The organism is Pseudomonas koreensis, from assembly GCF_036668835.1.
GTDB lineage: Bacteria > Pseudomonadota > Gammaproteobacteria > Pseudomonadales > Pseudomonadaceae > Aquipseudomonas > Aquipseudomonas koreensis_I.
In genome coordinates this window covers 167,507-224,597 of sequence record NZ_JAZEVW010000009.1, presented here as the reverse complement: position 1 = coordinate 224,597, position 57,091 = coordinate 167,507, and the positions used below count along the sequence as shown (strand labels likewise).

General features: G+C 60.4%; 53 protein-coding genes (2 of these 53 cut by a window edge). 25 read left to right on the top strand and 28 right to left on the bottom strand.

Features of this window, described 5'->3' with window-relative positions; genetic code table 11:
• The 10 genes from V6F91_RS23045 to exaC form a co-directional block, all read right to left on the bottom strand.
• Positions 1-3,208: the 5' portion of a class I SAM-dependent DNA methyltransferase gene (locus tag V6F91_RS23045; protein ID WP_332768467.1), read on the bottom strand. It extends 269 nt beyond the left edge of the window; only the first 3,208 of its 3,477 coding nucleotides appear in the window; the start codon lies at positions 3,206-3,208; its stop codon lies beyond the left edge, outside the window.
• A gap of 518 nt (positions 3,209-3,726) precedes the next feature.
• Positions 3,727-4,470, bottom strand: coding sequence for a helix-turn-helix transcriptional regulator (locus V6F91_RS23040; protein ID WP_332768465.1), 744 nt, complete (start codon positions 4,468-4,470; stop codon positions 3,727-3,729).
• A gap of 222 nt (positions 4,471-4,692) precedes the next feature.
• Complete coding sequence (gene ppa / locus V6F91_RS23035; RefSeq protein ID WP_003205933.1) at positions 4,693-5,220, bottom strand: inorganic diphosphatase; 528 nt, start codon at positions 5,218-5,220, stop codon at positions 4,693-4,695.
• Positions 5,221-5,332: 112 nt separating this feature from the next.
• Positions 5,333-6,145 (bottom strand): M90 family metallopeptidase, encoded by an 813-nt coding sequence (locus V6F91_RS23030; RefSeq protein WP_332768463.1) that lies wholly within the window; start codon positions 6,143-6,145, stop codon positions 5,333-5,335.
• A gap of 3 nt (positions 6,146-6,148) precedes the next feature.
• Positions 6,149-6,799: a DedA family protein gene (locus tag V6F91_RS23025; protein ID WP_093097959.1), complete on the bottom strand. Its 651-nt coding sequence runs from the start codon at positions 6,797-6,799 to the stop codon at positions 6,149-6,151.
• A 227-nt stretch (positions 6,800-7,026) separates the two neighbouring features.
• A complete protein-coding gene (locus V6F91_RS23020) occupies positions 7,027-7,488 on the bottom strand; it encodes a GNAT family N-acetyltransferase (protein WP_007958617.1) in 462 nt (153 codons plus the stop codon).
• A 115-nt stretch (positions 7,489-7,603) separates the two neighbouring features.
• Complete coding sequence (gene eutC / locus V6F91_RS23015) at positions 7,604-8,428, bottom strand: ethanolamine ammonia-lyase subunit EutC (protein ID WP_332768460.1); 825 nt, start codon at positions 8,426-8,428, stop codon at positions 7,604-7,606.
• 5 nt (positions 8,429-8,433) lie between these two features.
• The gene (locus V6F91_RS23010; protein WP_332768458.1) at positions 8,434-9,828 is read right to left on the bottom strand and encodes an ethanolamine ammonia-lyase subunit EutB; all 1,395 of its coding nucleotides are present in this window, start codon (positions 9,826-9,828) and stop codon (positions 8,434-8,436) included.
• Between the two features lie 52 nt (positions 9,829-9,880).
• A complete protein-coding gene (gene eat, locus V6F91_RS23005) occupies positions 9,881-11,332 on the bottom strand; it encodes an ethanolamine permease (RefSeq protein WP_332768456.1) in 1,452 nt (483 codons plus the stop codon).
• A gap of 172 nt (positions 11,333-11,504) precedes the next feature.
• Positions 11,505-13,025: an acetaldehyde dehydrogenase ExaC gene (gene exaC / locus V6F91_RS23000; RefSeq protein ID WP_090286659.1), complete on the bottom strand. Its 1,521-nt coding sequence runs from the start codon at positions 13,023-13,025 to the stop codon at positions 11,505-11,507.
• A 301-nt stretch (positions 13,026-13,326) separates the two neighbouring features.
• Here exaC and V6F91_RS22995 point away from each other — a divergent pair, with 301 nt between their 5' ends.
• The 4 genes from V6F91_RS22995 to V6F91_RS22980 all read left to right on the top strand — a co-directional run bounded on the left by V6F91_RS22995 (position 13,327) and on the right by V6F91_RS22980 (position 17,779).
• Positions 13,327-15,240: a sigma-54-dependent Fis family transcriptional regulator gene (locus tag V6F91_RS22995; protein ID WP_332768453.1), complete on the top strand. Its 1,914-nt coding sequence runs from the start codon at positions 13,327-13,329 to the stop codon at positions 15,238-15,240.
• 268 nt (positions 15,241-15,508) lie between these two features.
• Complete coding sequence (gene mpl / locus V6F91_RS22990) at positions 15,509-16,858, top strand: UDP-N-acetylmuramate:L-alanyl-gamma-D-glutamyl-meso-diaminopimelate ligase (protein ID WP_332768451.1); 1,350 nt, start codon at positions 15,509-15,511, stop codon at positions 16,856-16,858.
• Positions 16,855-17,502, top strand: a complete 648-nt coding sequence (ubiX, locus tag V6F91_RS22985) for a flavin prenyltransferase UbiX (RefSeq protein WP_332768449.1) — start codon at positions 16,855-16,857, stop codon at positions 17,500-17,502. Before mpl ends, ubiX begins: the two co-directional genes overlap by 4 nt.
• Positions 17,495-17,779, top strand: coding sequence for a YceK/YidQ family lipoprotein (locus tag V6F91_RS22980; RefSeq protein ID WP_332768447.1), 285 nt, complete (start codon positions 17,495-17,497; stop codon positions 17,777-17,779). The genes ubiX and V6F91_RS22980 overlap by 8 nt, the downstream gene beginning before the upstream one ends.
• 114 nt (positions 17,780-17,893) lie before the next feature.
• Here the strand turns inward: V6F91_RS22980 and V6F91_RS22975 are convergent, their stop codons facing one another.
• The 3 genes from V6F91_RS22975 to V6F91_RS22965 form a co-directional block, all read right to left on the bottom strand.
• A complete protein-coding gene (locus V6F91_RS22975) occupies positions 17,894-18,535 on the bottom strand; it encodes an oxidoreductase (protein WP_258447892.1) in 642 nt (213 codons plus the stop codon).
• Between the two features lie 27 nt (positions 18,536-18,562).
• Positions 18,563-20,290 carry a C13 family peptidase gene (locus V6F91_RS22970; RefSeq protein ID WP_332768444.1) on the bottom strand — a complete coding sequence of 576 codons (1,728 nt, stop codon included), beginning with the start codon at positions 20,288-20,290 and terminating at the stop codon, positions 18,563-18,565.
• 102 nt (positions 20,291-20,392) lie between these two features.
• Positions 20,393-20,848: a MaoC family dehydratase gene (locus V6F91_RS22965; protein WP_090286645.1), complete on the bottom strand. Its 456-nt coding sequence runs from the start codon at positions 20,846-20,848 to the stop codon at positions 20,393-20,395.
• 180 nt (positions 20,849-21,028) lie between these two features.
• On the opposite strand from V6F91_RS22965, the gene V6F91_RS22960 reads away from it, so the two are divergent.
• From V6F91_RS22960 to V6F91_RS22940, 5 genes are all read left to right on the top strand, one after another.
• On the top strand, positions 21,029-21,391 hold the full coding sequence (locus tag V6F91_RS22960; protein WP_203419627.1) for a CidA/LrgA family protein: 363 nt from the start codon (positions 21,029-21,031) through the stop codon (positions 21,389-21,391).
• Positions 21,391-22,107: an LrgB family protein gene (locus V6F91_RS22955; RefSeq protein WP_332768440.1), complete on the top strand. Its 717-nt coding sequence runs from the start codon at positions 21,391-21,393 to the stop codon at positions 22,105-22,107. The genes V6F91_RS22960 and V6F91_RS22955 overlap by 1 nt, the downstream gene beginning before the upstream one ends.
• A gap of 10 nt (positions 22,108-22,117) precedes the next feature.
• Positions 22,118-22,708 carry an LON peptidase substrate-binding domain-containing protein gene (locus V6F91_RS22950; protein WP_332768438.1) on the top strand — a complete coding sequence of 197 codons (591 nt, stop codon included), beginning with the start codon at positions 22,118-22,120 and terminating at the stop codon, positions 22,706-22,708.
• A 113-nt stretch (positions 22,709-22,821) separates the two neighbouring features.
• Positions 22,822-23,052 (top strand): hypothetical protein, encoded by a 231-nt coding sequence (locus V6F91_RS22945; protein WP_332768436.1) that lies wholly within the window; start codon positions 22,822-22,824, stop codon positions 23,050-23,052.
• 70 nt (positions 23,053-23,122) lie between these two features.
• Positions 23,123-23,698, top strand: coding sequence for a hypothetical protein (locus V6F91_RS22940; RefSeq protein WP_332768434.1), 576 nt, complete (start codon positions 23,123-23,125; stop codon positions 23,696-23,698).
• Between the two features lie 57 nt (positions 23,699-23,755).
• Here the strand turns inward: V6F91_RS22940 and V6F91_RS22935 are convergent, their stop codons facing one another.
• From V6F91_RS22935 to V6F91_RS22920, 4 genes are all read right to left on the bottom strand, one after another.
• Positions 23,756-24,001 (bottom strand): hypothetical protein, encoded by a 246-nt coding sequence (locus V6F91_RS22935; protein ID WP_332768432.1) that lies wholly within the window; start codon positions 23,999-24,001, stop codon positions 23,756-23,758.
• A 353-nt stretch (positions 24,002-24,354) separates the two neighbouring features.
• Complete coding sequence (locus tag V6F91_RS22930) at positions 24,355-27,837, bottom strand: calcium-binding protein (protein WP_332768430.1); 3,483 nt, start codon at positions 27,835-27,837, stop codon at positions 24,355-24,357.
• Positions 27,838-28,154: 317 nt separating this feature from the next.
• Positions 28,155-29,471 carry a bifunctional DedA family/phosphatase PAP2 family protein gene (locus V6F91_RS22925; protein ID WP_332768428.1) on the bottom strand — a complete coding sequence of 439 codons (1,317 nt, stop codon included), beginning with the start codon at positions 29,469-29,471 and terminating at the stop codon, positions 28,155-28,157.
• A gap of 150 nt (positions 29,472-29,621) precedes the next feature.
• Positions 29,622-30,347 carry a DNA-3-methyladenine glycosylase gene (locus tag V6F91_RS22920; protein WP_332768535.1) on the bottom strand — a complete coding sequence of 242 codons (726 nt, stop codon included), beginning with the start codon at positions 30,345-30,347 and terminating at the stop codon, positions 29,622-29,624.
• A gap of 177 nt (positions 30,348-30,524) precedes the next feature.
• Here V6F91_RS22920 and V6F91_RS22915 point away from each other — a divergent pair, with 177 nt between their 5' ends.
• The 13 genes from V6F91_RS22915 to V6F91_RS22855 all read left to right on the top strand — a co-directional run bounded on the left by V6F91_RS22915 (position 30,525) and on the right by V6F91_RS22855 (position 43,232).
• Positions 30,525-31,796 carry a glutamate-5-semialdehyde dehydrogenase gene (locus tag V6F91_RS22915; protein WP_332768426.1) on the top strand — a complete coding sequence of 424 codons (1,272 nt, stop codon included), beginning with the start codon at positions 30,525-30,527 and terminating at the stop codon, positions 31,794-31,796.
• The gene (nadD, locus tag V6F91_RS22910; protein ID WP_332768424.1) at positions 31,765-32,487 is read left to right on the top strand and encodes a nicotinate-nucleotide adenylyltransferase; all 723 of its coding nucleotides are present in this window, start codon (positions 31,765-31,767) and stop codon (positions 32,485-32,487) included. Before V6F91_RS22915 ends, nadD begins: the two co-directional genes overlap by 32 nt.
• 72 nt (positions 32,488-32,559) lie before the next feature.
• Entirely contained in the window at positions 32,560-33,054 is a 495-nt protein-coding gene (gene rsfS / locus V6F91_RS22905; protein ID WP_090286619.1) for a ribosome silencing factor, read from the top strand.
• 9 nt (positions 33,055-33,063) lie between these two features.
• Positions 33,064-33,531, top strand: a complete 468-nt coding sequence (gene rlmH / locus V6F91_RS22900; RefSeq protein ID WP_009051038.1) for a 23S rRNA (pseudouridine(1915)-N(3))-methyltransferase RlmH — start codon at positions 33,064-33,066, stop codon at positions 33,529-33,531.
• A 10-nt stretch (positions 33,532-33,541) separates the two neighbouring features.
• Entirely contained in the window at positions 33,542-35,437 is a 1,896-nt protein-coding gene (mrdA, locus tag V6F91_RS22895) for a penicillin-binding protein 2 (protein WP_332768421.1), read from the top strand.
• Between the two features lie 31 nt (positions 35,438-35,468).
• Positions 35,469-36,572, top strand: coding sequence for a rod shape-determining protein RodA (rodA, locus tag V6F91_RS22890; protein WP_208941038.1), 1,104 nt, complete (start codon positions 35,469-35,471; stop codon positions 36,570-36,572).
• A gap of 17 nt (positions 36,573-36,589) precedes the next feature.
• Complete coding sequence (mltB, locus tag V6F91_RS22885; RefSeq protein ID WP_332768419.1) at positions 36,590-37,600, top strand: lytic murein transglycosylase B; 1,011 nt, start codon at positions 36,590-36,592, stop codon at positions 37,598-37,600.
• The gene (locus V6F91_RS22880; protein ID WP_332768417.1) at positions 37,600-38,610 is read left to right on the top strand and encodes a septal ring lytic transglycosylase RlpA family protein; all 1,011 of its coding nucleotides are present in this window, start codon (positions 37,600-37,602) and stop codon (positions 38,608-38,610) included. The genes mltB and V6F91_RS22880 overlap by 1 nt, the downstream gene beginning before the upstream one ends.
• A 187-nt stretch (positions 38,611-38,797) precedes the next feature.
• Entirely contained in the window at positions 38,798-39,955 is a 1,158-nt protein-coding gene (locus V6F91_RS22875; RefSeq protein WP_332768415.1) for a D-alanyl-D-alanine carboxypeptidase family protein, read from the top strand.
• Between the two features lie 86 nt (positions 39,956-40,041).
• Positions 40,042-40,317, top strand: a complete 276-nt coding sequence (locus V6F91_RS22870; protein ID WP_093098020.1) for a DUF493 domain-containing protein — start codon at positions 40,042-40,044, stop codon at positions 40,315-40,317.
• Positions 40,317-40,964: a lipoyl(octanoyl) transferase LipB gene (lipB, locus tag V6F91_RS22865; protein ID WP_090286605.1), complete on the top strand. Its 648-nt coding sequence runs from the start codon at positions 40,317-40,319 to the stop codon at positions 40,962-40,964. The genes V6F91_RS22870 and lipB overlap by 1 nt, the downstream gene beginning before the upstream one ends.
• 25 nt (positions 40,965-40,989) lie before the next feature.
• Complete coding sequence (lipA, locus tag V6F91_RS22860; RefSeq protein WP_160768663.1) at positions 40,990-41,988, top strand: lipoyl synthase; 999 nt, start codon at positions 40,990-40,992, stop codon at positions 41,986-41,988.
• A 293-nt stretch (positions 41,989-42,281) separates the two neighbouring features.
• On the top strand, positions 42,282-43,232 hold the full coding sequence (locus tag V6F91_RS22855) for an LD-carboxypeptidase (protein WP_332768410.1): 951 nt from the start codon (positions 42,282-42,284) through the stop codon (positions 43,230-43,232).
• A gap of 116 nt (positions 43,233-43,348) precedes the next feature.
• Here the strand turns inward: V6F91_RS22855 and V6F91_RS22850 are convergent, their stop codons facing one another.
• The 5 genes from V6F91_RS22850 to leuS form a co-directional block, all read right to left on the bottom strand.
• Positions 43,349-44,671: a lytic murein transglycosylase gene (locus V6F91_RS22850; protein ID WP_332768408.1), complete on the bottom strand. Its 1,323-nt coding sequence runs from the start codon at positions 44,669-44,671 to the stop codon at positions 43,349-43,351.
• A 61-nt stretch (positions 44,672-44,732) separates the two neighbouring features.
• Positions 44,733-44,897, bottom strand: coding sequence for an alternative ribosome rescue factor ArfA (arfA, locus tag V6F91_RS22845; protein WP_090286599.1), 165 nt, complete (start codon positions 44,895-44,897; stop codon positions 44,733-44,735).
• 194 nt (positions 44,898-45,091) lie between these two features.
• Positions 45,092-46,129 (bottom strand): DNA polymerase III subunit delta, encoded by a 1,038-nt coding sequence (holA, locus tag V6F91_RS22840; RefSeq protein ID WP_203419612.1) that lies wholly within the window; start codon positions 46,127-46,129, stop codon positions 45,092-45,094.
• Positions 46,130-46,168: 39 nt separating this feature from the next.
• Positions 46,169-46,774 (bottom strand): LPS assembly lipoprotein LptE, encoded by a 606-nt coding sequence (lptE, locus tag V6F91_RS22835; RefSeq protein WP_332768404.1) that lies wholly within the window; start codon positions 46,772-46,774, stop codon positions 46,169-46,171.
• A gap of 88 nt (positions 46,775-46,862) precedes the next feature.
• A complete protein-coding gene (leuS, locus tag V6F91_RS22830; RefSeq protein ID WP_332768402.1) occupies positions 46,863-49,469 on the bottom strand; it encodes a leucine--tRNA ligase in 2,607 nt (868 codons plus the stop codon).
• Between the two features lie 254 nt (positions 49,470-49,723).
• On the opposite strand from leuS, the gene V6F91_RS22825 reads away from it, so the two are divergent.
• Both V6F91_RS22825 and V6F91_RS22820 read left to right on the top strand, forming a co-directional pair.
• Positions 49,724-50,047: a hypothetical protein gene (locus V6F91_RS22825; RefSeq protein ID WP_332768400.1), complete on the top strand. Its 324-nt coding sequence runs from the start codon at positions 49,724-49,726 to the stop codon at positions 50,045-50,047.
• Between the two features lie 104 nt (positions 50,048-50,151).
• Positions 50,152-50,931 (top strand): YdcF family protein, encoded by a 780-nt coding sequence (locus tag V6F91_RS22820; RefSeq protein WP_332768398.1) that lies wholly within the window; start codon positions 50,152-50,154, stop codon positions 50,929-50,931.
• Positions 50,932-51,021: 90 nt separating this feature from the next.
• Here V6F91_RS22820 and lnt read toward each other — a convergent pair whose 3' ends face one another.
• The 5 genes from lnt to miaB all read right to left on the bottom strand — a co-directional run bounded on the left by lnt (position 51,022) and on the right by miaB (position 56,435).
• Complete coding sequence (gene lnt / locus V6F91_RS22815) at positions 51,022-52,545, bottom strand: apolipoprotein N-acyltransferase (RefSeq protein WP_332768396.1); 1,524 nt, start codon at positions 52,543-52,545, stop codon at positions 51,022-51,024.
• A gap of 15 nt (positions 52,546-52,560) precedes the next feature.
• The gene (locus V6F91_RS22810; RefSeq protein ID WP_007909641.1) at positions 52,561-53,400 is read right to left on the bottom strand and encodes an HlyC/CorC family transporter; all 840 of its coding nucleotides are present in this window, start codon (positions 53,398-53,400) and stop codon (positions 52,561-52,563) included.
• Between the two features lie 5 nt (positions 53,401-53,405).
• Positions 53,406-53,900: an rRNA maturation RNase YbeY gene (ybeY, locus tag V6F91_RS22805; RefSeq protein ID WP_332768393.1), complete on the bottom strand. Its 495-nt coding sequence runs from the start codon at positions 53,898-53,900 to the stop codon at positions 53,406-53,408.
• Positions 53,893-54,891, bottom strand: coding sequence for a PhoH family protein (locus V6F91_RS22800; RefSeq protein WP_332768391.1), 999 nt, complete (start codon positions 54,889-54,891; stop codon positions 53,893-53,895). The genes ybeY and V6F91_RS22800 overlap by 8 nt, the downstream gene beginning before the upstream one ends.
• A gap of 215 nt (positions 54,892-55,106) precedes the next feature.
• Positions 55,107-56,435, bottom strand: coding sequence for a tRNA (N6-isopentenyl adenosine(37)-C2)-methylthiotransferase MiaB (miaB, locus tag V6F91_RS22795; protein WP_203419604.1), 1,329 nt, complete (start codon positions 56,433-56,435; stop codon positions 55,107-55,109).
• Between the two features lie 132 nt (positions 56,436-56,567).
• Here miaB and V6F91_RS22790 point away from each other — a divergent pair, with 132 nt between their 5' ends.
• The gene (locus V6F91_RS22790) at positions 56,568-56,897 is read left to right on the top strand and encodes a DUF1820 family protein (protein WP_003185742.1); all 330 of its coding nucleotides are present in this window, start codon (positions 56,568-56,570) and stop codon (positions 56,895-56,897) included.
• A 119-nt stretch (positions 56,898-57,016) separates the two neighbouring features.
• Here V6F91_RS22790 and V6F91_RS22785 read toward each other — a convergent pair whose 3' ends face one another.
• Positions 57,017-57,091, bottom strand: partial view of a tetratricopeptide repeat protein gene (locus tag V6F91_RS22785; protein WP_093098052.1) — the end only. It continues 480 nt past the right edge of the window; the window shows 75 of its 555 coding nt (coding positions 481-555); its start codon lies beyond the right edge, outside the window — the gene reads right to left on this strand; the stop codon is at positions 57,017-57,019.

The following is a 57,091-nucleotide window of genomic DNA, read 5'->3' as shown; positions in this document are numbered from 1 at the left end:
GTTCCGGCGTATCTTTACCGGTGGGATGTTGATAGTCCGGTCGCAACCATCGGACCTGGCCACGGGCCTCTTCATCGGCGCGATAGGTGTTGAGTTCTGCCAGGCGTTGCAGCAGTTCCTCCTCCGCCTCGGCCTGAGCTTCAGACTTGTCCGGCAATGGTGCTGTTGCGCCCGGGAGACCGACCAGCTTTTGGGCTAGATCATTCCAGCCGTAGGCGGCGAACACAGCTCGGTCGAGCTTGTCGTGAAGCTCACGCAGCACAGACACCAAGCCCTGGGAATGAATGACTTTGTCCTTGTTATTCAACTCTTCATCGGCGCGTAGTTTCTCTAACACGTTGTACATGCCGGTCATGGTCAACTCGGAACTTGCGGCTTGTTGACGATTGCGGTGAGCGTTCAGTTGCTCGGCCAATTCACGGATAACCGACTGTTGCGCAGGCGTGGCGTCGGGAAATGGGAATGTTTCGAAGCAGCGAGTTTTGTTATAGCGCGGATCATTACCGACACCAAGCCTGCCGCCAGCTGCAAGCGCCCAAGCCACATGCAGGCGACTGGAAAGCACGCCAAGGAAAAACGCATCACTAAAGCCGAATGTCACCAAAGTACTGTCGGGCGCATCCTCTGATGGCGCCCATGCGAAGAACCGGTGCTTTGCTGATTCAATCGTGGCTATGTATCTAGAAAGACCGTAAGTGAACTTGCGAAAAACCGGCCTAGGATGCCCAATCACCCACCAATAACGTTGGAAAATTTTGTTTCTGTTTTGCTCTCGCGCCGGCTTAGCTCGATCTAGCAGGTACTGGTAGGCGCTTGTATAGAGTTCCTGTACATCCTTCAACTCCACCCCAAAGAAATCAATGACATAGAGGCCGCGCCGCTGCCCCGCTAGATCTCGACCACTCAGGTAGGGGCGAATGTATCTCTCAATTCCAGCAACGCTGCCCAACCCTAAGGACTGGGCTGTAGACTCGTTTACCTGAAAGGGCTTGCCAATCGTTTTGAATCCTACAGCGCAAAGTTTTTTGTTTGCCGATAGACCGACCGCCTTTGTCAGATCGACACCGATTTTTAAATCAGCATGCACCTTGCCGCTCACGGCCATTACTCGGTCGACCAAGTCCTCGTCGGACGGCTGCCCCTTGTCGTGCTCTTTGGTTACTAGAAGCATACTGGCGTCGTGGTAACCGGCTTTCGCGGCTGTCATGGCTATTCGGACTGCTGCACCATCGGCGGTATCAACCCAAGGATGATCAGGGATAACGAAAGTAAGAGATAGCGGTGTTTTTTCGTTGTTCAAAAATGGTTCAAGCACGCGCCGATTGTAGGTTTGGCGAATGGAGTTGGAAGTGATGAACCCAAATGCCTTGACCTCGCCAGCAACCACTAAGCTCGCCGCGTGATGCCACCAACGAAGTACGAAGTCGGAGGCTTGCGGCACTTCAGGCCATGCAGCTTGAATGGCATCGACATAACCATCCCCTAAGGCATCGCGCATCACCTTGGCCCCAATGAATGGCGGGTTACCAACAATGTAATCTGCCTGCGGCCACTCGGCCTTACGTGGGGCTAGATAGCGATACTGTTCGGTCTGAGCAGAGTCGTCGGGAATTTCTTCGCCGGTAATATGACTTTTTTTGTAGGTCAGACCATCCCAGCGTGTAACTGGCTTCCCAGCCTCGTCAGTGATTAGCTCAATGGCGTCGTAGTTGATCAGTGCGTCACGGTGTTCAATATTGTGAAAGTCCCGTAATACCGGTTCTGGGGGATTGACCTTGCCATAGGTACGGAAGTGCCATTGAAGGTATCCGATCCATAACACCATTTCGGCGATTTTGGCGGCACGGGGGTTAATCTCAATGCCGATAAATTGGTGGGGGTCTACAGTTAGTCCCTCCAATTCGAAGGAGCCCGATTTCACAATGCTACCAAGCACCTCCAGTACCTCACCCTCTAGTCGCTTCATATGTTCAAGGGTTACATATAGGAAGTTACCGCTACCACAAGCCGGGTCAAGTACGCGAGTCTGGCAGAGTTGGTGGTGGAATTTGCGGATCTCTGCGACCGCTTCTTTGGTTTTCCGCTGTTGTTTGTAGGTCAGGGCTGCGGCTTGGACTTCTGCCCACTCAGCACGCAGTGGCTCGATGATGGTAGGCAGCACTAGGCGCTCAACGTAGGCGCGTGGAGTGTAGTGCGCGCCGAGCTTGTGGCGCTCGCGCGGATTGAGGGCGCGCTCCAGCAGAGTGCCAAAAATTGCGGGCTCAACATAATGCCATTCAGCCTTTGAGGCAGCAGCCAGCAGATGGACTTGTTGAGCGTTAAGCTCAATGACATGAGCATCGGCAAAGAGCCCACCGTTGAAGCGAAGCACCTCGGCATCTAGAGCTGGCGCAAAACCGCCGGTGTTCATGGTTTGCCAGAGGCTACGTAACTGCCGGCAAAACGACTCCGGTTTGGCCTTTAGGTTCTCAAGCAGCTCGGTAAAACATCTTTCCGGTAGCAACCCAACGTCTTCTGAGAACATAGTAAACAGGCAGCGCATCAGGAAGCTGGCGACCTGCTCGGCAGGGTGGCCGCTGTCCTCAAGGGATTTGGCAAGTGTAGCGAGCTGACCTGCTATGTCTCGGGTGATTTTCCCCGCGTAGCGTGTCGGATCAAGCTTCTGTGGTTCAAGCCAGGCTTTTTTCAGAAGCTCTCTAGTTTCAGCATCGCGCAGTTTCTCTAGGGGGATCTTGTGAGTGCGCGGGTCCGGGAAAGCGACGTAATTTCCACCGGATCGGCTGAACTCGGAGTAAAGCGCAAAGGATTTACCGACATCGACAACGATGATAAATGGTGGGCGACCTTCTTCGGGAGGAAGGGAGCGGGCGTAATTCTCAGCCTGCTTTAGGGCTTTAATGATAGATGCGTCCCAACCGTCGCTACCGGTCTGCTTACCGGTGTCTTTGCCTTCTAGAATGAAGCAGCCACGCTTGTAGAGGTCAATCCGGCGATTAGTCTTGCCACCGTCTGCGAACAGCTCGGTCACACTTCGCTCGAAAATGTAGGCGTTGTCACCACGCTCTGCGCGTGCGGGCTCTGGCTGTGGCAGATCTAGTAGAGTGCAAAACTCGGTGAGGAACATCTGAAGGTTGGCAGTTTCATTACCTCCTCGGCTGATACCACCACCCCAACGCTCGATGTAAGCCTCTACCTTTTGTTCGATCACGCTAGCTCTCCCTTACAGCGACAAAAACCGGGAGTCTAATAGATAACGAGAGAGTGATGGCACATTGTTGATTGAGCCGAGAATGATGATCAGAGAACTACAAATATCTAAGTATGGGCTGGGGTATGGGCTGAAAATATTCGGATTATAAAAAGTCTTGTTTTTTAAGGCTTTTTTTTAATTAAAAAGCCGGCTTGTGGCCGGCTTCTCGGGGACTGGCTTGGCTTATTTTTGGTAAGCCGCGCCAGCCTTCAAAACGTACATCCGGATCTGCGTCCGGCTGTGGGACTTGGTCAGACGTTAATCTGCCGTGTCGGGCGTCATCTGAGCCGCGGGAGCGGGTCGATGCGCAAATGTGCGGCGCAGGATACTGAGTTTTGTTTGGGATTCCCAGCCCGAAGTGCGGTTTAGAGCGATTGCCTTCGGACAAATTCTGGATTTGTACCGATTCTCAAGGCCTCATCGCCAGCAGGCTGGCTCCCACAGGGTTCGGTGCAAAAGCCAAAAGCTGCGTCAATTCAGAGAAACGGCACCACCGGCCGGCGCTTGCTCACTGTCGACCACCAGAACACCCAGCCCAATATGTGAATCCTTTGCTCCTCGATCTGTACCGGGCGGAAGACTTCGTCGGGGTATTCGGCGCTGTTGTGGCTGCGCAGGCGCAGGCCGTTGCCGGGCATGCGGTGCAGGTATTTGATGCGCAGCATGCCGTCGTGTTCGATGGCGTAGATTTCGCCGTCGATGACCTGAGTGAGGCTGCGGTCGATGGCGACGATGGAGCCGTCTTCGATGCGGTCGGCCATGCTGTTGCCGATCATGTGGGCGCAGATGGCGTCGGCGGGGCGCACTTCGAGTTGGTCGAGGTGGGTGCGCAGCAGGCGGATGGACAGGTCCGGGTCCTGGATGACGTGGGTTTTGTCGGAGCTGTCGAGCGGCGTTTCCTTGAAGAAGGCCAGTTCGAGGTCGTTGGGGTTGAGGAAGCGATAGCTGCCCTGCGGGTCGTTGGCGTCGAAATGGTCGCCATTGCTCGCCGGTGGGCTGAGGCTCGGGGATTCCTTGGTGCCTTCGCCGGTTTTCAGCCATTCGCTGTTGACGGACAGCAGGCGTGAGACTTCTTCCATGCGATACGCCGGGACGCCCCGGGTGTACCAGTTGTGGACATTTTGGGCTTCCGTGCCCCAGAACTTTGCGAAACCCGTCGTCGAGATGTTCGCAGCTTCCAGGAGTGCCTTGAATCTTGGACCGCTAGTGTTCTTTCTCATAAACACAGAGTCTACGGCCGTGCCAGAGCGGTTTGAATAAACCGCGCGTTCAAAATCGGGCTGTATTTTGCGACGGGATGTAAGCCGTACTTGTGGGAAATTACACGCCTTAAAACTTTTCTGTAGTCCGCTCTAAACAGCTCGTTTAAGAGAGCTTTGGCCGGGCATAAAAAACCCCGGATCAACCGGGGTTTTCTCAAACATCACGCAGCGAGCCGGCGCTTAGCCTTTGTAGGCGGCAACCGACTTGGTGATCGCTTCGCGGGCGGCGTCTGCACCAGCCCAGCCTTCGATCTTGACCCATTTGCCTTTTTCGAGATCTTTGTAGTTCGCAAAGAAGTGCTCGATCTGCTGGATCAGCAGTGGCGGCAGGTCGGTGTATTCCTTCACGTCGACGTACAGCTGCGACAGCTTGTCGTGTGGCACAGCGATGACTTTGGCGTCGCCGCCGCCGTCGTCGGTCATGTTCAGGATGCCGACCGGACGTGCGCGGATCACCGAACCTGGGGCCACCGGGTATGGGGTCACGACCAGCACGTCGAGGGGATCACCGTCGTCAGCCAGGGTGTTCGGGATGTAACCGTAGTTGGCCGGGTAGAACATTGGGGTGGCCATGAAACGGTCAACGAACAGGCAATCGCTGTCTTTGTCGATTTCGTATTTGATCGGCGCGTGGTTGGCCGGGATCTCGATCGCGACGTAGATGTCGTTCGGCAGGTCTTTGCCAGCCGGAATCTTGCTGTAGCTCATTGGGCGTTGCCCCCGTAGTTGACCAAAAACACTTGGCCGGATTGACCAAAAAGTGGCGGCGATTATAGGCATATTCTGCCGTCGACGCCATGGACCGAAAGTCGTGTGCAGCTTACTCTTGCGCCTGATAGACCGGGTCTGAGGCCTGAAGTTGCCGCAACCTGCCCAACGGGTCCTGGCGGTAGAAAAGCTGCAACTGCGCGTACACCTTCGGATAGGCCTCGTGCAGCAGATCAGGGGCGCTGAAAAAGTATTCGCTGGTGACAGCAAAGAACTCCGCCGGGTTTTCCGCAGCGTACGGATCAATGGCGGTTTCGGTGTCGGGATCATGGTCGAGCTTGCGGTTGAGATCGTCGTAGGCCGCCTGCATCACCTCGGCCCAGTCGCTGACGCGCATGTCGGCGTGCAGCGGCGGCAGGCCGTTGGCGTCGCCGTTGAGCATGTCGAGCTTGTGCGCCAGTTCGTGAATGACCAGGTTGTAGCCTTCCCAGCCACCGCTGGCCATGACGCCCGGCCAGGCGAGGATCACCGGCCCCTGTTGCCAGGCTTCGCCGCTGTGCTCGCCGTCCCACTCGTGTTCGATGCCGCTGGCGTCGCGATGGCGTTGTGGGCTGAGGAAGTCGTCGGGGTAAAGGACGATCTCGTGAAAGCCCTGATACCAGTTCAAGTCACCGAGGTTGAGCAGCGGCAACTGCGCCTGGGCGGCAAGCAGCAGGCGTTGTTCCTGATGCAGTTCGACGCCGGGCAGGGCGCTCAAGTGTTTGTCTTCGAGGAACAGCACACAGGCGTCGCGCAGCCACTGGTCTTGCGCGGCGCTGAGGCCATCGAGAAAACTCAGGTGATGGCGCACCCGCTGCCAGACATCGTCGGCAATCGGGTGCCTGGCCAGAATGCGCCGGCGACGCCAGGCGCTCAGCGACCACATCGCTTAGTGCGATTGCGCTTTGGTGCCGCCGAAACGGCTGCGCACCACGCCGATGATCATCGGCACCAGCGACAGCAGAATGATCGCCACCACCAGCAGCGACAGATTCTTCTTGATGAACGGCACGTTGCCGAAGAAGTAGCCAAGTGTGACCAGACCGCCGACCCAAAGAATGGTGCCCAGTACGCTGAACCCGAAAAAACGTGGGTACGGCATGCGCGCGATGCCGGCGACGAACGGGGCAAACGTACGAATGATCGGCAGGAAGCGCGCCATGGTCACGGTCTTGCCGCCGTGCTTGTCGTAGAAATCGTGGGTTTTTTGCAGGTAGTCGCGGCGGAATATTTTCGAGTTGGGGTTGCTGAACAGCTTCTCACCCGCCGTGCGCCCGATCACGTAGTTGGTGCTGTCGCCGAGAATGGCCGCGAGCATTAGCAAACCACCGAGCAATACCGGGTCCATGCCACCGCCCGCAGCGACGGCGCCGGCAATGAACAGCAGCGAGTCACCCGGCAGGAACGGCATCACCACCAGACCGGTTTCGCAGAAGATCACCAGAAACAGGATGGCGTAGATCCATGGCCCATAGTTGTTCACCAGCAAATCGAGGTAGACGTCGAGATGCAGGATAAGGTCGAGCGGGTTGAAATCCATGGGGGCACCTGTGTGGCGGCCCGACTCGGCGGGCCTGTGCGGATGACTTCGTGTAAGCCTACAGCGGGGTGTAGTTTTTCTTACAAGCCGGAAAGCTCGCGATTATACGGTCTGGGGGATGAAAAGCGCGTCGCTTTTGTCGCGAGGAATGTCGGCTGTGATCAATTGTCAGGCAGACCCGACGTGTGGCGAGGGAGCGTGCTCCCTCAGCACCTGGCCGGTGGCGATCAGAGCTCGTCGCTGATCGGCAACACGTAGTTCTTGAACTCGGTGTCTTCCTTGAACCCGATGGATTCGTAGGTTTTCTGCGCCACTTCGTTGTCGGCGCTGGTGGAGACGCGCATGCGCACGGCCTGGGTTTCCTTGGCCATTTTTTTCGCGGTGCGGATCAGGTTGTCCGCCACCAGTTGCCGGCGGGCGTCTTCGGCGACATAGATGTCGTTGAGAATCCACACGCGCTTGAGCGACAGCGAGGAAAAGCTTGGATAGAGCTGACAGAAGCCCATGAGTTTCTTGTCGTCGTCATCGGCCAGGGCCAGGTAGATCACCGATTCCTTGCGGCGCAGGCGCTTTTCGAGAAAGGCGCGGGAGGAATCCGGGTAGGGCAGGGAACCGTAGAACTCGCGATATTTGACGAACAACGGGGTCAGCAAATCCAGATGTTCGAGGGTCGCTTGAATAATCCGCATGATAGGTCTCGTCTTCAAGTGGCTGTCTTCAACTGCTCTGACGGCGATGGGAAACCCTGGCGGCCGTGCTTCGATCCTGCCTGAAACCGGCGCACAAAGGCAATGCGGAAACGGTTCAGGCGGACGGCGGATCAAGCAGGAAATTGCCTTTCATGTTCACACCATCGTCCGACTCCAGCGTCTGCAGTTGGGCTTCGTCTTTCAAGTTGACCCCCGACAGCTGCCGGCGACAGGCTTCGCGCATCAGATAAAGCAGGCGATGCGCCGCCATGCCGTAGCTCAAGCCTTCGAGTCGCACGTTGGAGATGCAATTGCGATAAGCGTCAGTGAGGCCGACCTTCGGCGCGTAGGTGAAATACACGCCGAGGCTGTCCGGCGAACTCAGACCGGGCCGTTCACCGATCAGCATCACCAGCATTTCCGCCCCGAGCAACTGGCCGATTTCATCACCGATGGCGACGCGACCCTGTTCCACCAGCAGCACGGGCGCGACCGACCAGCCATCAGCGCTCATCTGTTCTTCCAGGCGTTTGATAAACGGCAGGGTATGCCGATGCACGGCCAAGGCCGACAAGCCGTCCGCGACGACAATCGCCAGATCGACGCCGCCCGGATGGGCGCTGGCGTAATCACGCAGGGATTGCGCCGACTTGTCGCTGAGTTTGCGGCCCAGGTCCGGGCGTTGCAGGTACGTGTTGCGATCCGGCGCCGCGCTGTGCAGCCGCAGGCTTTCGCGCCCGCCTTCCTGCAACTGTGCACTGAGCCCGGCATGATCGAACGGCAAGTGCACCGCATCGCGCGCCTGCGCATGGGCGAACTGGAAATCCAGCTGAGCGCTGGTCGGCAGGCTGGTGCCGGTGCGGCCCAGAGCAATGCGCGCCGGGGTCAGGCGGCGCAGTTGCAGCCACGGGTTTTGCGGATCTACAGGCGTTTTTTCCATGCCATTCATCCCAATTGCGCCAGCGCCTGGCGGAAGGCCGGCGGCAGATTGTTGCCAAAGCGCACCTTGCCATCGGCTTGCGTGAAGATGCCCATGTGGGCCAGCCACTGCTCGAACTCCGGCGCCGGTTTCAGGCCCAGGGTCTGCCGGGCGTAGAGGGCGTCGTGGAACGAGGTGGTCTGGTAATTGAGCATGATGTCGTCGGAGCCGGGGATGCCCATGATGAAGTTGATTCCGGCCACACCCAGCAGCGTCAGCAGGGTGTCCATGTCGTCCTGGTCGGCTTCGGCGTGGTTGGTGTAGCAGATGTCACAGCCCATCGGCACGCCGAGTAACTTGCCGCAGAAATGGTCTTCGAGGCCGGCGCGGATGATCTGTTTGCCGTTGTAGAGGTATTCCGGGCCGATAAATCCTACAACCGTGTTCACTAGAAACGGCTTGAAATGCCGCGCCACGGCGTAGGCTCGCGTCTCGCAGGTCTGTTGATCGACGCCGTGGTGGGCGTTGGCCGACAGCGCGCTGCCCTGACCGGTTTCGAAATACATCAGGTTCTGCCCGATGGTGCCGCGCTTGAGGCTCAACCCGGCGTCGTAGCCTTCCTGCAAAACATTCAGATTGATACCGAAACTGGCGTTGGCCGCTTCGGTGCCGGCGATCGACTGGAACACCAGATCCAGCGGCACGCCACGGTTGATCGCCTCGATCGAGGTGGTGACGTGGGTGAGTACGCAGGCCTGGGTCGGAATGTCGTAGCGCTGGATGATCGCGTCGAGCATTTCCAGCATTGCGCAGATTGAGGCGATGCTGTCGGTGGCCGGGTTGACCCCGATCATCGCATCGCCGTTGCCGTAGAGCAGGCCGTCGAGAATGCTCGCGGCAATGCCGGACGGCTCGTCGGTCGGGTGGTTGGGTTGCAGGCGGGTCGACAGGCGCCCGCGTAAACCGAGGGTGCCGCGAAATTGGGTGACCACGCGGATTTTCTGCGCGACCAGCACCAGATCCTGCACGCGCATGATCTTCGACACGGCGGCGACCATTTCCGGGGTCAAACCGGGGGCGAGGGCGCGCAGGCTGGTTTCGTCCGCCGCATCACTTAGCAGCCAGTCGCGAAAGCCGCCAACGGTGAGGTGGCTGACCACGGCGAAGGCTTGCTTGTCGTGGGTGTCGATGATCAGCCGGGTGACTTCATCGGCTTCGTAGGGAATCAGCGCTTCTTGCAGGAAGTGGGTGAGCGGGATGTCCGCCAGGGCCATTTGCGCGGCCACCCGTTCGCCGTCGTTGAGCGCGGCGATCTCGGCGAGAAAATCCCCCGAGCGGGCGGGGCTGGCCTTGGCCATGACGTCTTTGAGGCTGTCGAAGCGGTAAGTCTGCGCGCCGACCGTGTGAGCAAAACTGGCCATTCAGCGTTCTCCGTGACGGCGCAGAATGCGTCTGCGCCGTGGTTTTCGACAATCAGTGCAAGGCTTGTTCAGCTTTTTGAATCGCCGCGAATTCTTCTTCCGGCGTGCCCGCTACCAAGTGATGCCGACTGTAGAAAGCAAAGTAAGCAATTAACACTCCATAGATGATCGCGGCGCCGATCACCACCCGTGGATCGACGAGGAAGCCCGCCACCACGGCGATGCACGCCAATACCAGCCCCACACCCGAGGTGAAAATGCCACCCGGCGTGCGGTACGGCCGGTCCATTTTGGGGCGCCGGATGCGCAGGGTGATGTGCGCGGCCATCATCAGCACGTAGGAAATGGTAGCGCCGAACACCGCGACGAGAATCAGCAGGTCGCCCTGACCGGTCAGCGACAGACCAAAGCCGATGATGCCGGGAATCACCAGGGCCAGCACCGGCGCCTTGCTCTTGTTGGTCTGCGACAGTTTGCGCGGCAGGTAACCGGCCCGCGACAGCGCGAAGATCTGCCGCGAGTAGGCGTAGATGATCGAGAAGAAACTGGCGATCAGCCCGGCAAGACCGACCAGATTGACGAAGCTGCCCATCCACGTCGAGCCACCGTAGGCCTTGCTCAGTGCTTCGACCAGCGGATTACCCGACGTCAGCAGCGAATTTGCACCGGCGCCGCCAGGGCCGACGATCAGAATCAGCAGGGCGAACATCAGCAGCACCAGCATCGCCCCGATCAGACCGCGCGGCAGGTCGCGCTTGGGGTTTTTGGTTTCTTCGGCGGCCAATGGCACGCCTTCAACGGCAAGGAAAAACCAGATCGCATAGGGAATCGCCGCCCATACGCCGACATAGCCGAACGGCAGAAACGCACTGGCGCCGACCGCAGTGGTCACCGGGATGTCGAGCAGGTTGGCGACGTCGAAGTGCGGCACCATCGCCACCAGAAACACCCCCAGCGCCAAGGCGGCGACTGCGGTAATGATGAACATCAGCTTGAGCGCTTCGCCGACCCCGAAAATGTGGATGGCGATGAAGATGATGTAGAACGCCAGGTAGATCATCCAGCCGCCAATACCGAACAGCGACTCGCAGTAGGCGCCGATGAACACCGCGATGGCAGAGGGGGCGATGGCGTATTCGATGAGGATCGCGGTGCCGGTGAGAAAACCGCCCCACGGTCCGAAAGCACTGCGGGCGAAACCGTAGCCGCCGCCAGCGGTGGGAATCATCGAGGACAATTCGGCCAGGGAAAAGCACATGCACAGGTACATGGTCGCCATCAGCAGCGTGGCGAGAAACATGCCGCCCCAGCCACCCTGGGCGAGGCCGAAATTCCAGCCGGCGTAGTCGCCGGAAATCACATAAGCGACGCCGAGGCCGACCAGCAGGACCCAGCCGGCGGCGCCTTTTTTCAGTTCGCGTTGTTGGAAATAATCGGTGCCGACTTTTTCGAAGTCGACGGAGGAGCCGGTCGCCGGAGCGCCGGCCGGGGATTCGCTTGGCATAGGGTTCACCATTTTTATTGTTTTATTGGCCCGGCTACAGCCAGGAACTTGATCGTTCCCACGCTCTGCGTGGGAATGCAGCCCGGGACGCTCCGCGTCCCTTCGAAACCGAACGCGGAGCGTCCGTTGAGGCATTCCCACGCGGAGCGTGGGAACGATCAGCATTGCAGGATCAGAAGAATCCCAACGGATTGATGTCGTAGCTCACCAGCAGGTTCTTGGTCTGCTGATAATGGTCGAGCATCATTTTGTGTGTCTCACGGCCGACACCGGACTTCTTGTAGCCACCGAACGCGGCGTGCGCCGGGTACAGGTGGTAGCAGTTGGTCCACACGCGACCGGCCTTGATCGCCCGGCCCATGCGATAGGCGCGGTTTATGTCGCGGGTCCACAGGCCGGCACCGAGGCCGAACTCGGTGTCGTTGGCAATCGCCAGGGCTTCGGCTTCGTCCTTGAAAGTGGTGATGCTCACCACCGGGCCGAAGATTTCTTCCTGGAACACGCGCATCTTGTTGGTGCCCTTGAGCAGGGTCGGCTGGATGTAATAACCGGTGGCCAGGCTGCCTTCGAGTTTTTCCACCTTGCCGCCCGTCAGCAGCTCGGCGCCTTCGCCCTTGGCGATTTCCAGGTACGAGAGGATCTTGTCGAATTGCTGTTCCGACGCCTGGGCGCCGACCATGGTGTCGGTGTCGAGCGGGTCGCCGCGTTTGATCTGGCTGACTTTCTTCATCACGGCCTGCATGAATTCGTCGTAGATCGATTCCTGTACCAGCGCGCGGGACGGGCAGGTGCACACTTCGCCCTGGTTGAAGAACGCCAGCACCAGACCTTCAGCAGCTTTTTCGATAAAGCTCGGTTCGGCCTGCATGATGTCTTCGAAGAAGATGTTCGGCGACTTGCCGCCCAGTTCCACGGTGGACGGAATGATGTTTTCCGCCGCGCATTTCATGATGTGCGAACCGACCGGGGTCGAGCCGGTGAAGGCGATCTTGGCGATGCGCTTGCTGGTCGCCAGCGCTTCGCCGGCCTCTTTGCCGAAGCCTTGCACGACATTGAGCACGCCCGGTGGCAGCAGGTCGCCGATCAGCTCCATCAGCACGCAGATGCCCAGCGGGGTTTGCTCGGCAGGCTTGAGCACCACGCAGTTACCGGCGGCCAGCGCAGGCGCGAGTTTCCACGCGGCCATCAGCAGCGGGAAGTTCCACGGGATGATCTGGCCTACTACGCCCAGCGGTTCATGAATGTGATAGGCCACGGTGTTGCCGTCGATTTCCGCAGCGCTGCCTTCCTGCGCGCGCAGGCAACCGGCGAAGTAACGGAAGTGGTCGGCGGCCAGCGGAATGTCGGCGTTGAGGGTTTCGCGGATGGCTTTGCCGTTGTCCCAGGTTTCGGTGATCGCCAGCAGTTCGAGGTTGGCTTCGATGCGGTCGGCGATTTTCAGCAGGATCAGCGAGCGCGCCTGCACCGAAGTCGCGCCCCAGGCGTCGGCGGCTGCGTGGGCGGCGTCCAGCGCCTTGTCGATGTCTTCGGCGGTGGAGCGAGGGAATTCGGCAATCGGCTGGCCGTTCACTGGCGAGGTGTTGGTGAAGTACTGACCTTTGACCGGCGCGACGAACTCGCCGCCGATGTAGTTACCGTACTTGCTCTTGAACGAGACTTTGGCGCCGTCAGTACCGGGGTGAGCGTAACGCATGATGATGTTCTCCTTGGCTTTGTACTTATTAGAGAAACGCGCAAGTGCGCTTGCTATAAGCGTAGAGCAAAGGCCGGGCCACTGCCGTGCAGGTCAGGCAAATCAAGGCCTTGCACGGTTTGTCTCGGACGAGCGGGGCGCTGCTGTGAGGGTTTCGGTACAGCTGTGGTGACGATTTGTACCGTTTCTGGCACAGCCCGTGACCGGGCGGTCTTGCCAGCATTGCAATGCGCCGGTGGCTGGAGGATGCTGGGCGTCACCTCAGCATTGGGCCGTCGCGCCTCGGGGAGAACAATAAAAAATGCACGACAACCATTTGAGTCGCCATGCCCGCCAGGTCTTCACCGCCACCCAGGGCAAGCCGCATTTGCACGGCCCTGGTGCCGACCCGTCGATCGCCCGTTCCTGGCTGCGGTGTCTTGAGGACTATCACCTCGACCCGGGCCTGAGCATGGCGCCGACCGTGCTCGAACACGGGCGCGTGCTGGAAAGCCGCGAACGTCTGCAGCAGGTGCTGCAAATCGCCGGCACGGAAATGAGCAGCCTGCACCAACAGCTTTCCGGCGCCGGCCACGCGGTGCTGTTGACCGATGCGCGGGGGGTGATCCTCAACTGCGTCACCGCGCCGGTCGAGCGCAAGATTTTCGAACGTGCCGGGCTCTGGCTCGGCGCCGACTGGAGCGAAGCCCGCGAAGGCACCAACGGCATCGGCACCTGCCTGGTCGAGCGTCAGGCGCTGACCATTCATCAAGACGAACACTTTCGCGGCTGCCACACCGGGCTGACCTGCTCGGCGAGCCCGGTGTTCGACCCGCACGGCGAATTGCTCGCCGTGCTCGATGTGTCTTCGGCGCGTCATGACGTTTCGCGCCAGAGCCAGTTTCACACCATGGCGCTGGTCAATCTGTCGGCGAAGATGATCGAGAGTTGCTACTTCCTGCGCTGCTTCGATAATCAGTGGTTGCTGCGCTTTCATCTGCAGGCCGAGTCGGTCGGGCTGTTCAGCGAAGGCTTGCTGGCGTTTGATGGGGAAGGGCGGATCAGCGCGGTCAACCAGAGTGCGCTGAATCTGCTTGGGCATATTCGCGGCGGCTTGCTGGGTAAACCGGTGGAAGCGTTTTTCGATTGTTCACTCGATGACTTGCTCGCTCGCGCCAGCGCCAATGCCAGCGCCAGTTGGCCGCTGCGCACCCGCGACGGGCGGCATCTGTTTGCCGTCCTGCGCGGCGAATCACGCAAAGCGCTACCGGTCCCTGCCCCGGCGGAAATCATCGAAACGCCGCGCCTGCCCGGCATCTGCCTCGGTGACGAGACACTGCAAGTGAGTTTCCGCAAAGCCCTGCGCGTGTTCGAACGCGATGTGCCGCTGCTGATCAACGGCGAAACCGGCTCGGGCAAGGAAGCCTTCGCCAAGGCTGTGCATCAGGCCAGTCAGCGCTCCAGCAAGGCCTTCGTCGCGCTCAATTGCGCGGCGATCCCGGAAAGCCTGATCGAGAGCGAACTGTTCGGCTATCGCGGCGGCAGCTTCACCGGCGCGCGCAAGGACGGCATGCGCGGCAAGTTGCAGCAGGCCGATGGCGGCACGTTGTTCCTCGATGAAATCGGCGACATGCCGCTGGCCCTGCAGACCCGTTTGCTGCGGGTGCTGGAAGATCGCCAAGTGGTGCCGCTCGGCGGTGAACCAGAGGCGGTCAATGTGCGGATCATCAGCGCCACCCACCGCAATCTGCTCGAGCGGGTCGAGGACGGCAGTTTTCGCGAGGATCTGTATTACCGGCTCAATGGTCTCGAAGTTGCGCTACCGGCATTACGCGAGCGTAGCGACAAGGCGCAGTTGCTGGATTTTCTGCTGGCCGAAGAAGCGGGGGGCGAGGCGATTTTGATTGAAGAGCCGGCGCGTCAGGCGTTGCTGGCTTTCGACTGGCCGGGCAATGTGCGGCAGTTGCGCAATGTGCTGCGCACGTTGGCGGCGTTGTGTGATGAGGGGCGGGTCGGGGTGGAGGATTTGCCGGCGATGATACGGCAGGTGCGGCCGGTGGTTGTAGTGGTGGGGGCTTCCGAGTTTGCGCTGGAAGATGCCGAGCGGCTGGCTTTGCTGGGTGCGCTGGAGCAAGCGCATTGGCACATGACGCGCACCGCTGAGCAACTGGGCATCAGCCGCAATACGCTTTACAGGAAGCTGCGCAAACATGGGATTGAGCGGCGTGTCAGTTAAATACCCCTCACCCTAGCCCTCTCCCGGAGGGAGAGGGGACTGACCGTGTTCAATGAGCGTAATTCGCCAACCCGAAACTTCGGGGCGAACTCACAATTTGAATTCGACGAAGATCGGCTCCCTCTCCCTCGGGAGAGGGCTGGGGTGAGGGGCTGCGGTCGGAAAATGAACCCGGGATGTAGCGGCCTGCGCGTGCGCTGACTTCAGCTAAAGAGTGCCATTTGCCCCTCCCTACGCTAACCTGCGGCCATGTTTTACGAGGTCGACTATGCACATTCATATTCTGGGTATCTGCGGGACTTTCATGGGCTCGATGGCGGTGTTGGCCAAAGAGCTGGGCCATCATGTGACCGGCTCCGACGCCAACGTCTATCCACCGATGAGCACGCAACTCGAAGCCCAGGGCATTCAGCTGACCCAAGGCTACGACCCGGCGCAGCTTGATCCGGCGCCGGATCTGGTGGTGGTCGGCAATGCCATGTCCCGTGGCAATCCGGCCGTGGAATACGTGCTGAACAAAGGCCTGGCGTACGTCTCCGGCCCGCAGTGGCTGGCTGATCATGTGCTGCAAGGGCGTTGGGTACTGGCCGTCGCCGGCACCCACGGCAAGACCACCACCAGCAGCATGCTCGCCTGGGTGCTGGAGCATGCGGGCATGAGCCCGGGCTTCCTGATTGGCGGCGTGCCACAGAACTTCTCGGTATCGGCGCGGTTGGGCGGTACACCGTTCTTCGTCATCGAGGCCGATGAATACGACAGTGCGTTTTTCGACAAGCGCTCGAAGTTCGTTCACTACCGACCACGCACGGCCATCCTCAATAACCTTGAGTTCGATCACGCCGACATCTTCCCGGATCTGCCGGCGATCGAGCGGCAATTCCATCACTTGGTACGCACCATCCCGAGCGAAGGTCTGGTCATTCATCCGACCACCGAGCCGGCGTTGCAGCGGGTGATCGAGATGGGTTGCTGGACCCCGGTGCAAACCACCGGTGCCGGCGGTCAGTGGCAGGTCAAACTGCTCAGCGAAGACGGCTCGGCGTTCGAAGTGATGTTCGAAGGCGTGTCCCAAGGCACCGTCGAATGGGAGTTGACCGGCCAGCACAACGTCGCCAACGCGCTGGCGGCGCTGGCAGCCGCGCGGCATGTCGGCGTGGTGCCGTCGATGGGGATTGCCGGTCTCAGCGCTTTCAAGAACGTCAAACGCCGCATGGAAAAAGTCGCGGAAGTGCGCGGCATCACCATTTACGACGACTTCGCCCACCACCCGACGGCCATCGCCACCACGCTCGATGGCCTGCGCAAGCGCATCGGCGACGCGCCGCTGATCGCAATCATCGAGCCGCGCTCCAATTCGATGAAGCTCGGCGCGCACCGTGACGGTTTGCCCGACAGCGTAGTTGATGCCGATCAGGTGATCTGGTACGCCCCGGCCAATCTTGGCTGGGACCTGGCCGCGACTGCGGCGCTGTGCACGGTGCCGTCGATTGTCAGCGATTCGCTGGAAGGCATCATTGAACGCGTGAAGAGCCAGGCGCAGCCCGGCACGCATGTGGTGATCATGAGCAACGGCGGCTTCGGCGGTCTGCACGGCAAACTAGCCGAGGCGCTGCAATGAACAGTTATTCCCAGAGCGGCGGCCCGGAACGCATCACCCTGGCGATGACCGGTGCGTCCGGCGCGCAATACGGTTTGCGCCTGCTCGATTGTCTGGTGCGTGAAGATCGCGAAGTGCACTTCCTGATCTCCAAGGCTGCGCAACTGGTGATGGCCACCGAGACCGATGTGTCGCTGCCGGCCAAGCCGCAGATGATGCAGGCGTTCCTCACCGAATACACCGGAGCGGCCGCCGGGCAGATTCGTGTGTACGGCAAGGAAGACTGGATGTCGCCGGTCGCCTCGGGCTCCGGTGCGCCGGCGGCGATGGTCGTGGTGCCGTGTTCGACCGGCACGCTGTCGGCTATCGCCACTGGCGCCTGCAACAACCTGATCGAGCGCGCCGCCGACGTCACGTTGAAAGAGCGTCGCCAGTTGATTCTGGTGCCGCGCGAGGCGCCGTATTCGAGCATTCATCTGGAGCACATGCTCAAGCTGTCGAACCTGGGCGTGACGATTCTGCCGGCGTCGCCGGGTTTCTATCACCAGCCGCAGACCATCGATGACCTGATCGATTTTGTCGTGGCGCGCATTCTCAATCTGCTCGGTATACCGCAAGACATGCTGCCGCGTTGGGGCGAGCATCACCTGAGCAGCGATGAATAAGCTGCTGGTGCTGGTGCTGGCCTTGCAACTGAGCGGCTGCGCCACGGCGCGGACGCTCGATGCGGCGAAACCCGGCGCGCCGGTGGTGTATTCCGGGACGCGGCTGGATTGGTATGCGCTCAATGGCGGTTGTTGTGCGAAAGATCGCTTCGGTGCCGAGGCGCCGAGCTATCCCGGCGCAGACCTGCCGGCTAGCGCTCTGTTGGATACGCTATTGTTGCCGCTGTCATTGTTGACGGTGATTGGCGTGAGTTTTCAGGCAACGGGCGGATTGTAGGGGAGTGCTGCGCACCCCATCGCCAGCAGGCTGGCTCCCACAGTCGCTCCGCGACTGATCGCCCCCCTGTGGGAGCGAGCCTGCTCGCGAAGGCGTTTCCGAGAGCGACGGGGATTATTTGCCAAGCTTGCGCAGCTCATCCGACTCGATCACCCGTACCCCATCCTGCTCTTCCAGCGCCAGCCGCCACATCGCCCGCGCCAGTTGGCAGGCTTCGATGCCGCGGTATTTGCCCGGAATCAGCTTCGACAGCGGCCCGGCCAATTGCTCGGCCAGACGCGGCTCAACCCGCTCGCCCAGCAATAACGAAGGCCGGCAGATGGTCAGTTGCGGCCAGTCCTGCGCACGCAATGCCTGCTCCATTTCGCCTTTGACCCGGTTGTAGAACACCGAGGATTTCGGATCGGCGCCGATCGCGCTGATCACGATCAGATGCCGAGCGCCCATCTCCCGCGCGCGTTTGGCAAACGCCACGACCATGTCCAGATCCACCGCGCGAAAGGCTTCTTCCGAGCCCGCCTGTTTGATCGTGGTGCCGAGGCAGCAATAGGCGATATCGACGCGCCCGCTCAGTTGCGGCAGAAACGTCTGCGGGTCGCCCACCGGGTTTTCCAGGTGCGGATGTTCCGCCAGGGGGCGACGCGAAGGGGCGAGCACGCGAGAAATCGTCGGCTCGTTGAGCAGGCGATCGAGTAGATGTTCACCGGTCAGTCCGGTGGCTCCGGCAAGCAATACGTGCTGAGGCGTCAAGTACATAGTGTCTCTCCCTTGATACTGTTCAGCTTAGTTGCCTTTTGTCGCCCCGTCGTTCAACGCAGCACTTTGCAACGCTTTACGGGCCTGCTGTTTGCGCAGCAGCTGCCAGTGCGACAACACGGTTTTTGGCGCCCAGATCTGCGGCTCCGAGGCCTCGAATCCATCCGCCAGCTCGCGCTCGGCGACGGTGGCCCTGGCCAGTTTGAAGGCCTGCTCCAGATCATCGGTCTGGTTCAGCGCCTGGGCGAACAGAGCGTCGCCAAAATAGGTGAAATTGGCTTCTTCGGAGCAGCCGAACGACACCCGGTCGGCGCGCGAGGCGGTCATGATCAGCGTGCGTTCGTCTTTTAGCGCTGGAATGAAACCGCCGGAATAGCACGACGAAATCACGATGATCTTGTCACGGTGCTTCAGTGGCGCCAGCACCGCGGCGAGTTCGTCGGCGGGCAGGTCCGCCAGCTCCATGCGTGGCTGATCGAGCACCAGCTCATGTTCTGCCGTGCCGTGGCTGGTCAAGTAAATGAACAACAAGTCTTCCGGGCCACTGCGTTCGGCCAGGGCTTGCGCGGCCCGGCGCAGGTTTTCGCGGGTGGCCATCGGCCGGTCGCCAAGGTGATCGCGATGGTTGACCAGACGAATCTGGCCAAAGGCACCGAAACGCGTGTTGAGCATGTTGGCGACAAAGTCGGACTCGCGCAGAAACACGCTTTGCTTGCCGTCGCCGCCGAGGGTCAGGGTGTACAGCTCCACGGCCGGGGTCGAGGCGGGAATCGCCGTCAATGCTTCGTCGAGCAAACGACCTTGGGCGAGCAAACCCAGTTCGAGGGTATCGGGCAGCAATTTGCCGTCAGCGTCACGCACGCGCTGGCCATTGAGCCAGGTGCCGCTGAGCACGCTGCCGTCGGTCAGCACCAGGGTTCCGCGACCGGAATAGCTGTCGTTGTCGAAGCCGCCGATGTAGAAGCTGCCGTCAGACAGGTTCAAGCGACCCTGGCCGGTGAAGCGCCAATCATTGAATACGCCGATGTAATGGCTGCCGTCGGCGCCGATCAGTTCGCCCTTGCCGGTCAGCGCGCCTTCCTTGAACTGGCCGAGCCAGACGTCGCCGTCGGCATTTTCGTAGCGGCCCTTGCCGTGCAACTGGTTGTTTTTGAAACCGCCGACATAGATGTCGCCGTCGGCGCTGTTGAAGGTGCCGTTGCCTTCGAGCTGGCCGTTGACGAAATGCCCGGTGAACGAGTTGCCGCTGGCATCGCCGCGCTGGCCTTCACCGTTGGGTTTGCCGTGGGCGAACTGGCCCTGATAGGAGCTGCCGTCTTCCATTTCCAGACGGCCGAGCCCGGAATACTGGTCGGCGCGAAATTCGCCGCGGTAGGTCATGCCGTTTTCTTTCAGCGTGCCTTCGCCCTCGCGCCGGCCCTGCTTGAAGCCACCTGTGTAACTGCTGGCGTTGGTGGTCAGGCTGCCCTGGCCGTCGAACAGGCCCTGCGCGAACTGACCGCGATAGACCTCGCCGTTGCTGCCGTGCCATTCGCCCTGACCATGCCACTGACCCTTGTCGAACTGCCCGGCGTACCAACTGCCATTGGGGTAGTCGACGCGACCCTGACCTTGCAACAAGCCGTCGACCAGTTCACCGCGATAGCGTCCGCCATCCGGCAGGCGCGCATCCGGCGGCAACAGCGATTCGCCGTCGCCGCAAGCGGTGAGCATCAGGGTCAAGGCAAGGGGTGCAAGACAAGCAAGTGAGCGCATAGCGGGATCCGGGCAATTAGGCGACCGAGTATGCCGCAGCTATGCGTCGCATATATAGAGAGGTGACGCGAAACAGCGTGCGCTGCTTCGCATCCGCAGCGATCAGACGAAGCAGAGCGACAGCGGTTCGGCAATATAGGCCGGTTTCTCCGAGCCCTCTATCTCGAGGGTCGCGATAGCCTTGAGCAACCACTGGCCGGGCTTTTTCTCGGTGACTTCAACCAGATCGACCTTCAATCGGACTTTCGAGTCGACCTTCACTGGCTGAATGAAACGCACACTGTCCAGCCCATAATTGACCACCATCTTCACGCCTTCGGGTAGCACGAGGATGTCTTCCATCAGTTTCGGCATCAGCGACAGTGACAGGAAACCGTGGGCAATGGTGCTGCCAAAGGGCGTCTGCGCGGCTTTGACCGGGTCGACATGGATGAACTGATAATCACCGGTGGCTTCAGCGAACAGGTTGATGCGCTCCTGATCGATGGTGAGCCATTCGGAACGTCCGAGTTCCTTGCCGACATGATCTTTGAGCTCTGCAACGGGAACATAGGGCATTGAGACTCTCCTTGGGTTCATCGGTTTTATAGTTTTTCAGGTGCAGGATTTGACCGCCCTGCGAACCACTGTAGATCATCACGGCGATTTGCCGCGGTCAACCGACCATGCTTTTGGCGAATGCCGATCCATAGCGCAGGCGTGCTTATAATGCAGGCGACTTGCGCGGAGAGATGTCTGATGTTGCTACGTGGCCTGACCCTGCTGGTGCTGTTTCAATTGCTCGGTACCGCTCTCAATCATTTACTGTTACCGGTGCTCCCGGGGCCGATCATCGGTCTGCTGCTGTTGCTGGGGTTCCTGATCATTCGCGGTGAAGTCGGTGAGCCGCTGAACCTTGCCGCCGGCAGCCTGCTGCGTTACCTGCCGTTGCTGCTGGTGCCGCCAGCCGTTGGCGTCATGGTCTATGCAGCGGCGATTGCGGCGGATTTCTGGGCGATTGTCGGCGCGCTGGTGCTATCGCTGATCCTGTCGATGGCCTTTGCCGGTGTGCTGATGCAGCGCCTGGTCAAGCGTCACGCGCCGCCGGCGGAGGAATCCTGATGCTGTTCGATTGGCAAGGTGCCTGGGCGTCGGTCATCCATCATCCGCTGTTCGGCATCGGCATCACACTCGGTGCCTATCAACTGGTGCTGGCAGCGTTCGAGAAAACCCGCTGGATCTTTTTGCAGCCGGTGCTGGTCTCCATGTTGCTGGTGATTGCCGTGCTGGTCGGTTGCGGCGTGACGTACGCCGAGTACCGCAAAAGCACCGAAATTCTCAGCATTCTGCTCGGTCCGGCGACAGTGGCGCTGGCGGTGCCGCTGTATCTGAATCTGCGGCGGATTCGGCAATTGTTCTGGCCGATATTTACTACGCTGGTGATAGGCGGGGTGGTGGCGACTGGCATGGGTGTGGCGCTGGGCTGGTGGTTCGGTGCCGAGCACATGATTCTGATGACCATGGCGCCGAAGTCGGTGACCTCGCCGATTGCCATGCTGGTGGCCGAGCAGATCGGTGGTGTCGCGGCGCTGGCGGCGGTGTTCGTATTGATTACCGGAGTGATCGGGGCGATCTTCGGCCCGGCGCTGCTGACCCGTCTCGGCGTCCATAGCCCGGAGGCGCGCGGCATGGCGCTGGGCATGACCGCCCATGCGGTCGGCACCTCGGTGGCGCTTCAGGAAAGTGATGAATGCGGCGCTTTCGCGGCGCTGGCGATGAGTCTGATGGGCGTTGCCACGGCGGTGTTCCTGCCGTTGGCGGTGTCGATGGTGGTGTAAGGAAATGTCTATGAGTCTGCCGCTTTTCCCGCTGAACACGGTGCTGTTCCCCGGCTGCAACCTCGATTTGCAGATTTTCGAGGCACGTTACCTCGACATGATCGGCCGCTGCATGAAACAGGGCGTCGGCTTCGGCGTGGTGTGCATCCTTGAAGGCAACGAAGTCGGCGTCGCGCCGCAAGGGTTTGCCCTGGTCGGTTGCGAGGCGCGCATCACCGATTTCCAGCAACAGGACAACGGCCTGCTCGGTATTCGCGTGCAGGGCGGCCGCCGCTTTACGGTATTGCGTACCGAAGTACAACGCGACCAGTTGATGCTGGCCGACGTCGAGTGGCTCGACGACGAGCCCGAACAACCCTTGCAGGACGAAGACGCCGATCTGGTCGCGCTGCTCAAGGCGCTCGCCGAACACCCGATGGTCGAAGCGCTCGACATGGGCACCGATGCTATCGGTCAGCAATCGCTGGCCAATCAGTTGGCCTATCTGTTGCCGTTCGCTGAAGAAGACAAGATCGACCTGCTGCAACTCGATGATCCCCAGCAACGGTTGGACGCGATTCAGGCTTTGCTCGATGAGTTGCAGGGCGAGTTGTTCGCTTAGTTGTACTTTGAATCAACTGATCGCGTTTGCCAGCATTGCCGCACTGATGGCTTTACCTTACTTTCAAGTTGCCCGCAGGACGCGGGAAACTTGAACAAAAATAAGGAAGAGTCATGACTGTATATGAAGATGAATGGGAGTTTTGGGACGACATTGCTGGCAAGTATATTTTGAAACATGCCGAGACTGACCATAACCTCAATAACGTGATTGAAGCAGCATCCACTTATGCGGATCGCATGGTGATTGCCCGACGTAAGCGAAAATCCGCAAAAGTTCCGGCGGGCGATATTTCACGTATGTCCGCCACCGCCTCAACCGTAGTGGCCGCCGCCGCTGTCTGAATACTTTGCGTTTTTTCAATATTGCCTGCCGTTGGTATTGCCGACGGCCGGACGCTTACAGGTGCAATTCATGTCCATAGCCAAAATAAACAGCAAAACCTTCACCGCCCATCTTTATCTGGATGGCCGGCCGGTGGTGCTCAATCAACAGCGTCTGCAAAAAGTGCTTGGCCAGCCGCGGATTACCAAGGGTGAGCAATTGGAAGCCGAGGTCGGGCTGGCGGATACGCGGGTCGCCAGTTTCATCACGCTGGGCGACGGCGAGGATGACGATCCGCTGTTACTGAAATTCGTACCCCAGGGTGACGACTATGAAATCACCCTCGTGCAGACGGGAGCATTCGCCAATGCGCGCTTGTTCATAGAGGCTGTAACGCATAACCTTTTAGCCAGTACCAGTGCCGTCGCGCAACGCTTTTCTGCGCGTACGTTCGGTGTGCCGAAAAATTCGCTTGCTGACATCGAAGCGAGCCCGGCCCATCTTGAATTGAGCAGAAAAACGGATGACAAGAACTCGAAAAGCAAGCCGTTGTACCGCTATGTAAGCGACGGCATGGTCACCTTTGTGGACGAAGATCCAAATGAGACCCGGCACAACGCGTTCAATAACAACCCGGCGACGTTCGTGATCAAGGTCGTCGAATAATTTTAAAAAAACTGTTTGATAAACGCGCCATCCATCAGTGATGAATGGCGCGTATTTTCAGGCTCGGTGATGTTCGGCCACCGGCCAGGTCACATCGTTGGAGCAAGTACTCCGGTCTTTGGATAGTTTCAATACGACGCCGCCGGAGCGGGCTATTTCATCGATCAATCCGTCATAGGCATTATTGCCATGTTGGTCGTACTCATCCATCCCTGACCAAGTGGCTTTCTCGATGGCCTCGGCGCGGTCACCGAAAGCCGAGATTCTGTTCGCGCCGCAGCAAGGGATAATCGCGCGATTCATCCATCTCGAACGAGGTATCGGAGTTCTCGCCTGAACTGTGTCGGAATCCAAAATTCATTCCTTTGTGCAGGTCAGCCATCCATTGGCTGAAGGGGGGGTACAACAGATACAAATCAGGGCCGGTCATGCTCGGGCTGGCCATACGACGCCGTCAGCGAAGGTCTTGTCGCCTTTGGGGCAGTTCCAGGATCGCGCCGCCGAGGTGGCGATGTGGGGCGTGCCCCCGGTTTTTGTTTCATGCAGGCAAGCTCCTTGATTGACGTCTCAGCCCGCTCTTGCGCTTGGCCGAATCATGGGCATCGCTGCAGCCATCCGGACTGCAGCGACTCGCCATGACGTCAGGGGTGGGGCGATCAGGCTGTTGGCGTTGGCAAGATCAGCAGATCTTCAAGCTCGATGCGCGCCTTCGGGTCCGCATTCAGGCCCCAGTGTCGTTTCGTCGAGCGGTAGACCACGCTGCCGTCTTTTCCCTTGGCGCTGACGTGGGTGACATGCACGGTGGCCGCCAGTTCGTTGCGCAGCCGATGCGCGTCGAGATCCACTTCCAGTGCGGCAACGCTGGCATAGCCGCGAGCGTCGATGACATAGAGTTGAAGGACCTCGAACAGCAGCGACACTTCATAAATGTTACCTGCGCAGGTCACAACGTTGACCGACTCGACGGGCGAATCGTCGTCGACCGTCGGCAGTTCGATCACGGCGCTACCGATGCGTAGCCGGTTGGCGTCAAGCTGTATGTCGTCGCGCGCGATCGTCTGCGTCATGGCGCCGGTGAACAGGTTCCAGATCGACGCGTTGGCGGTTTTGGCAGCAGCGCCAGGCGTCGAAAGGCGCACGATCGAGTTACTGGACAGGTGTACGTCGTAAATCGAACTTTGCCCTTCGAGCACATAGATACCGGTGTGCGGCCCTGCCGGAATCGTCACTTTGCTGGGTTGCGCCGGCAATGCCAGTTTTGCTCCGGACACCGGTCGGGTGAACAGATAGTCACCGGTACGTCGCTTGAGGCAACTGCGGGTGCTCTGGCTGCGCGGGCCGGGGTTTTCGGCATCGTTGCGGTAATCCATATCCGGCACTTGCAGGCGATATGAAACCTTGTCCTGCAGGATCAGGACGATGTCCTGGGCAAGCTGCGGCGTAGTGACTTTCAAGCTGTTTCTGCCGCTGTAACCGGTGGCCGCGGCGATCGGCTGAATGACCCCTGTGAAGCTCACGACTTTACCCGGCAAGTGCAGTGACAGATTGATGTCTTTGTAAGTCAGGTGAGTATTGCCGGAAACGCCCTTGCGCACTTCGACGTCATAGCTGACGACCACGTCGCTGATTTCTTCATTGCTGAAGTCGAGGTGAATCGAACGAGAAGTGCGTGCGGCATGTGGCTTGGCCAGAAACCCGACACTGCCAGGCAGGCGCGACACAAAATGCCGATTACGCCCCAAGTCATTGATTTCCACCGTGCCGACATTGACGATTTCCGGCGCAGGGCTCGGTTTACCGATGACACTCACCGCGATATCGACACGCTCGATCAATCCCTCGCCCGGTGTCGCCGGCAGTAGCGCCAGCAGCTCATATTGGTCCTGTGTCTTGAACACCAGTTTGTCGTTTTTCAATTGGCGCCGGCCGTCTACCCACTGGTAGACATTTTTGATCGTCAAGACGTGCTCCGGCTCGCTGCCGTCATCGCCGCGCAGGGAGCCGACCATCAGCGCGGTGTTGGCGATTTCCCAGCGCTGGATGACTTCCAGCGGCCAGCCAAATTCGATCAGGCTGGCGTGCTCGCCGTCTTCGACAATCGTGGTTCGCGCGCACGTGTCGGCGATGTAATAACAGTCCTTGCCGCTGCCGCCATCCACCGTGCATTCGAAACCGCCGATGGCAATGGTGTCGTCGCCGGCCCCGGCGTTGACCCGGTCATTACCGTTGGCGGCGATCCGGTTGGCTTCATCGCTGCCGGTGACGCGGCTGGTGCCCTTGCGCAGCGTCGAGACGTTTTCGATCGACGTCAGTTGCGCAACGTGCACCGCTCCGGCATCGGGGTCGAGACCGCGCAAGCTGACCTTGCCGCTTTGCAGATCGACGTCATGGCCGATATGACGCGTGTCGTCTCGTGGGCGGCTGCCTTCGAACGCCAGAGTGTCTGAACCGGCGCCGCCATCCAGCACGCTGAGGTGCGCCGGTTTGCTCGTGCGGTTGAGTTCGGCGTCGCTGATTTCCTGATAGAACGCATCGCTTTTGGCACCGCCCGTCAAGGCTTTGTGATCGTTGCGGTAGGTAAACAGATTGGCCTGGTCCGCCACGCCGACCACTCGGTCATTACCGTCGCCAAGGCGCCAGAACACGCCTTTGCCATCCCCAGCGGTGCCCGAAACCTTGCCCTTGAGGTCCGTTGGCAGTCCTTTGCTGGCGTCGATCACGTCGTCGCCTTCCACGATCGCCGCATAGCTGTCGAGCTTGAACGGCTTTTCACCCGCGGCTTCATCCCATTGGTAGCGCCAGATTTCCACTGGTTTGAGTTCTACGCGGAAGGCGCCGTTGATGATGTGTTCGAGGGAGTGTTTGTACGCACCGTCGAGCATCTGGCGGGCAGATATTTGCAATTGGGTCTCATGGTCGCGATAACCCTTGGACAGCTTGAAGCGATCCATGACGTCCTTGTCCATTTCCTGCCCGGTAAAGGCGAACCAGCCGGAGCGCAGACGCTCGTGGAATGTCAATTCGATGTAGTCGTCGATGTCATCGACCGCGCGTGCGGCGTGGTAGATCATCGAACCGGCGATCAGCAATCCGGCGGCAGCCAGGCCGAGCGGACCGGCGACACTGCCAAATCCGGCCAGCGCCGCCGCGCCAAGCGCCAGGCTGATGCCAGCGCCGGCTACGCTGAACCCGGCATTGACGTAATGATCCTGGGCTTCCTTGCCACTGGAGACCGCGGCGGCGTTGAACGATTTCACCGCATCAGCGATGTCGAACGGCAAGGTAATGACGCTGGCAAACATGCCGGCGCCGCGTCCCAGGTATTTGCCGAACGAGGTGCGCGGAAAATAGCGGAACACCTTGCCACCCTGAGTGAGCATGGCCTGACCACCCTTGCTGAAGCCTTGCTCAAGAATCAGCGAGCCCAGTTCGGCGGCAATCGAGCCTCCCTGAAACCAGGCCTCTCCCGTCTCGCCATGTTTGATCGCATCAAGCATGGCGCGGTAACCGCTGTAGATACCGAATGCCTGCATGCCCACACCGGCGCCGCTCAGTAGATAACTTTTGCCTTTGTTGACCCAGCCGGGGGCGTTTTCCAAGGCGTCGATCGGTTGCACTTCAAGTTTCTGCGCGGCCTCGCAGAAATGATTGAGACGTCCCATCAAGCTGCGTGGCTTGATGTCGCCAGCGCTGACAAACAGCTTTCCGGCATTGGCCGAGCGCTGGCTGGAAATTTCAAAAAACAGCAGGCCGGGGCCGTCAATGTCGGCGGCATCAATGGTTTTCAGGCGTGCCTGGGCCTTGTCGGCATCGAAGTTGAGTCCGTCGAGAAAGGCCTGATCCGCGTTCTGCATGCCGGCATTCGCCGGGCTGATGGGTTGGCCGCGCACGGTGGCCCCGAAAGCCTGAAGTTCGACCCGGGTAGTCGCGACCTCGCCGATGCGCAGCGGGCCGAAATGTTGGTCGAGGGATGCCAGCGTACGCCGGAACGGGGCGTCCGGGTCCGCCGGACTGGCGCTGTTCGACGGCTCGATGTGCGCCGGCTGCCGTCCGTGGATGTTGGCCGAGGCCGCGATCTGTTGCAGGCCGATCGCGCGGACCTCAAGAGCTGCGACGCTTGGAACGATGAGTGTTGACACGATTAGTCCTTTAATGAGTTGTAGCGTTAGCCGGTATCCGTACCGGTTGTTTTCATCAAGCGTTTTTGAATGTTGGAAATTATTGAACTGAATGAGCCAATCTAATGGTTTTTGCGCAGCGTGGAATTGTTTATCGCGCTGTTGGAGAAGTGATTGTGTAACCCGGTTTTTTATTAACTATGGAAGTACGAAAGTTGATATCACGCTTGCGTGAAAACTTACTCGCAACAGGAATTTATGAATCAGTTAATAGCGCTGCTCTCGTCGGAACTTTCCGAAAAGAGCAGGGCGAGAAAATAACGCTTGTGCAGCTTCAATCAATAAGCGTAACGCAGCAGCGTATGTGGAAGATGGCGCAGCACGAAGAAGCCGAACATGGCCATCATCGATGGCAGTATCAGCCACCAGATCTTGAACGGCATCGGGTTGAGGGAACTCTGACGCTGGCTCAGCCATAGCATCGCGGCGCAAACGCAACTGGCGAGCATGGCGCCGGCAAGGATGTCGGTCGGCCAGTGCGCCCCCAGATAGACCCGCGACAAGGCGATAGAGAGCGCCGGGATGCAAGCGATCAGCAGCCAGGTCAGGCGCATGCGTGGCGGCTGGCCGCGACCGGCCAGCACGCCCAGCGTCAGGAACAAGGCAAACGCGCCAGAAGCATGGCCGCTGGGCATGCTGTAGGTGGTCAATGGATCACTGAGTACTTCCGGGCGCACTCGGGCGAAGAAGTATTTGGTCCCGGTATTGGCCATTGCGGTGATCAGCATGGTGGCACCGGCGAACATCGCCTGGCGCCACTGCTTGCACAACAGCAACAGCACGACCAGCAGGGCGCTGAACAGCAGCATGTTGCGGAATTCGCCGATCAGCGTCAGCGTCACGGCAATTTCGTCCAGCGCTGGCTGACGATGTTCCTGCACCAGAGTCATCACTCCGTTGTCGAGCGCCGTCAGGTACGGGTAGCCGATGAACAGGCCGATCAGGATCAACAGGCTCATGCCGCCGATCCAGATCGTCGCGCGACGATGGCGACGAACGCTGCTGTTGACGCTCAGGCCGACCATCACCGCGATGCTGGCGGCGACAATACCCGCTTCGAGCCAGAAACCTTCGGGCAAGGGCAAACGGAACGCCGCGCCAGTGGCCCAGCCCGGCAGCAGGTAGGCGAGGCTCCAGCCCGCCGCGGCGAGCAGGCTAACGGCGATAAAGCGTGGGAACGGCATGTCGCACATGCCCGCCACCATCGGCAACATGGGACGTAACGGCCCGATAAAGCGACCCACCAGCAGGCTGGCGATGCCGTAGCGCTGGAAATACGACTCGGCGCCGGCCATCCACTGCGGATGACTGCGCAACCCCGGCAAACGACGGATATTTTGATGGAAATGTCGGCCGAGAAAATACGAAATCAGATCGCCGAGAATGCCGCCGAGAAAGCCCAGCAACAGGGTTTCGCTCAGTGACAGCGCGCCGCTGCCGGCCAGAACCGCAACCGCGAACAACAGAACGGTGCCCGGTACGATCAGTCCGGCGATCGCCAGGCATTCCACCAGCGCCACAACGAACACCGCAGCTGCCAGCCACTGTGGATTGGCTGCCAGCCAACCGGTCACGCTATCGAGCCATGGGCCCATACAGAAAAACTCCATCAAAGCTGCAATTGATATTCAGGGAATTACTGCTCACCTGTGGGAGCGAGCCTGCTCGCGAATGCGCTGTATCAGGCGATGAAAGTGCTTTTGTAGAGTCCCCTTCGCGAGCAGGCTCGCTCTCACAGAGGTCAATCATTCAGTTGCGGATTCGGTGTCGGCTCCAGGCAGCAGAAAATAATCCCGGCCTTCGACCTGGCCCCGGCGCAGCGGGTTCCGCGTGCACCATTGCGCGTAGGCTGCATCGACGAAGCGGTACATCAGGTGCTCGTCCCGTCCGAGCGGAATGCCCAGACGAGTCGTTTGGATAATGTGTGAGGGCGCGGGACCGGTGGCTTCCACCAATAACAGTTCATGATCGAAACGCTTGGCGTCCCACATCGGTACTTTCAGCCCGAGAGCCTTGCACAGCAATGTCTGCCCGGCGCAAAGCTTCTGCGCAGGACGGGGGCGGCCTTGAGCGTCGGGGTTGTTCAGAAGCATTTGCGCCATGCTCGCCGGACCGCTGATTTCATCGACCCACGGATAAGCGGATTTGATCAGTACGGCATTGCCCGGACCCTGCGCGCTGAAGTTCAGCGAATCGCCGCCCCGGGCGTAGTACATATAAATGTGCCCGCCATCCAGAAACAAAGCCTTACGCTTTTCTGTGTAACCGAGCGAGGCATGGCTGCCTTTTTCGGCGCAGTAATAGGCTTCGGTTTCGATGATTCGCGCACTCAGCCACAGATCGCCGACGCGATGGCGGATGACTTTGCCGAGCAGATCCTGCGCCAGCACTTGGGCGTCACGCTCGAAAAAACTGTCCGGCAGGCCCACAGGCAGGCGCGTGGGCTCAGGGTGTTGAGGCTCGTTGGTCATGATGGACAAGGCTGATCCAGGCTCAAGAGGCCGTGATGATAACAACGCTGAGCTTAATTACGTCTGAACGAAGGCCATTCGCAGCTCATTTTGACCATCCGCCCGTCACCGCTGTTAGTCCCGGGACGTGACAGCTATAATCTGCCGCTTTCCTCTTTGCCAAGACCCCAGCAGACCATGACTGAGTCCGTTCTTGACTACATGACCCGATTGGGTCGCGCCGCCCGCAGCGCCTCCCGGGTCATCGGCCGTGCCAGCACCGCGCAGAAAAACCGCGCCCTGCAGGCCACCGCCAATGCCCTGGACGCCGCGCGTGCCGAGCTGGCTGCCGCCAATGAACAGGATCTCGCTGCCGGTCGCGCCAATGGCCTGGAGCCTGCGTTGCTGGAACGTCTGGAACTGACCCCGGCACGCATCGACGGCATGATTGTCGGTTTGCGTCAGGTCGCTGCGCTGCCGGATCCGGTCGGGGCAATACGCGACATGAGTTTCCGTCCGTCGGGGATCCAGGTCGGCAAGATGCGCGTGCCGCTGGGCGTGATCGGGATTATCTACGAGTCCCGGCCCAACGTGACCATCGACGCTGCCAGCCTGTGCCTGAAGTCTGGTAACGCGACGATCCTGCGCGGCGGCTCTGAAGCGATTCATTCCAACCGGGCGATTGCTGCGTGCATTCAACGTGGTCTGGCCGAGGCCGAGCTGCCCGCCGCCGTGGTGCAAGTGGTCGAAACCACCGACCGTGCCGCCGTCGGCGCGATGATCAGCATGCCTGAGTACGTCGATGTGATCGTGCCGCGCGGTGGCCGTGGCCTGATCGAGCGTATCAGCCGTGATGCCCGCGTACCGGTGATCAAGCATCTGGACGGCATCTGCCACGTTTATGTCAGCGAACACGCCGATCTGGCCAAAGCCCAGCGCATTGCCTTCAATGCCAAGACTTATCGCTATGGCATCTGCGGGGCGATGGAAACCTTGTTGGTCGATCAGGCTGTTGCGCAGGATTTTCTGCCGGCGATGGCCGCGCAATTCCGCGAAAAAGGCGTCGAGTTGCGCGGCTGCGAGCGCACCCGGGCGATCGTCGAGGCCGTAGCGGCCACCGAGGACGACTGGAGCAGCGAGTATCTGGCGCCGATTCTGTCGATCCGCGTGGTCGACGGGCTGGACCAGGCCATCGAACACATCAACCATTACGGCTCTCACCACACCGACTCGATCGTCAGCGAAAACCTCGCCGACACCCGGCGCTTCGTGGCGGAAGTCGACTCGGCCTCGGTGATGATCAACACGCCGACCTGCTTCGCCGATGGATTTGAATACGGATTGGGTGCCGAGATCGGCATTTCTACTGATAAGCTGCACGCCCGCGGCCCGGTGGGCCTCGAAGGTCTGACCTGCGAGAAGTACATTGTGGTCGGTGATGGCCAGTTGCGCGGCCAGGCGACGGTCTGACTTGACCGACCTCGACCTGAAAGCGCCGCACACCGGCAGCGAGTCGCCTCCACGACGCATCGGCGTTCTGGGCGGTACGTTCGACCCGGTGCACATCGGCCATTTGCGCGGCGGGCTTGAAGTCGCCGAGGCGCTGGCGCTCGATGAGCTGCGCATGCTGCCCAGCGCGCGACCGCCACATCGCGGTACGCCGCAGGTGTCGGCGCAGGATCGGCTGGCCATGGTCGAGTGCGCGGTGGCCGGTTTGCCGCCGCTGATGGTGGACGCCCGCGAATTGCAGCGGGACAAGCCGTCATGGACCATTGATACCCTGGAGTCGCTGCGCGCCGAAATGCCCGCCGAGACCCAGGTTTTTCTGCTTTTGGGCTGGGACGCATTTTGCGGCCTGCCCACTTGGCACCGCTGGGAAGAGTTGCTCCAGCATTGCCACATCCTGGTGCTACAGCGCCCGGACGCCGACAGCGAACCGCCGGATGCCTTGCGCAACCTGCTGGCAGCGCGTTCGGTGAGCGACCCGCTGGCCCTGAACGGGCCGAGCGGACAGATTGCATTCGTCTGGCAGACACCGCTCGCGGTTTCCGCCACCCAGATCCGTCAACTGCTGGCCAGCGGTAAGTCGGTACGTTTCCTGGTGCCCGACGCGGTCCTGGCCTACATCGATGCGCACGGTCTGTACCGTGCGTCGAACTGAACAAGGCGTGCTTCACGGATACGAATCACCGTATCCCCAAGCCGCCGAATACATGAGCAAAACGAGTTTCATATGACTGATAAAGATCTACCGAAAGTAAAGCGCAAAGGCACCTTCAAGAGCGCGCCGCTGCCGGAAGTCGCCAGCACCAACGAGCCGCTCAAGGGCGATGAACTGGTCAAACTGGCCGTCGCCGCACTGGAAGACGTCAAGGCCCAGGACATTCAGGTCATCGATGTTCGCGACAAGCAGAGCATCACTGACTACATGATCATCGCCACCGGTACCTCCAACCGCCAGATCAACGCGATGCTCGACAAGGTTCGCGAAGAAGTCAAAAAGCAGGGCGCCAAGCCGCTGGGCGAAGAAGGCAAGGGCGACAGCGACTGGGTGCTGCTCGACCTCGACCTGGTCATCGTGCACATGATGACTGCCTCGGCGCGTCAGTTCTACGACCTGGAGCGCCTGTGGGCCGGTGCCGAGCAGAGCCGTGCGGCCGACGCCAGGCACCACAGCCCGGAAAACACCCACGAGCATTTCACCAAGCTCAACAAAGACCAGCTGTAAGGGATTGCTGTGCGACTGCGCCTGATCGCCGTCGGTTCACGCATGCCCAAGTGGGTGGAAGAAGGCTGGCATGAATATGCCAAGCGTCTTCCGTCCGAGCTGGCGCTGGAACTGGTGGAAATACCGCTCAATACCCGTGGCAAGAATGCCGACGTGGCCCGATTCATCCGCCAGGAAGGCGAAGCCATGCTGGCCAAGGTCGGGCAGAACGAGCGGATCGTCACGCTGGAAGTCCACGGCAAACCCTGGAGCACCGAGCAACTGGCGGTCGAACTCGATCGCTGGCGGCTGGACTCGCGCACGGTCAATTTCATGGTCGGTGGCCCCGAGGGGCTGGCGCCGGAAGTCTGCGCCCGTGCCGATCAGCGCTGGTCCTTGTCGCCGCTGACGTTGCCGCATCCGCTGGTGCGCATCCTCATTGGCGAACAGTTGTACCGTGCCTGGACCGTGTTGTCCGGTCACCCTTACCACAAGTAAGCCTGCCCTCATGTCTCAGCCGATCCGCATCAAGGACCACGAAAAGGACGCCCGCCTGGTGCGCAGCCGCGTCGTGTTCGGGGCCATTGCGGTCATGTTGCTGATCGGCGTACTGATCGCGCGGCTGTATTTCCTGCAAGTGATTCAGTACGAGTACCACTCGACCCTGTCGGAAAACAATCGCGTCCATGTGCAGCCGATTCCGCCGACGCGCGGACTGATTTTCGACCGCAACGGCGTGGTGGTCGCGGACAACCGCCCAAGCTTCAGCCTGAGCATGACCCGCGAGCGCTCCGGCGACTGGCAGCAGGTGCTCGACGTCATTGTCGAAGTGCTGGAACTGACACCCGAGGACCGGGTGATCTTCGAGAAGCGCATGCGGCAGGGGCGCCGGCCGTTCGAGCCGGTGCCGATCCTGTTCGAACTGAGCGAAGAGCAGATTGCCCGCATCGCGGTAAACCAGTTCCGCCTGCCGGGCGTCGAGGTGGTAGCGCAGTTGGTCCGTCACTATCCGCAGGGCGCGCATTTTGCGCATTCGGTGGGCTATATGGGACGGATCAACGAGAAAGAGCTGAAAAGCCTCGATCCGGTCAACTACAGCGGCACCCACCACATTGGCAAGACCGGCATCGAGCGTTTCTACGAGCCGGAATTGCACGGGCAGGTCGGTTACGAAGAAGTCGAGACCAACGCCCGGGGCCGCGTATTGCGCGTGCTCAAACGCACCGATCCGATTCCCGGCAAGGACATTGTCCTGAGCCTGGACATCAAGTTGCAGGAAGCCGCTGAAGCCGCACTCGGCGGTCGGCGTGGCGCGGTGGTAGCGCTTGATCCGAAGACCGGTGAGGTGCTGGCGATGGTCAGTCAGCCGAGTTTCGACCCCAACCTGTTCGTCACCGGAATCAGCTTCAAGGCTTACGCCGAGTTGCGCGATTCCATCGACCGGCCGCTGTTCAACCGCGTGCTGCGCGGCCTGTACCCGCCGGGCTCGACGATCAAGCCGGCGGTGGCGATTGCCGGTCTCGATGCCGGCGTAGTCACCGCGTCCAGTCGGGTGTTCGACCCGGGCTATTACATGCTGCCCAACTACGACCATAAATACCGCAACTGGAACCGCACCGGAGACGGCTTCGTCGACCTCGACACAGCGATCATGCGGTCCAACGACACCTACTTCTATGACCTGGCGCACAAGCTCGGCATCGATCGGCTGTCGACCTACATGAACAAGTTCGGCATCGGCCAGAAGGTCTCGCTGGACATGTTCGAAGAATCCCCCGGCCTGATGCCGTCGCGTGAATGGAAGCGGGCGACACGCAAACAGGCATGGTTCCCCGGCGAAACCCTGATTCTCGGGATCGGCCAGGGCTATATGCAATCGACACCGCTGCAACTGGCTCAGGCCACGGCACTGGTGGCCAACAAAGGCATCTGGAACCGTCCGCACCTGGCCAAATCCCTCGACGGGGTGAAGCCGGTGGATGACAACCCGATGCCCAACATCGTGCTGCGCGATCCGTCCGACTGGAACAAGGTCAACCATGGCATGCAGCAAGTGATGCACGGCGCGCGCGGCACCGCGCGTAAAGCGGCGATCGGCGCGCAATACCGCATCGCCGGCAAGTCGGGTACCGCCCAGGTCGTGGCGATCAAGCAGGGCGAGAAGTACGACCGCTCCAAAGTCCAGGAACGCCACCGCGACCATGCCTTGTTCGTCGGTTTTGCTCCGGCCGATGACCCGAAGATCGTCGTCTCGGTGATGGTTGAGAACGGTGAATCCGGTTCTGGCGTTGCGGCACCGGTAGTGCGTCAGGTGATGGACGCCTGGCTGCTCGACAAGGACGGACATTTGAAGGCCGAGTACGCCAGCCCAATCACTGCGGAGGCCACGGCCCGTGATGAATAACTTCGATCGCATGCTCTCCAGCGAGGATGTGATGCGTCGCCGCGCGACGTTGCTGCAAAGGCTGCACATTGATGGCCCGCTGCTGATCCTGCTGTTGATTCTCGCTGCCGGCAGCCTGTTCGTGCTGTATTCGGCCAGCGGCAAGAGCTGGGATCTGCTGGGCAAGCAGGCGACGTCGTTCGGCATCGGTCTGGTGGCGATGATTGTCATCGCCCAATTCGAACCGCGGTTCATGGCCCGTTGGGTGCCGCTCGGTTATGTCATCGGCGTGGTGTTGTTGCTGGTCGTGGACATCATGGGCCACAACGCCATGGGCGCCACGCGCTGGATCAACATTCCCGGGGTGATCCGCTTCCAGCCCTCGGAATTCATGAAAATCCTCATGCCGGCGACCATCGCCTGGTACTTGTCCAAGCGCACCTTGCCGCCGCAACTCAAGCACGTCGGCATCAGCCTGATGCTGATCGGCGTGCCGTTCGCGCTGATCGTGCGGCAGCCCGACCTCGGCACGTCGCTGCTGATTCTGGCCGGTGGCGCGTTCGTGCTGTTCATGGGCGGGTTGCGCTGGCGCTGGATCATCAGCGTGCTGGCGGCGGCGATTCCGGTGTCGGTGGCGATGTGGTTTTTCATCATGCACGACTACCAGAAGCAACGAATCCTGACCTTTCTCGATCCGGAAAGCGATCCGCTGGGCACCGGCTGGAACATCATCCAGTCTAAAGCCGCGATCGGTTCAGGGGGTGTCTTCGGTAAGGGCTGGCTGCTCGGCACCCAGTCGCACCTGGACTTCCTGCCGGAAAGCCATACCGACTTCATCATTGCCGTACTCGGCGAAGAATTCGGTCTGGTCGGCATTTGCGCGCTGTTGCTGATTTATCTGCTGTTGATCGGCCGCGGGCTGGTGATCACCGCTCAGGCGCAGACCCTGTTCGGCAAATTGCTCGCCGGGGCGTTGACCATGACATTTTTTGTTTACGTTTTCGTCAACATCGGTATGGTCAGTGGCCTGTTGCCGGTCGTAGGGGTGCCGTTGCCGTTCATTAGCTACGGAGGAACTTCGCTGGTGACACTGCTGTCAGCGTTTGGGGTTTTGATGTCGATCCATACCCATCGCAAGTGGATCGCACAGGTTTGAATAAGGTGAACAGTTCAATGCAAGTCATGCGTGGCTGGGCGACTCGATGCGCGCCGCTGGTTGGCCTGATGGGCCTGCTCGGCAGCGTTCAGGAAGCGCTGGCCGGCGAATACGAAGGCTCGCCGCAGGTGGCTGAATTCGTCGGTGAAATGACCCGCGACTACGGTTTCGCCGGCGAGCAACTGATGGCGGTATTTCGCGAGGCGCAGCGCAAGCAGGCGATTCTCGACGCCATTTCCAGGCCTGCCGAGCGGGTCAAGCAATGGAACGAATACCGCCCGATGTTCATCACCGACGCGCGCATCGCCCGCGGTGTCGACTTCTGGCGTCAGCACGAGGCAACCCTGGCGCGTGCCGAGCAGGAATACGGCGTACCGGCACAGGTCATCGTGTCGATCATCGGCGTTGAAACCTTTTTCGGACGTAATACCGGTAATTACCGGGTGATCGATGCGTTGTCGACGCTCGGTTTCGACTATCCTCCCCGTGCCGAATTTTTCCGCAAGGAACTGCGCGAGTTCTTGCTGTTGGCGCGTGAAGAGCAGGTCGATCCGCTGACCCTCAAAGGCTCCTATGCCGGGGCCATGGGTCTGCCGCAATTCATGCCGAGCAGCTTTCGCGCCTATGCGGTGGATTTCGACGGTGACGGCCACATCAATATCTGGAACAACCCGGACGATGCCATTGGCAGCGTTGCCAGCTATTTCAAGCGTCACGGCTGGGTCGCCGGCGAGCCGGTGGTCAGCCGTGCCGATGTGGGCGGCGAGCACGTCGATGAAGGCCTGACCAGCGGTATCGAGCCGACGAAAACGGTCGCAGAGTTGCGGGCGCTGGGCTGGTCAAGTCATGATGCGCTGCGCGATGATATGCCGGTTACCGCATTTCGCCTCGAAGGCGACAACGGCCCGGAATACTGGATGGGCCTGAAAAATTTCTACGCAATCACGCGTTATAACCGCAGCGTGATGTACGCCATGGCCGTACATCAACTGTCTGAACAGCTGGTACAAGCACGGGGCGTCAAGTAATGCAGGCATTGCCTAATCATAAACCCCTGAAGCTGGTGGCTTTCGCTGCGTTGGCAGTTCTGGTCGCCAGTTGCACGACCAGCCGCACCCCGACGCAGAAAACGCCGTCCACTGCTGTCCGCGCCCAGCCGGGCCTGGACATCAACCGCGCGCACAAAGATGGCGCGCCATGGTGGGACGTCGATGTCTCGCGCATCCCGGATGCGACGCCGACCCTGCACACTGGCCCGTACAAGGCCAACCCCTACACCGTGCTGGGCAAGACCTACTTCCCGCTGCAGGAATCCAGGACTTACGTCGCGTCCGGCACGGCGTCCTGGTACGGCACCAAGTTTCACGGGCAGAACACTGCCAACGGCGAGGTCTATGACTTGTACGGCATGAGTGCCGCACACAAGACCTTACCGCTGCCAAGTTACGTTCGGGTGACCAACCTGGACAACAACAAGACCGTGATCCTGCGGGTCAACGACCGCGGGCCGTTCTATTCCGATCGCATCATCGATCTGTCCTACGCGGCGGCGAAGAAACTCGGTTACGCCGAAACCGGCACCGCGCGGGTCAAGGTCGAAGGCATCGATCCGCAGCAGTGGTGGGCGGCCAAGGGCCGTCCGGCGCCGCTGATGCTCAACGAGCCGCAAGTGGCGCAGACCAGCGCTCCGGTGATTACGGCTTCGGCCGGCACTGTCGAGCAGTGGACCCCGCCGCCACAGCAGCATGCAGCGGCCGTGGTGCCGGTGCAGATCGACGCAAAAAAAAACGCTTCTGCAACAGCGTCTGGCCAGTATCTGCAGGTGGGCGCCTTCGCCAACCCGGACGCTGCCGAACTGCTGAGGTCGAAGCTCAGCGGGATGGTGAGCGCTCCGGTGTTCATCAGCTCGATCGTGCGCAATCAGCAGACCCTGCACCGGGTTCGCCTGGGGCCAATCGGCTCGCCGGGTGAAATCGCCCAGGTGCAGAACAGCGTGCGCCTGGCCAACCTGGGCTCGCCCAGCGTGGTCACCGAGTAATAAGTAGACCTTGATTGACGGTTCACTTGCGGTATTCGGGGGGTGAACCAGGTTGTTGGCTCTTCGAAGAACAAAAGCCCGGCAAGGGTGACTGGAGTGAGCAACTGAACACGCGATGGCCCGTCAGAAGGCTGTCTGAACAAGTTTTGCCTTCGGGCAAGTTTCCATTAGCGATTTCGAGAGACGGATGAACATCACCACCTTTGCCAAACGCCTGTGTCTGCTAGTCCCGCTGCTCCTCTCGCCAGCCGCTTTCGCGGCCGAGATGATGCCGTCGCCACCACAACTGGCCGCCAAAGCCTACGTTCTGATGGATGCCAGCAGCGGCAACGTGCTGGTTGAAAACAACGGCGACCAGCGTCTGCCACCGGCCAGCCTGACCAAGCTGATGACCGCGTACATCGCGACCCTGGAAATCCGTCGCGGCCAGATCGGTGAAAACGATCCGGTGACCGTCAGCGAAAACGCCTGGCGTACCGGCGGTTCGCGGATGTTCATCAAGGTCGGCTCGCAGGTCACGGTCAGCGACCTGCTGCACGGCATCATCATCCAGTCCGGCAACGACGCCAGCGTGGCGCTGTCCGAGCACATCGCCGGCAGCGAAGACGCGTTCGCCGACCTGATGAACAAGACCGTCACCGAACTGGGCATGACCAATACCCACTTCATGAACCCGACCGGTCTGCCGAACCCTGAGCACTATTCCTCGGCGCACGACATGGCGATCCTGGCCCGCGCGATCATTCACGAAGACCCGGCTCACTATGCGATCTACTCGCAGAAAGAGTTCTTCTGGAATGGCATCAAGCAGCCTAACCGCAACCTGCTGCTGTGGCGCGACAAGACCGTTGACGGTCTGAAAACCGGTCACACCGACGAAGCCGGCTACTGCATGGTGTCTTCGGCTGTGCGTGACGGTCAGCGTCTGATCGCCGTGGTATTCGGTACCAACAGCGAAGTGGCCCGTGCTGCTGAAACCCAGAAGCTGCTGACCTACGGTTTCCGCTTCTTCGAAACCCAGACCTTCTATCAGAAGGGCACCGAACTGGCTCAGGCGCCGGTGTGGAAAGGCACCACCAATCAAGTCAAGGCCGGCCTGGCTGAAGACCTGACCATGACCCTGCCAAAAGGCCAGCTGAAGAAGCTCGCTGCCAGCATGACCATGAACCCGCAACTGACCGCGCCTATCGCCAAGGGCGACGTGATCGGTAAAGTCGAAGTCAAACTGGAAGACAAGGTGGTGCACAGCGCTGACCTGATCGCTCTGGACGGCGTCGAAGAGGGTGGTATCTTCCGCCGCATGTGGGATAGCATCCGTCTATTCTTCTACGGCTTGTTCAACTGATTCAGTGTTGACCTGCATGGCCCCGCCCCGATCCGGAGCGGGGCCATGTGCGTTACCACGGCTTGCACTCTAGAGGCCGTTACGCCATGACCGATACCGAAGTAAAGGCGCCGAAGATCGAATTCCCTGTTACGGATTATCCCGTCAAGGTGATCAGCGATACGGGCGTCGGTCGCAAAGACCAGATCATTGAAATCGTCAAGAAACACGCGACCATCAACGATGAACGCATCGACGAGCGTCAAAGCAGCACTGGCAAGTACACCACCATTCAACTGCACATTGTCGCCACCGATCAGGATCAGCTGTACAACATCAACAGCGAACTGCGGGCGACCGGCTTCGTGCACATGGTGTTGTGATGCCGGGCACGCTGGGCTTTCGCGAACTTGGCCGGATGGCTTACGAGCCGGTCTGGCATGCCATGCAGCGCTTCACCAACGAACGCGGCAGCGCGGCCGCCGATGAAATCTGGCTCGTCGAGCACCCGCCGGTGTTCACTCAGGGCCAGGCCGGCAAGGCCGAGCACTTGCTGCTGCCGGGAGATATCCCGGTGGTGCAGGTCGATCGCGGCGGGCAAGTGACTTATCATGGCCCCGGCCAACTGGTGGCGTATCTGCTGCTGGACGTACGCAAGCTGGGTTTCGGCGTACGTGATCTGGTCACGCGCATGGAACAGTGCCTGATCGAACTGCTGGCCAGCTACGGTGTGACCGCAGCGGCCAAGCCGGATGCTCCCGGCGTTTACGTCGAGGGCGCAAAAATTGCGTCTCTGGGTTTGCGCATTCGCCACGGTTGTTCCTTTCATGGCCTGGCCCTGAACGTGGATATGGACCTGGAACCGTTTCGACGGATTAATCCCTGCGGCTACGCCGGGCTGGCGATGACCCAGCTGAGCGATCACGCAGGATCGATTGAATTTGCCGAGGTAAGTGCCCGGCTGCGTGCGCAGCTCGTCAAACACCTCGACTATGCTGAGCAGACGACCCTCACGGGCGGAATCGACTGATATGACTACTGATGCAGTGCAAACCATGATCCCGACGCTCGACGTGACCGAGCGCCCGGCCCCGCGTCCCAAGGTCGAAGCCGGCGTCAAGCTGCGCGGCGCCGAGAAGGTTGCACGCATCCCGGTGAAGATCATTCCGACCACCGAACTGCCGAAGAAGCCCGACTGGATTCGTGTGCGCATCCCGGTGTCGCCGGAAGTCGACCGGATCAAAAGCCTGCTGCGCAAGCACAAGCTGCACAGCGTCTGCGAAGAAGCTTCCTGCCCGAACCTCGGTGAGTGCTTCTCCGGCGGCACCGCCACGTTCATGATCATGGGCGACATCTGCACCCGTCGCTGCCCGTTCTGCGACGTCGGCCACGGTCGTCCGAAGCCATTGGACGTCAACGAGCCGGAAAGCCTGGCCATCGCCATCGCCGACCTCAAGCTCAAGTATGTGGTGATCACCTCGGTGGACCGCGACGACCTGCGTGACGGCGGTGCCCAGCACTTTGCCGACTGCATCCGCGAAATCCGCAAACTGTCGCCGAACGTGCAGCTCGAGACCCTGGTCCCGGACTACCGTGGCCGCATGGACATCGCCCTGGAAATCACCGCTGCCGAGCCGCCGGATGTGTTCAACCACAACCTGGAAACCGTGCCGCGTCTGTACAAGGCCGCGCGTCCGGGTTCGGATTACCAGTGGTCGCTGACCCTGCTGCAGCGCTTCAAGCAGATGATGCCGCACATTCCGACCAAGTCCGGTCTGATGCTGGGTCTGGGCGAAACCGACGAAGAAGTCATCGAAGTCATGAAGCGCATGCGCGAACACGACATCGACATGCTGACCCTCGGTCAGTACCTGCAACCGTCACGCAGCCACTTGCCGGTGCAGCGTTTCGTGCACCCGGACACCTTCGCCTGGTTCGCCGAAGAAGGTTACAAAATGGGCTTCAAGAACGTTGCCTCGGGTCCGCTGGTACGCTCCTCGTATCACGCCGACGAGCAGGCGAAGCTGGTCAAGGCCGAGCTGCTGGGTTCTTGATCCGCATCCAATGAAAAATGCCCGCCGAGGTTTGTCCCGGCGGGCATTTTTTTGCCTGGAATAGAGCATTCCGGCCTGGCTTGGAACCCGTGTTGGACCCACCCCTCACCCCAGCCCCTCCCGAACGAGCGGGAGCCGGTTTCCTTGCTTTTCAAAACCTCATTCAACTCGGTCATCTCGGTCAGTTCCCTCTACCTCCGGAGAGGGTTAGGCGGGCCGCGTTACGATGAGGGACTTTTGTTTGTGTCTCAAGCTGACTACTGTGTGCATGATTTAGCCAGGGAGCTGCAAGGATGACCATTCGACCGACTCACACGCTCTGCCCGCACCGAGCCGTGCCCGCGCTGCCGGCAGAAGGGCTTATTGGCGTCATCGCGCCTGCCGGGCCTGGGACTCTGAATACGGAAAAGGCGCTGCAATGGATGCGCGCCCGTGGCTATGGGCTGAAAGTGTTTCCCGGTGTTTCCGAGAAGGACGGTTATCTGGCCGGCAGCGATGAAGTGCGCCTGCGCGACCTGCACGCGGCATTCGCTGATCCCGAAGTCGACGCGATCATTTGCCTGCGCGGCGGTTACGGCACGCCGCGATTGCTCGACCGGATCGACTACGATCTGCTCGGTCGCCACGCCAAGCCCTTCGTCGGCTACAGCGACATCACCGCGCTGCACCTGGCGATCAGTCGCTACGCCGGCTTCGTCACCTTTCACGGGCCGTTGCTCAATGCCGATTTGCTGGGCGACAAGGAACCGCCGACCGTCACTTCATTCTTCGCCATGTTGCGCGGGCAGTCGAAGGCGGGAAGTGTGCTCAGCCACCCAGCGGCGTATCCGTTGACCACTGTCGAGCCGGGCGTCGCTCACGGGCGTCTGCTGGGTGGCAATCTGGCGATGATCGCCGCAACGCTGGGTACGCCTTATGAAATCGATGTCGAAGGGGTGATTCTGCTGATCGAGGACATCAACGAGCCGTTGTATCGCATCGACCGCTTGCTGACGCAGATGCGTCTGGCTGGCAAGTTGGCGAAGTTGCGTGGGGTGTTGGTGGGCGATGTCGCGGGGGTCGATGTTCAGGCCCTGAACCGCTTGCTCAAGCAGACCTTCGAGCCGTGGCGGATTCCGGTTTTGTCAGGCTGGCGCAGCGGGCATTGCGATCCGAACCTGACGCTGCCGATGGGCGCGCTGGTGCGCCTGGATGCGGGCAAGCAGGAGTTGATGCTGGAGCAGGATGTGGTGATCAAGGCTTAGAAATAAGTCGCCTGACAGTCAGTCTTCGCGAGCAAGCTCGCTCCCACATTTGAAATGCATTCCAATGTGGGAGCGAGCTTGCTCGCGAAAGCGATATCAGCCATACGGCATTCGTTCTATTGGGTACGCAGGCTTTCCAGCAACTTATGCGTAGGATAACCATCCGCCGGCCAGCCCAGTGACTGCTGCGCGCTGCGAATCGCTTTGCGCGTGTTGGCGCCGATGATCCCGTCCGCTGTGCCAGCGTCGAAGTTGCGTGCACTCAGCAAGGTCTGCAATTCCATCCGCTCGGTGCGGCTCAGCGGCAGGTCGTCTTTCGGCCAGGTCCCGTTGATCAGGCCACCGCCATTGAAACGCTCCGACAGCAGGCTCACCGCCAAGGCATACGACGAGGAGTTGTTGTACTTGAGGATCGCCCGGAAGTTGTCGAGGATCAGAAACGCCGGGCCACGATAACCGGCCGGCAGCAGCAGCGCTGCGGACAGTTGCTCAGAGCCGACAGGCACTTGCGCACCGTTCGGCAGGCTCACGCCCAACTGACGCCATTGGGCGACGCTCTTGCGAATCGCACCGTCGGCCAAGGTGTAATCGAAGGTGCTCGGCAATTGCACTTCGAAGCCCCATGGTTGGCCACGCTGCCAGCCCGAACTCTGCAAATAATGCGCAGTCGAGGCGAGCGCATCGGCGGGGCTGCCCCAGATGTCGCGACGGCCATCGCCGTCAAAATCCACGGCATGGGTGTTGTAGGTGGTCGGAATGAACTGGGTCTGGCCCATGGCGCCGGCCCAGGAGCCAAGCATTTTCTCCGGGGTGATATCGCCTTGTTGCAGAATTTGCAGGGCGGCAATCAGTTGCGCATGGGCAAAGCCCGGGCGGCGGCCTTCATAGGCGAGGGTGGCCAGTGAGTTGATCACCGACTTGCTGCCCTGGAACTGGCCGAAGTTGCTTTCCATGCCCCACACCGACACCAGCGCCTGACGATCAACGCCATAGCGCTGTTCGATATCGCGCAGGATGTCGGCGTATTGATTGACCAGCGTCTGGCCTTTCCGCACGCGCAGCGGCGACAGTGCGCCGTCGAGGTATTCCCACACAGGGCGCGAGAATTCCGGCTGACTGCGGTCGGCACGAATCACGCTGGCATCGAAGCTGACATCGGCAAACGCACGATCGAACAGCTCGGGACGAATCCCGGCGGCCAGGGCATCCTTGCGGAAACCCGCCTGCCATTCGGCGAAGGTCTGGGTGGGTTGCAGATCGAGAGGGTCGGCGGACGGCACTACCGGCGGGATGATCGCTGGGGCCGTGGCGACAGGTGCGGCTTGCAGGGGTTGCGCATCAGCGGCGGTGGGTTTTTCCGCACAGGCGACAAGCAGAATGAAGCTGGAGGCAGCGATCAGTTGGCGAACAGGCCAACGATTGGAAAGACTGAAGGGCATGCACGGTTCCAGGGAATACGAATCAGGTGCAGACCTTAACATGACCGAGGGGTACTGCGCTTCAGGCAGCCAGAAAGTAAGAAGCCTCCCAGCTGTCAGACTGGAAGGCTTCGCGGCGGTAGCTGCCTTTGCCCTTGGAGGGTCGTTCCTGACGACTGCGGAACAAGGGCTGGGCGACGATGGATTTGGCCTTGTTGGGGCCATGTTTCGCGGGCTTTTTGCTCATGAGAATGCTCTTGGTGAGGTGGGTTTTGCGGGGGAAATAATCTGCCGATGTTGTTCGTCTGTCCAGTACCGCTTGTGTGCAAATGTGAAAGCGCTTTCGCGAGCAGGCTCGCTTCCACAGTGGACCGGGTTCCACTGAGAGACCGCGGTCACCTGTGGGAGCGAGCCTGCTCGCGAATGGGGGCTTTGAATGCCTTACTCGGCGGGGAGTGACAGCCGCTGCCCCGCCATCAACAACGCCAGACGATTCAGGCTCATCCACGGCGAACCCGCGGCCTGGCCCTTGATCTGCGCATCGATACGCTGGGCTTCGAGCAACAGTTGCGCCCAGCGTTGCGCCGAGTAGCGTTGCAGGGCTTTGCTGACCAACGGCTTGCGCTTGTCCCAGACCGGCGGTTTCGACTGACTGAAGCATTTGTCCAGCGGGGTGCCCTGGCTGTATTGCAAGGCAATGTTGGCCAGCAGCCGCAACTCACGGGCCAGGGCCCAGAGAATCACTGGCGGTTCGACGCCTTCTCCACGCAAACCCTCAAGCATGCGCAGCGCATGGGCCGGCTCGCCATTGAGTACCGCGTCGGTCAGACCGAATACGTCGAAGCGGGCACTGTCCGCCACGGCGGCCTGCACGGTTTCGACGGTGATCTGGCCACCTTCGGCCATCAGCTTGAGCTTTTCGATTTCCTGCGCGGCGGCGAGCAGATTGCCCTCGACGCGCGCGGCGATCAGTTCGACAGCGTCCTGGCTGGCCGACAAGCCAGCCTGGGACAGACGCTGGCGAATCCAGCTCGGCAACTGATTGGCGTCCACCGGCCAGATCTGGATGAACTGGGTCTGCTGGCCTTCAACCAGGGCTTTGCCCCACTTGGTCTTTTGCGCACTGCCGTCGAGCTTGGGCAGGCTGATCAGCAGTACGGTGTCTTCAGCCGGGCGTGAGCAATATTCGATGAGCGCAGCAGCGCCCTTGTCACCGGGCTTGCCCGAAGGCAGGCGCAGTTCCAGCAGGCGCTTTTCGGCAAACAGCGACATGCTCGCGCCGGCCAGCAGCAACGTGCCCCAATCGAAATTGGCGTCGGCCGCAAACACCTGGCGTTCGTCAAATCCCTGCTGGCGCGCAGCACTGCGAATGGCGTCGGCGGCTTCCTGGCACAGCAACGGGTCATCGCCGCTGATGATGTAGACCGGCGCGAGTGCGCCTTGCAGGTGTTTGCCGAGTTGAGCGGGAGCGAGCTTCATAAGAAAAGTCGATCGGGGCGCCTGAGCGCCCCGAACAGCTTACTGCTGCGGTATTTCGAGCGGCGACTGACGCGGGGTTTCCGCTTCAGCCTTTTGTGCCGCTTCCAGCGCATCGGCTTCAGCCTTGGCGCGGTCGTTGGCGGCTTGCTGCAGTTGCTGCAACTGGCTCGGGGTCAGCTGCGACAGGCGCAGCATCATGCGCTGAACCAGTTCGCGACGGATTTCATGACGGGCGTCGTTGGCTTCCTGATCGGACCCGACGAGGTTGTTGCCGTCGTGAATGAAGACCTTCTGCACTTCGAGCTTGTCACTGATCAGTGACAGGTCTTTCTCGCCGCGGATGTCATAGCTCAGCACGGTGTTGACCTGATACTCGCCTGTGCGACCGGCACCGGCATAGCTGAGGATGCGCTGACTTTCCTGCTCGTCAGCCAGGTACAGCTTGTACGGCGCGCCGCTGTAGACCTTGACGCCGCTGGATTCCAGCGTCTGACGCAGCTGTGTCACGGTTTCGCCGTAAGCGTTACGCGCGCTCAGGTCGATTTCCTTGATCGACAGTTCGTTGGTGCCGGTACCACGCAACTGGAAACCGCAGGCGCTCAGCAGAACGGCGAGGCCCATCACCAGCAGATTGCGTTTGATCATTGTGTTGCTCCCCTTGAAACCAGGTGAGCCGACTCTGCGGCCCGAAAGGTTTTACTGGGTGCCAGGCGAGCCCGGCACCCGATCCAATTTAGCTGGCGACGATGTTGACCAGTTTGCCTGGCACCACAATCACTTTGCGAATGGTCAGGCCGTCGACGAAACGCAGCACGTTCTCGTTGACGCGCGCGGCGGCTTCGATCTCTTCGCGAGTGGCGCTGGCCGGCATTTCGATCTGCCCGCGCAATTTGCCGTTGACCTGAATTACCAGGGTCAGGCTGTCTTGCACCAGAGCACTTTCGTCGACGGCCGGCCAGCCTGCATCGATCACGGCATCGGCGTGACCCAACTGCTTCCACAGTTCGTGGCTGATGTGCGGGGTGATCGGCGCCAATAGCAGGGTCACCGCTTCCAGACCTTCGTGCAGCAGCGCGCGATCCTGTTCGGTGGCGTGTGCGGCTTTTTCCAGCACGTTCATCAGCGTCATCACCTGGGCGATGGCGGTGTTGAATTTGTGGTTCTGGCCGACGTCATGGCTGGCCTGCCTGATCGCCAGGTGAATCGCGCGGCGCACGGCTTTCTGATCGTCGTTCAGGCTGGCGATGTCCAGTTTGCCCGGCAGGCCCTGGGTGACATGAGCCTGCGCGAGACGCCAGACGCGCTTGAGGAAGCGGTGCGAGCCTTCCACGCCGGAGTCGGACCATTCGGCGCTCATGTCAGGCGGCGAGGCGAACATCATGAACAGGCGGCAGGTGTCGGCGCCGAACTGGTCGATCATCGATTGTGGGTCAACGCCGTTGTTCTTCGACTTGGCCATTTTCTCGGTGCCACCGATTTCCACCGGCAAGCCGTCGGATTTCAGTCTGGCGCTGATGACCTTGGCTTTGCTGTCGCGCTCCAGTTCCACGTCCGCCGGGTTGAACCAGGTGTAGGCACCGTTGGCTTCGCGACGGTAGTAGGTTTCGGCGATCACCATGCCCTGGGTCAGCAGGTTCTTGAACGGCTCGTTGGAGCTGACCAGGCCTTCGTCACGCATCAGCTTGTGGAAGAAACGCGCATAGAGCAGGTGCAGAATCGCGTGTTCGATACCGCCGATGTACTGATCGACCGGCAGCCAGTGGTCGGCCGCGGATTTTTCCACCAGCCCGCCGGTGAAGTGCGGCGAGGCGTAGCGGGCGTAGTACCACGACGACTCGACGAAGGTGTCCATGGTGTCGGTTTCACGCTTGGCAGGCTGGCCGCATTTCGGGCAGCTGCACTCGTAAAACTCGGGCATGCGCGCCAGTGGCGAACCGGCGCCGTCTGGCACCACGTCTTCGGGCAGGACTACCGGCAGTTGATCTTCCGGCACCGGCACGTCACCGCAGGTATCGCAGTGAATGATCGGGATCGGGCAGCCCCAGTAGCGCTGGCGGCTGATGCCCCAGTCGCGCAGGCGGAACTGGGTGCGCGAGGCGCCCAGTTGTTTCTTGATCAGAGCGACTTCCATGGCGTCGAACGCGCCGGCGAAATCGAGGCCGTCGAACTCTCCGGAGTTGATCAGCGTGCCGTGCTCGCCGTAGGCGTCTTGCCACGGGGTCGGGTTGCTTTCGCCGGAACTGGTACGCACCACCGATTTCACCGGCAGGTTGTACTTGTGGGCGAATTCGAAATCGCGCTCGTCGTGCGCTGGCACGGCCATGACCGCGCCGTCGCCGTAGTGCATCAGCACATAGTTGGCGACCCACACCGGAAGTTTTTCGCCGGTCAGCGGGTGCTCGACGAACAGGCCGGTCGGCAGGCCTTTCTTTTCCTGAGTGGCGACGTCGGCTTCGGCGACGCTACCGCCCTTGCACTCAGCGATGAACGCTTGCAGCTCAGGGTTGTTTTTTGCCGCCAGAGTGGCCAGCGGGTGCTCGGCCGCCACGGCGACATAGGTCGCGCCCATCAGGGTGTCCGGACGGGTGGTGAAGACTTTCAGGGTGCCGGCTTCGCCAATCGAATCGACGTTGTACGGGAACTGCACTTCCATCCCGCGCGACTTGCCGATCCAGTTGCGCTGCATGGTCTTGACCTGTTCCGGCCAGCCATCCAGTTCATCGAGGCTTTCGAGCAGCTCATCGGCGTAGGCGGTAATCTTGAAGTAGTACATCGGGATTTCGCGTTTTTCGATCAGCGCGCCGGAACGCCAGCCGCGCCCGTCGATCACCTGCTCGTTGGCGAGAACGGTCTGGTCGATCGGGTCCCAGTTGACGGTGCCGTTCTTGCGGTAGATCACGCCTTTTTCGAACAGGCGCGTGAACAGCCATTGTTCCCAGCGGTAGTAGTCAGGCTTGCAGGTGGTGACTTCGCGTGACCAGTCGACCGCCAGACCCAGGCTGCGCAGCTGGGTTTTCATGTAGGCGATGTTTTCGTAGGTCCACTTGGCCGGTGCGACATTGTTCTTCATCGCCGCGTTTTCCGCCGGCATGCCGAACGCGTCCCAGCCCATCGGTTGCAGGACATTCTTGCCGAGCATGCGCTGGTACCGGGAAATCACGTCGCCGATGGTGTAGTTGCGCACGTGCCCCATGTGTAGCTTGCCGCTGGGGTAAGGGAACATCGACAGGCAGTAGTAGGTTTCCTTGCCTGGCTGTTCACTGACTTCAAAGGACTTTTGCTCATCCCAGAAGGACTGGGCGGCGGCTTCGATCTCACGGGGTTGATATTGTTCGTGCATGGCTACTTTTGTACTGGATAGGGGTGGCCTAATCCTCTTCGACGGCGGCAGGCGGGATAGCCCGGATGCGCTGGAAGTGGAATGACAGGAAGCGCCGTAGCATACATGACCGCGCTTGGCCTAGGGAAACCCTGATTCAGCAGTTTGGCCCGCGCGATTCGGGGCGAGGGCCGTTTGTCGCGGCGTGCAGCCGGTTTGTGCAGCGAAGCTAAGCTCTAAGTGGGGAGTGAGTCTTATCTTCAATGAGGTGAGGGATGGTGGAGCAACGGCAGAAAAACGTGACGAAACCCGATTTGTACGAAAAGCTGATCAACCGTCTGGGCATGGCCCTGGACGCTGTAAAAACCGCTGACCGGCTGCGCGATGAGCGCCCCCTGGAACTGGAATTGCGTGGCTTGAGTCCCGCCGAGTTCAAACTGGTCAAGGCTTATCTGGATCGCAGCGAGCGGGAAATGCAGGGGTGCCTGTCACAGGCAGTCAAGCAGCTCGATGCAGCACATTCGGCCAAGGTCATCTGGCTCAAGGACCGGGCACCGGGTAAAGACACCGTCAAGGTTCGCACGTCGCGGGCCAGGTAGACGCATGGCAGGTCAGGAAACGGATCTTTTTCAAAGGGATCCAGCCTATTGGTTGTAACGCATCAGCAACACTCTTAGGCTTCGGGCATCTGTGGAGATGCCCGATGCCCTTTCGTTATCTGATCAAACAATTGCTGTTGCCGCCCGGCATTCTCTTGCTGCTCTTGCTGGCCGCCTGGTGGCTGCGCCGTTCACGGCCGCGGCTCGCCGGCGTGTGTTTTGCGCTCGGCCTGGGCGGCCTGTGGCTGATGAGCCTGCCGGTGGTCGTGCAGTGGGGCGCGAAGGCGCTGGAGCGCGAGCCGCCGCTGGCCCGCGAGGCGTGGACGACCCTGGCGCAGCGGGCCGATGCGATTGTCGTACTCGGTTCCGGTCGCGAGCGCGGCGATCTGGCGTGGGGTGAAGACCAGCCGACCGGTATCGGGCTCGAGCGCCAGCGCTATGCGGCGCGTCTTGCAAAGGCCTCCGGGTTGCCGATTCTGACCAGTGGCGGGTTGCATTACGGTACGCCACCGACCGAGGCGAAGTTGATGGCGGATTCGCTGCGCGACGATTTCGCGGTGACGGTGCGCTGGCAGGAAGGTGAAAGCCGTACCACTTGGGAAAACGCCAGGTTCAGTGCCGACATTCTGTTGCCGCAAGGGATCAAGCGCGTAGTTGTGGTCACCCAGGCCTGGCATATGCCGCGGGCGGTGTGGAGCTTCAAACAGGCGGGATTCGAGGTGGTGCCGGCACCGGTCGGCTTTCTGGGCACCGATAACGCGCGGCCATTTGGCGGCTGGTTGCCGGAGTTCAAGTCGATCTGGCAGAGCGGGCAGTTGCTCAACGAGGCGGTGGGCCAGGTGGGGTATTCGTTGTTTTACCGAGGTGATGTCAGTCCCGATTGATTGGCTGCTGCTGATGCCCTCTTCGCGAGCAGGCTCGCTCCCACCTTGAAATGCATTTCAATTGTGGGAGCGAGCCTGCTCGCGAAGCTTTTAAAGGGTTTTTGACATCCGGTTAGCCATCAGCGCCCAGCCGAACAACAGCAGGCACAGCGCAATCAACGGCCACGAACGCCATTGCAGATACGGTGTCAGGTCGTGCATCGGCACCACATCACCGTACAGCACACCTTGTGCGAACTGCGGGATCTGCGCGGTGATCTGACCGAACGGGTTGATCAACCCTGTCACGCCATTATTGGTGGCGCGAATCATCCAGCGCCCTGCCTCAAGTGCGCGCATCTGCGCCATCTGCAGATGTTGCAGCGGGCCGATGGAGGTGCCGAACCAGGTGTCGTTGCTGATCGTCAGTAGCAGATCGCTGCGCGCCGACAGCCCGGCAGCGAACTCCGGATACACCACTTCGTAACAGATGAATGGGGCGATCTGGTAACCCTTGGCTTGCAGCAGCGCCTGATCGGACGGGCCACGGGCAAAGTCGGACATCGGCAGGTCGAAGAACGCGATCAGCCCGCGCAGAATGTCCTGCAACGGTACGTATTCGCCGAACGGCACCAGTTTCTGCTTCAGGTAAGTGCCATCGCCTTCACCAACCACGGTGATGCCGTTGAAGAAACGTCTTTCCTTGTGCACGGTCTGGCGGATCGGCACGCCGGTAATCAGCGCCGATTTACGCTCGGCGGCGAAGTTACCCATCATGCTCAGATAACCCTCGGCAGATTCCTTGAGCACCGGCACAGCGGTTTCCGGCCAGATCAGCAGGTCGACCGGTTTTGAGCGGAAGCTCAAATCACGGTACAGCGCCAATTGCGCGTTGAGTTCGGCCGGGTCCCATTTCATGCTCTGTGCGACGTTGCCCTGAATCGCCGCGACGCTCAGCGGCGCGCCCGACGGACTGGTCCAGGCATGGCCCTTGAGCGCAACACCAGCCACCCATGGCCCGACCAGCAACAACAATCCAGCGGCCACGAAAGCTTTACGACGAGTCTGCAGCAAGCGGCGCGCGTTGTAGATCAGCGCGGCAGTCAGCGCCAGAACGAACGACACCAGCCACATGCCGCCTACAGGTGCGAGCCCGGCCAAAGGCCCGTCGAGCTGACTGTAACCGGAGTAAAGCCACGGGAAACCGGTGAGGAACCAGCCACGAAACGCTTCTTGCCCGACCCATAGCGCGGCAAACGCCAGGGCATCGGCCACCGGCGCTTCGTTGCGGCGCAACCAGCGCGCCCACAACCAGGCGGGCAGGGCAAAGAACCAGGCAATCGCTGCGGTAAACAGCAGCATCAGAAACCCGGCGAGCAGCACCGAAGCGCCACCGAAATGGTGAATGCTGTAATAGATCCAGCTGGTGCCGGCGCCGAACAGGCCGAAGCCGAAGCACCAGCCACGGCCCAGCGCCTGTCGCGGGCTCAGCTCGCGCAGGCCGGCATAAAACAAGCCGACCGCCAGCAAAGCCAGCGGCCAGATGTTGAACGGCGCAAGCGCGAAGGTGGTGATTGCACCGGCCGCCACGGCCAGCAGGTTACCGGGCCAGCCGGGGCGGGTAGTCCAGCGCATTTCTTTCCTTAATGGTTACCGAGCAATTGGCGTCAGACGCAGCAAATGAATCCGACGGCTGTCGGCGTTCAGGATGCGGAAACGATAGGCGCCGATTTCAGTGATTTCGTTGCGTTTTGGCAAGTGGCCGAACGCGCTCATCACCAGACCGCCGACCGTGTCGAACTCGTCATCGGAGAATTCGCTGTCGAAAAACTCGTTGAAGTTCTCGATCGGCGTCAGCGCCTTGATCAGGAAGTCACCGCTGGGCAGCGGCTTGATGTAGCTGTCTTCTTCGACGTCGTGTTCGTCTTCGATATCGCCGACGATCTGTTCCAGCACGTCTTCGATCGTCACCAGACCGGCCACGCCGCCGTATTCGTCGATGACGATGGCCATGTGGTTGTGGTTGGCACGGAATTCACGCAGCAACACGTTCAGACGCTTGGATTCCGGCACGAAGGTGGCCGGGCGCAGCAGGTCCTTGATGTTGAAGCTGTCGCCGTTCTCCTTGAGGATCAGCGGCAGCAGATCCTTGGCCAGCAGCACGCCCATCACGTCGTCATGGCTTTCGCCGATGACCGGATAGCGCGAGTGGGCCGAGTCGACCACGGCAGGGAGAAATTCGCGGGGTGTCTGGGTCGCCTTGATGCTGATCATCTGCGAGCGCGGGACCATGATGTCGCGTACTTGCAGGTCAGCCACCTGAATGGCGCCTTCGACGATGGCCAGCGCTTCGCTGTCCAGCAATTTGTTCTGATGTGCATCACGCAGCAGCTCGAGGAGCTCCTGACGGTTCTTCGGCTCATGGGCAAAAGCCTGGGTGAGCTTACCCAGCCATGACTTCTGCCCGTTGCTCGATCGATCTTCGCTCATAGCGATTACTCTGAATCCTTTGTTGTAACAGTAGGGGATGGTTCGGTTTCGTCGTCCGCGTACGGATCGGGAAAGCCAAGTTCAGCAAGCAACTCGCGTTCCAGTGCTTCCATTTCTTCGGCTTCGTCATCTTCTATATGGTCGTAACCGAGCAGATGCAAGCAGCCGTGAATGACCAGATGTGCCCAGTGGGCGTTAAGTTCCTTGCCCTGTTCGGCGGCTTCGCGTTCAACCACGGCGACGCAGATCACCAGATCGCCGAGCAGCGGGATATCCAGCAGCTCGTCCGGGACATCCGCGGGGAATGACAGGACGTTGGTTGCGTAGTCCTTGTGCCGCCAGGTGTGGTTGAGCTCGCGACCTTCGTCCTCGTCGACCAGACGAATGGTCATTTCCGAATCGGCGGTGCGCTGGCGCAGGGCCAGTTCGCACCATTGGCGAAATTCGGTTTCGCCAGGCGCCGACGCTTCGGTAGCAATTTGCAGATCGAGCTCAAGCATCGCGCGCGGCTTCCTTGGGTGCGTCGACGCGGCTTTCGAAGCGCTCATAGGCTTCGACGATCCGCTGCACCAAAGGATGGCGCACCACGTCTTTGGGCTGGAAGTGCGTGAAACTGATGCCCGGCACGTCTTTAAGCACTTCGATCACATGATGCAGGCCGGACTTGGTGCCACGTGGCAGGTCGACCTGAGTGATGTCACCGGTGATGACCGCGGTCGAACCGAAACCGATGCGCGTCAGGAACATCTTCATCTGTTCGACAGTGGTGTTCTGGCTCTCGTCGAGAATGATGAAGCTGTTGTTCAGCGTGCGGCCGCGCATATAGGCCAGCGGTGCCACTTCGATGACCTGGCGTTCGATCAGCTTGGCCACGTATTCGAAGCCGAGCATTTCGTACAGCGCGTCATAGAGCGGGCGCAGGTACGGGTCGATCTTCTGCGACAGGTCGCCGGGCAGGAAGCCGAGTTTTTCACCCGCTTCAACCGCCGGACGCACCAGCAGGATGCGGCGAATCTGCTCACGCTCCAGTGCATCGACAGCGCATGCCACAGCCAGATAGGTCTTGCCGGTACCGGCCGGACCGATGCCGAAGTTGATGTCGTTGCCGAGAATTTCCTTCACGTAGCGCAACTGATTCAAGCCGCGTGGGCGAATCATGCCTTTCTTGGTGCGCAGGGCAACCGAGGCTTCGGCGGGGGCGTGATTGTCCAGCTCGACGACGGATGATTCCTGCAGGAACAGGTGCACCGTATCTGGCGACAGCTCTGAACCTTTGGTTTCCCGGTACAGGCGACGAATCAGATTTTCCGCAGACGTGGTGAGCTTGGGATCGCCGATCAGCTCGAACTGGTTTCCGCGGTTGCGGATCTCGATGGCCAGGCGCTGTTCGATCAAGCGCAGATGCTCGTCGAATTGCCCGCACAGATTGGCGAAGCGGCGAGCCTCAAAGGGCTCGAGAATGAAACGATGTGGTTCGATGGGTGCGTTCAAGGTCGTATTTAGCCGCCCTGGGGCAATTGAGGTGAAATCAAGGATAACGCCAGAGGCGTGGGGGCGAAAGCTCTTAAATCAGCTCAGCCGATAAGCGCCGCTGCGCTGTACCTGTGGGAGCGAGCCTGCTGGCGAAGGCGTCGTATCAGCCACTCTCTACTTTGCTGATACACCGTTTTCGCGAGCAGGCTCGCTCCCACAGGGGGCATGCGCATTTATTGAATCAGTGAGCCGCGCAACGAGTGCGGTTGCGCCGCGTCGATGTGCACGTCGGCGAACTGGCCGATCAGGGTCGGATTGTCGCAGCGGAAGTTGACGATACGGTTATTCTCGGTGCGCCCCTGCAGCTCGCCGGGGTCTTTCTTCGAATAATCGGTCACCAGAATGCGCTGGATCGAACCGACCATTTGTCGGCTGATTTCGAAGCCTTGCTGGTTCAGGCGATGTTGCAGAGCATTCAGGCGCTCTTTCTTCAACTCTTCCGGAGTGTCGTCGGCCAGGTCTGCCGCCGGGGTGCCGGGGCGTTGGCTGTAGACGAAGGAGTAGGAAAAGTCGAAGCCGACGTCGGCGATCAACTTCATGGTCTGCTCGAAATCTTTCTCGGTCTCGCCGGGAAAACCCACGATAAAGTCCGAGCTGATGCAGATTCCCGGCACCGCCGCGCGCAGTTTGCGCAGTTTGGATTTGTATTCCAGCGCGGTGTGGTTGCGCTTCATCGCCGCGAGAATCCGGTCGGAACCCGACTGCACCGGCAAATGCAGGTGTTTGACCAGCTCCGGCACCTCGGCGTGAGCCTGGATCAGGCTGTCGGAAAACTCCAGCGGGTGCGACGTGGTATAGCGAATGCGGTCGATGCCATCGACGGCCGCGACCACGCGGATCAGCTCGGCCAGATCGGCCATGCGCCCGTCATGCGTAGCGCCGCGGTAGCCGTTGACGTTCTGGCCCAGCAGGGTCACTTCACGCACGCCGTTTTCGGCCAGGTGAATGATCTCGGCGATCACGTCGTCGAACGGCCGGCTGACTTCTTCGCCACGGGTGTAAGGCACCACGCAAAAGGTGCAGTACTTGCTGCAACCTTCCATCACCGACACGTAAGCGCTCGGGCCATCGATACGTGGCTCGGGCAAGTGGTCGAATTTTTCGATTTCGGGGAACGACACGTCGACCTGCGGCAGCTTGCTGCTGCGCGCAGCGTCGATCATTTCCGGCAGGCGGTGCAGGGTCTGCGGGCCGAAAACCACGTCGACGTAAGGGGCGCGATCGCGGATTGCAGCGCCTTCCTGGCTGGCGACGCAACCGCCGACCGCAATCACCATGTCGGGGTTGGCCAGCTTCAGTTCGCGCCAGCGCCCGAGTTGCGAGTACACCCGGTCCTGGGCGCGCTCGCGGATCGAGCAGGTATTGAGCAGAATCACGTCGGCGTCTTCCGCGCGAGCGGTGACTTCCAGGGCCTGATGTTCGCCCAGCAGATCGACCATGCGCGAGCTGTCGTACTCGTTCATCTGGCAACCGTGGGTTTCGATGTAAAGCTTCTTGGCCATGGATTAATGTCGTCACGTGATTCGAAGAACCGCGCATTATAGGGAACAAGCCGTCAGGTTCCTACCGCTGTGCGTCCGGTGGCTATGCTATAGTTCGCGCCCCCATTTTTACCCCGATGTTATCCGCCCGCCATGACCAAACGCGAAGCTCCAATCTACAAGGTGATTTTCCTCAACCAGGGCCAGGTGTTCGAAATGTACGCCAAGCAGATCTATCAAAGTGATCTGTGGGGTTTTCTGGAAGTGGAAGAGTTCGTCTTTGGCGAGCGCACGCAAGTGGTCGTCGACCCGAGCGAAGAAAAGCTCAAGGCGCAGTTCGAAGGCGTGGTGCGCAGCTTTGTGCCGATGCATTCGATCGTACGCATCGACGAAGTAGAGCGCTTGGGTACACCGAAAATCAGTGAAGCCCGCGGCGCGGTCGGCAATGTCATGCCGTTTCCGATGCCGATGCCTGAGAAATAACCCGGTTTCAGATGATCGTTCCCACGCTCTGCGTGGGAATGCCGCCTTCGACGCTCCGCGTCGGTGACGCGGAGCGTCACGGGATGAATTCCCACGCAGAGCGTGGGAACTATCAATGATCAGGGAAGTGGTGAAAACGGCGTGCGCCCATCGGCGCTCTGCAATTCCATCAGGTATTTGCGGAAGATCTGCCC

Bases quoted from the DNA above. Each gene is read 5' to 3' on its own strand.
- V6F91_RS23040 (WP_332768465.1), bottom strand. From the start codon at position 4,470: ATGAGAAAGAACACTAGCGGTCCAAGATTCAAGGCACTCCTGGAAGCT.
- ppa (WP_003205933.1), bottom strand. From the start codon at position 5,220: ATGAGCTACAGCAAGATTCCGGCTGGCAAAGACCTGCCGAACGACATC.
- V6F91_RS23030 (WP_332768463.1), bottom strand. From the start codon at position 6,145: ATGTGGTCGCTGAGCGCCTGGCGTCGCCGGCGCATTCTGGCCAGGCAC.
- V6F91_RS23025 (WP_093097959.1), bottom strand. From the start codon at position 6,799: ATGGATTTCAACCCGCTCGACCTTATCCTGCATCTCGACGTCTACCTC.
- V6F91_RS23020 (WP_007958617.1), bottom strand. From the start codon at position 7,488: ATGCGGATTATTCAAGCGACCCTCGAACATCTGGATTTGCTGACCCCG.
- eutC (WP_332768460.1), bottom strand. From the start codon at position 8,428: ATGGAAAAAACGCCTGTAGATCCGCAAAACCCGTGGCTGCAACTGCGC.
- V6F91_RS23010 (WP_332768458.1), bottom strand. From the start codon at position 9,828: ATGGCCAGTTTTGCTCACACGGTCGGCGCGCAGACTTACCGCTTCGAC.
- eat (WP_332768456.1), bottom strand. From the start codon at position 11,332: ATGCCAAGCGAATCCCCGGCCGGCGCTCCGGCGACCGGCTCCTCCGTC.
- exaC (WP_090286659.1), bottom strand. From the start codon at position 13,025: ATGCGTTACGCTCACCCCGGTACTGACGGCGCCAAAGTCTCGTTCAAG.
- V6F91_RS22995 (WP_332768453.1), top strand. From the start codon at position 13,327: ATGCACGACAACCATTTGAGTCGCCATGCCCGCCAGGTCTTCACCGCC.
- mpl (WP_332768451.1), top strand. From the start codon at position 15,509: ATGCACATTCATATTCTGGGTATCTGCGGGACTTTCATGGGCTCGATG.
- ubiX (WP_332768449.1), top strand. From the start codon at position 16,855: ATGAACAGTTATTCCCAGAGCGGCGGCCCGGAACGCATCACCCTGGCG.
- V6F91_RS22980 (WP_332768447.1), top strand. From the start codon at position 17,495: ATGAATAAGCTGCTGGTGCTGGTGCTGGCCTTGCAACTGAGCGGCTGC.
- V6F91_RS22975 (WP_258447892.1), bottom strand. From the start codon at position 18,535: ATGTACTTGACGCCTCAGCACGTATTGCTTGCCGGAGCCACCGGACTG.
- V6F91_RS22970 (WP_332768444.1), bottom strand. From the start codon at position 20,290: ATGCGCTCACTTGCTTGTCTTGCACCCCTTGCCTTGACCCTGATGCTC.
- V6F91_RS22965 (WP_090286645.1), bottom strand. From the start codon at position 20,848: ATGCCCTATGTTCCCGTTGCAGAGCTCAAAGATCATGTCGGCAAGGAA.
- V6F91_RS22960 (WP_203419627.1), top strand. From the start codon at position 21,029: ATGTTGCTACGTGGCCTGACCCTGCTGGTGCTGTTTCAATTGCTCGGT.
- V6F91_RS22955 (WP_332768440.1), top strand. From the start codon at position 21,391: ATGCTGTTCGATTGGCAAGGTGCCTGGGCGTCGGTCATCCATCATCCG.
- V6F91_RS22950 (WP_332768438.1), top strand. From the start codon at position 22,118: ATGAGTCTGCCGCTTTTCCCGCTGAACACGGTGCTGTTCCCCGGCTGC.
- V6F91_RS22945 (WP_332768436.1), top strand. From the start codon at position 22,822: ATGACTGTATATGAAGATGAATGGGAGTTTTGGGACGACATTGCTGGC.
- V6F91_RS22940 (WP_332768434.1), top strand. From the start codon at position 23,123: ATGTCCATAGCCAAAATAAACAGCAAAACCTTCACCGCCCATCTTTAT.
- V6F91_RS22935 (WP_332768432.1), bottom strand. From the start codon at position 24,001: ATGAATCGCGCGATTATCCCTTGCTGCGGCGCGAACAGAATCTCGGCT.
- V6F91_RS22925 (WP_332768428.1), bottom strand. From the start codon at position 29,471: ATGGGCCCATGGCTCGATAGCGTGACCGGTTGGCTGGCAGCCAATCCA.
- V6F91_RS22920 (WP_332768535.1), bottom strand. From the start codon at position 30,347: ATGACCAACGAGCCTCAACACCCTGAGCCCACGCGCCTGCCTGTGGGC.
- V6F91_RS22915 (WP_332768426.1), top strand. From the start codon at position 30,525: ATGACTGAGTCCGTTCTTGACTACATGACCCGATTGGGTCGCGCCGCC.
- nadD (WP_332768424.1), top strand. From the start codon at position 31,765: ATGGCCAGTTGCGCGGCCAGGCGACGGTCTGACTTGACCGACCTCGAC.
- rsfS (WP_090286619.1), top strand. From the start codon at position 32,560: ATGACTGATAAAGATCTACCGAAAGTAAAGCGCAAAGGCACCTTCAAG.
- mrdA (WP_332768421.1), top strand. From the start codon at position 33,542: ATGTCTCAGCCGATCCGCATCAAGGACCACGAAAAGGACGCCCGCCTG.
- rodA (WP_208941038.1), top strand. From the start codon at position 35,469: ATGCGTCGCCGCGCGACGTTGCTGCAAAGGCTGCACATTGATGGCCCG.
- mltB (WP_332768419.1), top strand. From the start codon at position 36,590: ATGCAAGTCATGCGTGGCTGGGCGACTCGATGCGCGCCGCTGGTTGGC.
- V6F91_RS22880 (WP_332768417.1), top strand. From the start codon at position 37,600: ATGCAGGCATTGCCTAATCATAAACCCCTGAAGCTGGTGGCTTTCGCT.
- V6F91_RS22875 (WP_332768415.1), top strand. From the start codon at position 38,798: ATGAACATCACCACCTTTGCCAAACGCCTGTGTCTGCTAGTCCCGCTG.
- V6F91_RS22870 (WP_093098020.1), top strand. From the start codon at position 40,042: ATGACCGATACCGAAGTAAAGGCGCCGAAGATCGAATTCCCTGTTACG.
- lipB (WP_090286605.1), top strand. From the start codon at position 40,317: ATGCCGGGCACGCTGGGCTTTCGCGAACTTGGCCGGATGGCTTACGAG.
- lipA (WP_160768663.1), top strand. From the start codon at position 40,990: ATGATCCCGACGCTCGACGTGACCGAGCGCCCGGCCCCGCGTCCCAAG.
- V6F91_RS22855 (WP_332768410.1), top strand. From the start codon at position 42,282: ATGACCATTCGACCGACTCACACGCTCTGCCCGCACCGAGCCGTGCCC.
- V6F91_RS22850 (WP_332768408.1), bottom strand. From the start codon at position 44,671: ATGCCCTTCAGTCTTTCCAATCGTTGGCCTGTTCGCCAACTGATCGCT.
- arfA (WP_090286599.1), bottom strand. From the start codon at position 44,897: ATGAGCAAAAAGCCCGCGAAACATGGCCCCAACAAGGCCAAATCCATC.
- holA (WP_203419612.1), bottom strand. From the start codon at position 46,129: ATGAAGCTCGCTCCCGCTCAACTCGGCAAACACCTGCAAGGCGCACTC.
- lptE (WP_332768404.1), bottom strand. From the start codon at position 46,774: ATGATCAAACGCAATCTGCTGGTGATGGGCCTCGCCGTTCTGCTGAGC.
- leuS (WP_332768402.1), bottom strand. From the start codon at position 49,469: ATGCACGAACAATATCAACCCCGTGAGATCGAAGCCGCCGCCCAGTCC.
- V6F91_RS22825 (WP_332768400.1), top strand. From the start codon at position 49,724: ATGGTGGAGCAACGGCAGAAAAACGTGACGAAACCCGATTTGTACGAA.
- V6F91_RS22820 (WP_332768398.1), top strand. From the start codon at position 50,152: ATGCCCTTTCGTTATCTGATCAAACAATTGCTGTTGCCGCCCGGCATT.
- lnt (WP_332768396.1), bottom strand. From the start codon at position 52,545: ATGCGCTGGACTACCCGCCCCGGCTGGCCCGGTAACCTGCTGGCCGTG.
- V6F91_RS22810 (WP_007909641.1), bottom strand. From the start codon at position 53,400: ATGAGCGAAGATCGATCGAGCAACGGGCAGAAGTCATGGCTGGGTAAG.
- ybeY (WP_332768393.1), bottom strand. From the start codon at position 53,900: ATGCTTGAGCTCGATCTGCAAATTGCTACCGAAGCGTCGGCGCCTGGC.
- miaB (WP_203419604.1), bottom strand. From the start codon at position 56,435: ATGGCCAAGAAGCTTTACATCGAAACCCACGGTTGCCAGATGAACGAG.
- V6F91_RS22790 (WP_003185742.1), top strand. From the start codon at position 56,568: ATGACCAAACGCGAAGCTCCAATCTACAAGGTGATTTTCCTCAACCAG.